General features: G+C 59.2%; 61 protein-coding genes (2 of these 61 cut by a window edge). 23 read left to right on the top strand and 38 right to left on the bottom strand.

Translation table 11 applies throughout. The annotated features are described in order from the left end of the window. Nucleotides 1–1,589 carry the 5' portion of a ligase-associated DNA damage response DEXH box helicase gene (locus BOA8489_RS04025; RefSeq protein ID WP_093972698.1) on the bottom strand. 859 nt of this gene lie to the left of the window's left edge, so 1,589 of the gene's 2,448 nt are visible here — the first part of the coding sequence; its start codon is at nt 1,587–1,589; the stop codon falls past the left edge of the window. A 126-nt stretch (nt 1,590–1,715) separates the two neighbouring features. Then, nucleotides 1,716–3,026: a DUF8689 domain-containing protein gene (locus BOA8489_RS04020; protein ID WP_093973036.1), complete on the bottom strand. Its 1,311-nt coding sequence runs from the start codon at nt 3,024–3,026 to the stop codon at nt 1,716–1,718. Between the two features lie 134 nt (nt 3,027–3,160). Between BOA8489_RS04020 and BOA8489_RS04015 the strand changes: the two genes are divergently transcribed. Next, nucleotides 3,161–4,786, top strand: a complete 1,626-nt coding sequence (locus tag BOA8489_RS04015; protein ID WP_093972697.1) for a hypothetical protein — start codon at nt 3,161–3,163, stop codon at nt 4,784–4,786. Here the strand turns inward: BOA8489_RS04015 and BOA8489_RS04010 are convergent. The 13 genes from BOA8489_RS04010 to BOA8489_RS03950 form a co-directional block, all read right to left on the bottom strand. Next, a complete protein-coding gene (locus tag BOA8489_RS04010; RefSeq protein WP_093972696.1) occupies nt 4,777–5,265 on the bottom strand; it encodes an A24 family peptidase in 489 nt (162 codons plus the stop codon). The two genes, BOA8489_RS04015 and BOA8489_RS04010, sit on opposite strands and share 10 nt — an antisense overlap. 15 nt (nt 5,266–5,280) lie before the next feature. Continuing rightward, the gene (locus BOA8489_RS04005; protein ID WP_093972695.1) at nt 5,281–6,141 is read right to left on the bottom strand and encodes a tetratricopeptide repeat protein; all 861 of its coding nucleotides are present in this window, start codon (nt 6,139–6,141) and stop codon (nt 5,281–5,283) included. A 45-nt stretch (nt 6,142–6,186) separates the two neighbouring features. Continuing rightward, nucleotides 6,187–6,771, bottom strand: a complete 585-nt coding sequence (locus BOA8489_RS04000; RefSeq protein WP_093972694.1) for a tetratricopeptide repeat protein — start codon at nt 6,769–6,771, stop codon at nt 6,187–6,189. A gap of 8 nt (nt 6,772–6,779) precedes the next feature. Beyond that, on the bottom strand, nt 6,780–7,784 hold the full coding sequence (locus BOA8489_RS03995; protein ID WP_093972693.1) for a type II secretion system F family protein: 1,005 nt from the start codon (nt 7,782–7,784) through the stop codon (nt 6,780–6,782). A 5-nt stretch (nt 7,785–7,789) separates the two neighbouring features. Next, nucleotides 7,790–8,758: a type II secretion system F family protein gene (locus BOA8489_RS03990; RefSeq protein ID WP_176440204.1), complete on the bottom strand. Its 969-nt coding sequence runs from the start codon at nt 8,756–8,758 to the stop codon at nt 7,790–7,792. 6 nt (nt 8,759–8,764) lie between these two features. Continuing rightward, nucleotides 8,765–10,237 (bottom strand): TadA family conjugal transfer-associated ATPase, encoded by a 1,473-nt coding sequence (locus BOA8489_RS03985; RefSeq protein ID WP_245813656.1) that lies wholly within the window; start codon nt 10,235–10,237, stop codon nt 8,765–8,767. A gap of 19 nt (nt 10,238–10,256) precedes the next feature. Then, nucleotides 10,257–11,507 (bottom strand): CpaE/TadZ family protein, encoded by a 1,251-nt coding sequence (locus BOA8489_RS03980; protein WP_093972692.1) that lies wholly within the window; start codon nt 11,505–11,507, stop codon nt 10,257–10,259. 226 nt (nt 11,508–11,733) lie between these two features. Further along, a complete protein-coding gene (locus BOA8489_RS03975; RefSeq protein ID WP_093972691.1) occupies nt 11,734–12,390 on the bottom strand; it encodes an OmpA family protein in 657 nt (218 codons plus the stop codon). 5 nt (nt 12,391–12,395) lie between these two features. Further along, nucleotides 12,396–13,820: a type II and III secretion system protein family protein gene (locus BOA8489_RS03970; protein ID WP_093972690.1), complete on the bottom strand. Its 1,425-nt coding sequence runs from the start codon at nt 13,818–13,820 to the stop codon at nt 12,396–12,398. A gap of 222 nt (nt 13,821–14,042) precedes the next feature. Beyond that, entirely contained in the window at nt 14,043–14,879 is an 837-nt protein-coding gene (gene cpaB, locus BOA8489_RS03965) for a Flp pilus assembly protein CpaB (protein ID WP_093972689.1), read from the bottom strand. Nucleotides 14,880–15,047: 168 nt separating this feature from the next. Beyond that, nucleotides 15,048–15,245: a Flp family type IVb pilin gene (locus BOA8489_RS03960; RefSeq protein WP_093972688.1), complete on the bottom strand. Its 198-nt coding sequence runs from the start codon at nt 15,243–15,245 to the stop codon at nt 15,048–15,050. A gap of 198 nt (nt 15,246–15,443) precedes the next feature. Continuing rightward, nucleotides 15,444–15,635, bottom strand: a complete 192-nt coding sequence (locus BOA8489_RS03955) for a Flp family type IVb pilin (RefSeq protein ID WP_093972687.1) — start codon at nt 15,633–15,635, stop codon at nt 15,444–15,446. Nucleotides 15,636–15,677: 42 nt separating this feature from the next. Beyond that, nucleotides 15,678–15,869: a Flp family type IVb pilin gene (locus BOA8489_RS03950; protein WP_093973033.1), complete on the bottom strand. Its 192-nt coding sequence runs from the start codon at nt 15,867–15,869 to the stop codon at nt 15,678–15,680. 396 nt (nt 15,870–16,265) lie between these two features. Here BOA8489_RS03950 and BOA8489_RS03945 point away from each other — a divergent pair, with 396 nt between their 5' ends. Next, complete coding sequence (locus BOA8489_RS03945; RefSeq protein WP_245813655.1) at nt 16,266–17,093, top strand: lytic transglycosylase domain-containing protein; 828 nt, start codon at nt 16,266–16,268, stop codon at nt 17,091–17,093. Nucleotides 17,094–17,117: 24 nt separating this feature from the next. Here BOA8489_RS03945 and BOA8489_RS03940 read toward each other — a convergent pair whose 3' ends face one another. The 8 genes from BOA8489_RS03940 to dprA all read right to left on the bottom strand — a co-directional run bounded on the left by BOA8489_RS03940 (nt 17,118) and on the right by dprA (nt 25,777). After that, nucleotides 17,118–17,855 (bottom strand): SDR family NAD(P)-dependent oxidoreductase, encoded by a 738-nt coding sequence (locus tag BOA8489_RS03940; protein ID WP_093972685.1) that lies wholly within the window; start codon nt 17,853–17,855, stop codon nt 17,118–17,120. Next, nucleotides 17,855–19,165, bottom strand: coding sequence for an FAD-binding protein (locus tag BOA8489_RS03935; protein ID WP_093972684.1), 1,311 nt, complete (start codon nt 19,163–19,165; stop codon nt 17,855–17,857). The genes BOA8489_RS03940 and BOA8489_RS03935 overlap by 1 nt, the downstream gene beginning before the upstream one ends. Next, nucleotides 19,162–20,163, bottom strand: a complete 1,002-nt coding sequence (locus BOA8489_RS03930) for a lysylphosphatidylglycerol synthase transmembrane domain-containing protein (RefSeq protein WP_093973032.1) — start codon at nt 20,161–20,163, stop codon at nt 19,162–19,164. The genes BOA8489_RS03935 and BOA8489_RS03930 overlap by 4 nt, the downstream gene beginning before the upstream one ends. A gap of 107 nt (nt 20,164–20,270) precedes the next feature. Then, nucleotides 20,271–20,561, bottom strand: coding sequence for a GNAT family N-acetyltransferase (locus tag BOA8489_RS03925; protein WP_245813654.1), 291 nt, complete (start codon nt 20,559–20,561; stop codon nt 20,271–20,273). Next, entirely contained in the window at nt 20,558–21,181 is a 624-nt protein-coding gene (locus BOA8489_RS03920) for a 3-oxoacid CoA-transferase subunit B (protein ID WP_093972682.1), read from the bottom strand. Before BOA8489_RS03920 ends, BOA8489_RS03925 begins: the two co-directional genes overlap by 4 nt. Beyond that, nucleotides 21,181–21,885, bottom strand: a complete 705-nt coding sequence (locus BOA8489_RS03915; protein ID WP_093972681.1) for a CoA transferase subunit A — start codon at nt 21,883–21,885, stop codon at nt 21,181–21,183. Before BOA8489_RS03915 ends, BOA8489_RS03920 begins: the two co-directional genes overlap by 1 nt. 78 nt (nt 21,886–21,963) lie before the next feature. Further along, on the bottom strand, nt 21,964–24,528 hold the full coding sequence (gene topA / locus BOA8489_RS03910) for a type I DNA topoisomerase (protein WP_093972680.1): 2,565 nt from the start codon (nt 24,526–24,528) through the stop codon (nt 21,964–21,966). 121 nt (nt 24,529–24,649) lie between these two features. Next, nucleotides 24,650–25,777, bottom strand: a complete 1,128-nt coding sequence (gene dprA / locus BOA8489_RS03905) for a DNA-processing protein DprA (RefSeq protein ID WP_093972679.1) — start codon at nt 25,775–25,777, stop codon at nt 24,650–24,652. A gap of 464 nt (nt 25,778–26,241) precedes the next feature. Here dprA and BOA8489_RS03900 point away from each other — a divergent pair, with 464 nt between their 5' ends. Beyond that, nucleotides 26,242–26,661, top strand: a complete 420-nt coding sequence (locus BOA8489_RS03900) for a BLUF domain-containing protein (protein ID WP_093972678.1) — start codon at nt 26,242–26,244, stop codon at nt 26,659–26,661. A gap of 43 nt (nt 26,662–26,704) precedes the next feature. On the opposite strand, the gene BOA8489_RS03895 is transcribed toward BOA8489_RS03900, so the two are convergent. After that, nucleotides 26,705–27,232 (bottom strand): helix-turn-helix transcriptional regulator, encoded by a 528-nt coding sequence (locus BOA8489_RS03895; protein ID WP_093972677.1) that lies wholly within the window; start codon nt 27,230–27,232, stop codon nt 26,705–26,707. Nucleotides 27,233–27,261: 29 nt separating this feature from the next. On the opposite strand from BOA8489_RS03895, the gene BOA8489_RS20370 reads away from it, so the two are divergent. Beyond that, the gene (locus BOA8489_RS20370) at nt 27,262–27,660 is read left to right on the top strand and encodes a hypothetical protein (RefSeq protein ID WP_176440203.1); all 399 of its coding nucleotides are present in this window, start codon (nt 27,262–27,264) and stop codon (nt 27,658–27,660) included. Nucleotides 27,661–27,740: 80 nt separating this feature from the next. On the opposite strand, the gene BOA8489_RS20365 is transcribed toward BOA8489_RS20370, so the two are convergent. Together BOA8489_RS20365 and tldD are read right to left on the bottom strand one after the other, a co-directional pair. Continuing rightward, nucleotides 27,741–28,169, bottom strand: coding sequence for a hypothetical protein (locus BOA8489_RS20365; protein ID WP_093972675.1), 429 nt, complete (start codon nt 28,167–28,169; stop codon nt 27,741–27,743). Nucleotides 28,170–28,374: 205 nt separating this feature from the next. Next, nucleotides 28,375–29,799 (bottom strand): metalloprotease TldD, encoded by a 1,425-nt coding sequence (gene tldD / locus BOA8489_RS03875; protein WP_093972674.1) that lies wholly within the window; start codon nt 29,797–29,799, stop codon nt 28,375–28,377. A 161-nt stretch (nt 29,800–29,960) separates the two neighbouring features. Here tldD and coxB point away from each other — a divergent pair, with 161 nt between their 5' ends. From coxB to BOA8489_RS03830, 9 genes are all read left to right on the top strand, one after another. Further along, complete coding sequence (coxB, locus tag BOA8489_RS03870; protein WP_093972673.1) at nt 29,961–30,842, top strand: cytochrome c oxidase subunit II; 882 nt, start codon at nt 29,961–29,963, stop codon at nt 30,840–30,842. 11 nt (nt 30,843–30,853) lie between these two features. Next, complete coding sequence (cyoE, locus tag BOA8489_RS03865) at nt 30,854–31,783, top strand: heme o synthase (RefSeq protein WP_093972672.1); 930 nt, start codon at nt 30,854–30,856, stop codon at nt 31,781–31,783. Continuing rightward, nucleotides 31,783–31,971, top strand: coding sequence for a cytochrome c oxidase system small membrane protein (locus BOA8489_RS03860; protein ID WP_093972671.1), 189 nt, complete (start codon nt 31,783–31,785; stop codon nt 31,969–31,971). The genes cyoE and BOA8489_RS03860 overlap by 1 nt, the downstream gene beginning before the upstream one ends. Next, nucleotides 31,971–32,579, top strand: coding sequence for a cytochrome c oxidase assembly protein (locus BOA8489_RS03855; RefSeq protein WP_245813653.1), 609 nt, complete (start codon nt 31,971–31,973; stop codon nt 32,577–32,579). Before BOA8489_RS03860 ends, BOA8489_RS03855 begins: the two co-directional genes overlap by 1 nt. A gap of 21 nt (nt 32,580–32,600) precedes the next feature. Then, nucleotides 32,601–33,407 (top strand): cytochrome c oxidase subunit 3, encoded by an 807-nt coding sequence (locus BOA8489_RS03850; protein WP_093972669.1) that lies wholly within the window; start codon nt 32,601–32,603, stop codon nt 33,405–33,407. A gap of 97 nt (nt 33,408–33,504) precedes the next feature. Beyond that, nucleotides 33,505–34,179 carry an SURF1 family protein gene (locus BOA8489_RS03845; RefSeq protein ID WP_093972668.1) on the top strand — a complete coding sequence of 225 codons (675 nt, stop codon included), beginning with the start codon at nt 33,505–33,507 and terminating at the stop codon, nt 34,177–34,179. Continuing rightward, nucleotides 34,176–35,567: a threonine synthase gene (gene thrC / locus BOA8489_RS03840; RefSeq protein ID WP_093972667.1), complete on the top strand. Its 1,392-nt coding sequence runs from the start codon at nt 34,176–34,178 to the stop codon at nt 35,565–35,567. The genes BOA8489_RS03845 and thrC overlap by 4 nt, the downstream gene beginning before the upstream one ends. Continuing rightward, a complete protein-coding gene (locus BOA8489_RS03835; RefSeq protein WP_093972666.1) occupies nt 35,564–36,826 on the top strand; it encodes a M16 family metallopeptidase in 1,263 nt (420 codons plus the stop codon). Before thrC ends, BOA8489_RS03835 begins: the two co-directional genes overlap by 4 nt. After that, on the top strand, nt 36,826–37,407 hold the full coding sequence (locus BOA8489_RS03830; protein ID WP_093972665.1) for a GNAT family N-acetyltransferase: 582 nt from the start codon (nt 36,826–36,828) through the stop codon (nt 37,405–37,407). The genes BOA8489_RS03835 and BOA8489_RS03830 overlap by 1 nt, the downstream gene beginning before the upstream one ends. Nucleotides 37,408–37,475: 68 nt before the next feature. Here the strand turns inward: BOA8489_RS03830 and BOA8489_RS03825 are convergent, their stop codons facing one another. Together BOA8489_RS03825 and BOA8489_RS03820 are read right to left on the bottom strand one after the other, a co-directional pair. Then, complete coding sequence (locus BOA8489_RS03825) at nt 37,476–38,183, bottom strand: helix-turn-helix transcriptional regulator (RefSeq protein WP_093972664.1); 708 nt, start codon at nt 38,181–38,183, stop codon at nt 37,476–37,478. Nucleotides 38,184–38,236: 53 nt separating this feature from the next. After that, the gene (locus tag BOA8489_RS03820; protein WP_093973031.1) at nt 38,237–38,560 is read right to left on the bottom strand and encodes a VOC family protein; all 324 of its coding nucleotides are present in this window, start codon (nt 38,558–38,560) and stop codon (nt 38,237–38,239) included. A 103-nt stretch (nt 38,561–38,663) separates the two neighbouring features. On the opposite strand from BOA8489_RS03820, the gene BOA8489_RS03815 reads away from it, so the two are divergent. Then, nucleotides 38,664–39,407, top strand: a complete 744-nt coding sequence (locus BOA8489_RS03815) for a hypothetical protein (RefSeq protein ID WP_141138231.1) — start codon at nt 38,664–38,666, stop codon at nt 39,405–39,407. Between the two features lie 8 nt (nt 39,408–39,415). On the opposite strand, the gene BOA8489_RS03810 is transcribed toward BOA8489_RS03815, so the two are convergent. Then, the gene (locus BOA8489_RS03810; protein ID WP_093972662.1) at nt 39,416–40,006 is read right to left on the bottom strand and encodes a TetR/AcrR family transcriptional regulator; all 591 of its coding nucleotides are present in this window, start codon (nt 40,004–40,006) and stop codon (nt 39,416–39,418) included. A 131-nt stretch (nt 40,007–40,137) separates the two neighbouring features. Between BOA8489_RS03810 and BOA8489_RS03805 the strand changes: the two genes are divergently transcribed. After that, the gene (locus BOA8489_RS03805; RefSeq protein ID WP_093972661.1) at nt 40,138–40,557 is read left to right on the top strand and encodes a cupin domain-containing protein; all 420 of its coding nucleotides are present in this window, start codon (nt 40,138–40,140) and stop codon (nt 40,555–40,557) included. An 82-nt stretch (nt 40,558–40,639) separates the two neighbouring features. On the opposite strand, the gene BOA8489_RS20990 is transcribed toward BOA8489_RS03805, so the two are convergent. The 3 genes from BOA8489_RS20990 to BOA8489_RS03795 are packed head-to-tail and all read right to left on the bottom strand — an operon-like array spanning nt 40,640 to nt 41,866. Continuing rightward, entirely contained in the window at nt 40,640–41,014 is a 375-nt protein-coding gene (locus BOA8489_RS20990; RefSeq protein ID WP_306345745.1) for a YdeI/OmpD-associated family protein, read from the bottom strand. Continuing rightward, complete coding sequence (locus BOA8489_RS20985; protein ID WP_306345744.1) at nt 41,011–41,259, bottom strand: DUF1801 domain-containing protein; 249 nt, start codon at nt 41,257–41,259, stop codon at nt 41,011–41,013. Before BOA8489_RS20985 ends, BOA8489_RS20990 begins: the two co-directional genes overlap by 4 nt. 7 nt (nt 41,260–41,266) lie before the next feature. Further along, a complete protein-coding gene (locus BOA8489_RS03795) occupies nt 41,267–41,866 on the bottom strand; it encodes a DUF1285 domain-containing protein (RefSeq protein ID WP_093972660.1) in 600 nt (199 codons plus the stop codon). Nucleotides 41,867–41,925: 59 nt separating this feature from the next. Here BOA8489_RS03795 and BOA8489_RS03790 point away from each other — a divergent pair, with 59 nt between their 5' ends. The 4 genes from BOA8489_RS03790 (at nt 41,926) to BOA8489_RS03775 (ending at nt 48,806) form a co-directional block, all read left to right on the top strand. Continuing rightward, nucleotides 41,926–42,933, top strand: coding sequence for an AAA family ATPase (locus BOA8489_RS03790; protein WP_093972659.1), 1,008 nt, complete (start codon nt 41,926–41,928; stop codon nt 42,931–42,933). After that, on the top strand, nt 42,930–43,808 hold the full coding sequence (locus BOA8489_RS03785) for a DUF58 domain-containing protein (protein ID WP_245813652.1): 879 nt from the start codon (nt 42,930–42,932) through the stop codon (nt 43,806–43,808). The genes BOA8489_RS03790 and BOA8489_RS03785 overlap by 4 nt, the downstream gene beginning before the upstream one ends. Next, complete coding sequence (locus tag BOA8489_RS03780; protein WP_093972658.1) at nt 43,808–46,579, top strand: DUF4159 domain-containing protein; 2,772 nt, start codon at nt 43,808–43,810, stop codon at nt 46,577–46,579. The genes BOA8489_RS03785 and BOA8489_RS03780 overlap by 1 nt, the downstream gene beginning before the upstream one ends. 163 nt (nt 46,580–46,742) lie before the next feature. Beyond that, the gene (locus BOA8489_RS03775) at nt 46,743–48,806 is read left to right on the top strand and encodes a hypothetical protein (protein ID WP_093972657.1); all 2,064 of its coding nucleotides are present in this window, start codon (nt 46,743–46,745) and stop codon (nt 48,804–48,806) included. Between the two features lie 3 nt (nt 48,807–48,809). Here the strand turns inward: BOA8489_RS03775 and BOA8489_RS03770 are convergent, their stop codons facing one another. Further along, nucleotides 48,810–49,418: a flavin reductase family protein gene (locus tag BOA8489_RS03770; RefSeq protein ID WP_093972656.1), complete on the bottom strand. Its 609-nt coding sequence runs from the start codon at nt 49,416–49,418 to the stop codon at nt 48,810–48,812. 102 nt (nt 49,419–49,520) lie between these two features. Here BOA8489_RS03770 and BOA8489_RS03765 point away from each other — a divergent pair, with 102 nt between their 5' ends. Further along, a complete protein-coding gene (locus tag BOA8489_RS03765) occupies nt 49,521–50,003 on the top strand; it encodes a GNAT family N-acetyltransferase (protein WP_093972655.1) in 483 nt (160 codons plus the stop codon). Nucleotides 50,004–50,046: 43 nt separating this feature from the next. On the opposite strand, the gene BOA8489_RS03760 is transcribed toward BOA8489_RS03765, so the two are convergent. Both BOA8489_RS03760 and BOA8489_RS03755 read right to left on the bottom strand, forming a co-directional pair. Then, nucleotides 50,047–50,454 (bottom strand): hypothetical protein, encoded by a 408-nt coding sequence (locus BOA8489_RS03760; RefSeq protein WP_093972654.1) that lies wholly within the window; start codon nt 50,452–50,454, stop codon nt 50,047–50,049. Beyond that, entirely contained in the window at nt 50,451–51,653 is a 1,203-nt protein-coding gene (locus tag BOA8489_RS03755; RefSeq protein ID WP_093972653.1) for a pyridoxal phosphate-dependent aminotransferase, read from the bottom strand. Before BOA8489_RS03755 ends, BOA8489_RS03760 begins: the two co-directional genes overlap by 4 nt. Before the next feature lie 79 nt (nt 51,654–51,732). Between BOA8489_RS03755 and BOA8489_RS03750 the strand changes: the two genes are divergently transcribed. The 3 genes from BOA8489_RS03750 (at nt 51,733) to BOA8489_RS03740 (ending at nt 52,994) form a co-directional block, all read left to right on the top strand. Further along, complete coding sequence (locus BOA8489_RS03750; RefSeq protein ID WP_093972652.1) at nt 51,733–52,128, top strand: helix-turn-helix domain-containing protein; 396 nt, start codon at nt 51,733–51,735, stop codon at nt 52,126–52,128. Continuing rightward, nucleotides 52,125–52,385, top strand: a complete 261-nt coding sequence (locus BOA8489_RS03745) for a succinate dehydrogenase assembly factor 2 (protein WP_093972651.1) — start codon at nt 52,125–52,127, stop codon at nt 52,383–52,385. Before BOA8489_RS03750 ends, BOA8489_RS03745 begins: the two co-directional genes overlap by 4 nt. Nucleotides 52,386–52,493: 108 nt before the next feature. Continuing rightward, a complete protein-coding gene (locus BOA8489_RS03740; protein WP_093972650.1) occupies nt 52,494–52,994 on the top strand; it encodes a MarR family winged helix-turn-helix transcriptional regulator in 501 nt (166 codons plus the stop codon). On the opposite strand, the gene BOA8489_RS03735 is transcribed toward BOA8489_RS03740, so the two are convergent. The 3 genes from BOA8489_RS03735 to BOA8489_RS03725 all read right to left on the bottom strand — a co-directional run. After that, nucleotides 52,991–53,782: a DUF1194 domain-containing protein gene (locus tag BOA8489_RS03735; protein WP_176440202.1), complete on the bottom strand. Its 792-nt coding sequence runs from the start codon at nt 53,780–53,782 to the stop codon at nt 52,991–52,993. The two genes, BOA8489_RS03740 and BOA8489_RS03735, sit on opposite strands and share 4 nt — an antisense overlap. 55 nt (nt 53,783–53,837) lie before the next feature. Next, nucleotides 53,838–54,266: a VOC family protein gene (locus BOA8489_RS03730; RefSeq protein ID WP_093972648.1), complete on the bottom strand. Its 429-nt coding sequence runs from the start codon at nt 54,264–54,266 to the stop codon at nt 53,838–53,840. A gap of 115 nt (nt 54,267–54,381) precedes the next feature. Beyond that, nucleotides 54,382–54,506 carry the 3' end of a surface lipoprotein assembly modifier gene (locus BOA8489_RS03725; protein WP_176440201.1) on the bottom strand. Its footprint extends 1,267 nt past the window's final position, so the window shows 125 of its 1,392 coding nt (coding positions 1,268–1,392); the start codon falls outside the window, past its right edge; its stop codon occupies nt 54,382–54,384.

Below are 54,506 nucleotides of genomic sequence, written 5' to 3'. Positions count from 1 at the left end.
CTGGTGACTTCGACAGTTAATTCTCGCAGGCCCTCGTATCGCACGACGCGTCCGCCGATCAAAAAGGTGTCACCGGGTGTCAGTGTTGCTGCAAACCCTTCTTCGATTTCTCCGAGTGGCCTTCCCGAACCTCTGCCTTTTAGACGGACTTTCAGCGTATCGGTGTCCTGTATGGTCCCGAGATTCATGCGGATCTGTTGGGCAGCACGCGGGTCGCGCAATTGCCAACGTCCGTCGGGCAATTGTTTCAGACGTTGCCATCGGTCATAGGCGCGCAAAGCATAGCCACCGGTTGCGACCATATCGAGACAGCGGTCAAAGGCCTGTCGCGTCAGGCAGGCGAATGTGCCGCTCGTCAAGAAAGTCGAATAGAGCGCGTCCGCGTCAAATGGACCGCGGCAGGCGCGTATCAGGATGTGTTGGCACAGTACGTCACGCGGAGCCCGCCCGCGCGGTTCGCCGTCCAGATCGGCTTCGCGGACGGCTGCCAGAGCGGCGCTGCATTCAACAACTTCGAACCGGTTGGCCGGGACGATCATGGCTTTGGACGGCGCGTTGTAAGTGTGATTTGCCCGCCCGATCCTTTGGACCAGCCGTTTGACGTTCTTTGGTGCGCCGATCTGAATGACTAGGTCGACATCGCCCCAATCGATCCCAAGGTCCAGCGAACCTGTCGCGACAATGGCGCGCAGATCACCGCGAACCATGGCCGCCTCGACCCTTTCGCGCTGCTCACGCGATAGGCTGCCGTGGTGGATGCCGATAGGCAGGCTCTCATCGTTGGCCAGCCAAAGCTCGTGGAAAAAAATCTCGGCCTGTGCGCGGGTGTTGTGGAAGATAAGCGTCGTTTTGTGCTTTTTGATCTCGTCCAGAACGCGCGGAATTGCGTATTTGCCGCCGCCGCCTGACCAAGGGGGGAGCTCCTCGGTTTCAAGCATCGAAATGTCGGGCGGAGGTCCCGGGTCTGCATAAAGGACCGGGCACGGATCTGGGTGACGCGCCAGGAATTGAGCGATCGCGGCGGGGTTCTCGACGGTTGCGGATAGGCCGACGCGCCGCACGGCTGGTGCGAGGTTCTGCAGTTCAGCAAGGCAGAGCATCAGTTGATCGCCACGTTTGCTTTCGCTAAGGGCATGAATTTCATCGATGATCACGCGTGAAAGACCGGAAAACATCCGCGGTGCATCTTCATAGGTCAAAAGCAGCGCGAGGCTTTCAGGTGTAGTTAACAGAATGTGCGGCGGGTCGGCGCGCTGGCGTTTTTTGCGCGATGCGGGCGTGTCTCCGGTCCGATCTTCCACGCGTATCGGCAGGTTCATCTCTTCGATGGGTGTCCCGAGGTTCCTTCGAATGTCTGCTGCCAGCGCTTTCAGAGGCGAGACATAAATTGTGTGGAGGCCATTTCGGTCACCATGCGCCAATTCGGCGAGGGTTGGCAAAAACCCGGCAAGCGTCTTTCCGCCTCCTGTCGGGGCAATCAGCAAAAGGGACGCGGCGTCGCTGCGCTCGGCCATTTCTGTCTGGTGCGGGTGGATCGACCAACCGCGAGAGGCGAACCAATTGTGAAAGGAAGGCGGGATGGCGGACATATCAAAGGATGTAGTCCGCAAAAAAGCCCGAGGAAACCCGGGCCTTTCTTTTTGGCGATAAATATCCCAAGGGGAGTCGCGCGTCAGCGCGGCGGGGGACCTGGTCCCCCACCGTCCAAGGTTTACTTAGTGAACGATCTTCTCTTCCTTGACGAACATGTTCGCCCAGGCACGGTCGATCAATTCCGGTGACATCTGGTATGGGATGCCCTCGAATTCGCAGATCGCGATCATCTGGTCCACAAGGAAGATCGGCTGGTAGTTCGCGTAGATGTTGTCGATCGTCGGGTACTTGTGCTTGATCAGGTAAACCAACGTATCTTCATCCAGCGGCATCTTGCGTTTCCGTGCGACCATGGCGAAGATTTTGAGATAGTCCTCCTGATCCGGACCGTCGATCTTGATCTTGAAGAAGATCCGGCGCAACGCCGCTTTGTCGAAGATCTCGTTCGGGTGGAAGTTGGTGGAGAAGATCACAAGCGTGTCGAAGGGCACCTCGAACTTCTCACCTGATTGCAGCGCGAGGATATCCTTGTTTTCTTCCAAGGGAACAATCCAGCGGTTCACCAGCGCCTGCGGCGGTTCTTCCTGACGGCCAAGGTCGTCCACGATGAAGACGCCACCGGTAGATTTAAGCTGCAAAGGTGCTTGATAGGTGCGCGCGGTCGGATTGTAGACAAGGTCCAGCATCGAAAGCGAAAGCTCACCACCGGTAATCACAGTCGGACGGTCGCAGAGCACATAGCGCGTGTCATAGCGGCCCGACGTGCGACGCAGTGAATTCGGATCGTCCACTTGTTCTTCTGCGGCGGTGTGTACGATCGGGTCATAGACAGTAATCACCTGACCCGAATATTCGATTGCGCGGGGAACATAGATCTTGTCGCCAAGCGCGTCGCGGATACCGTTCGAGATCGAAGATTTACCGTTGCCGGGAGGTCCATACATCAAGACCGAACGTCCCGCACTGACGGCGGGTCCCAAATGGTCAAGCAGTTCCTCGGGGAGTATGAGATGGCCCATCGCACCGTTCAATTGATCGCGCGAGACCTGAATATTTCGGATCGACTGGCGCTTGACCTGCTCGGAGTAGACAGCCAGCGGGACCGGCATTGCGCCGTAGTATTCGGACTGGCTGAGAGCGTCGAGCGCGCGGGCTTTCCCGGCGTCCGTCAATTGAAAGCCCATTTCACCGCCGGAGTTTGCGTGAAGTGTACCAGTGGCTTCGAGCAGACGCTGATCGCGCGCCAAATCAATCAATTCCTGCGTCACCGGGATAGGAAGGCAGATTGCCTTTGCGATCTCTGTCACCATATCCAGGTTCATCCGGAACATTGTTTTCAATACAATATCCCGCATCATGACCGTCGGCAGCTTCATACCTTCCAGCGACCGAGGAGCCGGTGGGGCCATGACGTTCGAAGTTTCCATATTCATCTGAGTTACCCGTGCCTCATCCAAAAAATTCTTTAGCCAGCTGTTGCCCAATTTTGAACAATAACCCATGCCAAGCCTTTGCTGACCGGAACATGACCGGCTATTGTGGCTAAAAAATGGAAAAAGGATGGGGAATGAGCAGACCAAATCCCCTTATTGTACTTTCAATTCTTATTGTCACTCTGTTGGGGTGTTCCTGGTTCGGAATGCGCCATGGTGTGCTGCTGATCTCGGCGCATGAAGGCGACACGTTTCACTTGCTGGATATCTTGTTCCGAATGGAACAGGGCTTGGTACCGCATATAGATTTCATGACTCCGCTGGGGGTTTTGTCGTTTCTGCCGATCGAGTTTTTTCTGACGCGTGGATACGGCATTGGGCAGGCGATACTTTGGTCGCAAGTCCTTGTTGCTGTTGTGCTTTTGCCTGCGATTTTTTACACGACTTGGTCGCGGCTTACGCCCAAGACCGGTTACTTTTTCGCTTGGTTTACCCTCGCCTTGGTGCTGGCTTTGAGCTTTGGCGGAAGCGAGCCGGGCCTGTCTATTTCCATGCACTACAATCGCTGGGCCTGGGCCGTGGGTTCGATCGTCATACTCCTGGCTTTTGCTCCTGCGCGCGGTCGTGACATGCCATTGATTGATGGCATCTTGGTTGGCCTTGGGCTTTCATTCTTTGTCTTCCTGAAGGTCACGTTCTTTGTCGCCCTGCTGCCGGGAATTGCCGTTGTCCTTTTGTTGAAAAAACGGTGGGCCGTTGTCGGTGCTGCCGTGGTGACCGGGGCTTTTGCCGCGATTGGCGCGCTTGTTCTGTTGGGGTTCGATTTCTGGCTGCGCTACGTTGGCGATCTGCTGACCGTCTCGGGGTCCGAGGTCAGACCGCACGCAGGTACGCCCTTCGTTGAGTTGCTTTCGCAAGCAAGCACGATCGCGACGACGGCTGTTGGGCTTATGATCTATCTGCTGATCAGTCGTGCAGGCCATCGCGCAGAAGCTCTTGGGCTTTCGCTGCTCATACCGGGTTGCTTCTTTATTACGTATCAGAATTTCGGGAATGATCCGAAGTGGCTTGCTCCGATGATTGCGTTGATGGTGGTTCTGCGTCCGGCACCGGGCGAGCGCGTGGTACACGGGATGGACATCCATACCGGACTGTCGACGCTGAGCGCGGCCACAGTCTTGATATTCCTGCCATCGGCCATGACGCTGGCGATGTCGCCGCTCCGCCATTCCGCACAGGACATTTCCAGGTATGAGCCGATGCTGCCCGCGCTATCCGAGCATTCCGATATCATGATCCGGTCAGATCGAGGAAACACGGTGACTGCGCTGGTCGAACTCGATATTCGCGGAACTGCCTGGTACAAGTATCGTGATGCAGCGGCGCGACAGGAACCGACGGTTCTTGCGGGCGTTGAGTTGCCCGAATGCGAGATGCAGGCAGGAATGGCCGCCTGGCTCAAAGAAATCAGTGCAGACCTCGCGCGCGCGGATCTCCCTTCGGAGAGTCAGCTTTTTGTGACCGATCTCGTGTCCGCGTTCTGGTTGTTTGGTGACTTCGCGCCGCTGGAGCATGGCGCGCCGTGGTACTATGGGAATCTGTCCGGCATGGAGACCGCAGACTACGTGCTTGCGCCGAAATGTGCTTTTGTGACTGCAGCGCGCGCCTTAATGGTCAATGAGCTTGAGGTCAGCGACTACACGCTGACCCCGATCAGGGACAATGAGCTTTACGTGTTGTATTCAATCACTCAGCCCTGAGCCAAGGCGATAGCCAGGTAAAAAACCAGGGCCGGGGCCAGCGCCATACCCATCGGGAATTCGCGCCTTGTCCAGCTTTCCCAGTCGGGGACCATCTGGCGGATCCTAGTGGCCTTTGCGACGCGATGGACGATGAACGCGGCGATCAGGGTCGCTCCGAGCAGGAACATGAACGGATACCAATCGGGCAGGGCGATGAAGGGTGCCATTGCGGCGGCAAATTTGGCGTCCCCGGCACCCAGCAGGCGCAACGCGTTCAGCACAAAGGTGATGACCAGAACGACGGCGAAATGAGCCCAACGCCAGAGGTAATCCACGAATGGCAGGGCAATCAGGCCGATGACCGCAAACACAATCATCAAGGCCAGAACGGCCTTGTTGGGAATTTTCATCGAGGCCATATCGCTCCAGGTGACCCAGATCGCGATCGGAATGACGAACGGCAAGAACCATACTGCCTCGGTCCAAGTGGTTACCATCGCTAAGACGTCCTGCTAGTTTGTTGGTGTGTTTTCAAGGGCTTCCAGGCTTCTGACTGCCGCTTCGAAGAACTGTGGATGCGTGTCGATCGCATCCTGCAAGAGGCTCTTTCCGGTGGCGATGTCACCCTGTTTAATCGCGGACAGCGCGGCTGTGTGGATCAGCTGAGCGCGCTCAATCTGGGTCATCGGAACCACCGGCATTTCGTAGCGGCGTTGCGCGGCGCGGGCGAGGACAAGGTTGTTCTTCGCCGTGAAGCTTGTGGTGTCATAGGTCAGGGCTTCGCCGAACAAACGTTCCGCCTCGGCGTAATTCCCGCGCGTCAGTTGGCTGTAGCCCCAGTTGTTCAGGGTTCCGGAAGGCGTGGTCGTAAGACCGACAGCAATCTCGTAAAAGCTGTCCGCTTTCGTCCATTCCTTATTGCTGTCCGCGATCATCGCTTCAAGGCGGTATCGTTTGAATGTTTCATGGGTCGGCGGGATCTTGTCGAGCTCTGCTTCGGCGCGGTCCCACTGGTTCGAGCGGATAAGCGCGTCCGCGTACTCGACGCGGTCCTCGTTTGTCGCCCCGGGCATTGCAAGAACTTTTGACCACGCGGAAGCTGCCGCCGTCGCCTTGCCGGCGCGAACCAGCGAAATCGCCAGGCCGCGTGCCAGGTCAATACGGTTTGGATTTATTGCCAGCGCGCGTTGAAAATACGAGACCGCCTCGTCAGGGTCCGCGACCGTCAGCATGACGTCGTTCAGGTTGCTTTCGTCAATGACATTGACGTCTTTCAAGGCCTGAGCCAGTTCTTCGTCAGATTGACCCTGCGGACCACAGGCCGTCAGGGCTAGTGCGCCAATGGCGACAAGTGAAATGTAGTACCGGCACATGATGCTCAGTCCCTTTTGCTGCTCGGCTCCGCTTGTCTGCCCTCTTTACGGGGTCTCGGGTGTTTCGAGGATCCGGAAAAATCCGGGACCACGCCGCACCAGGCGGAAATCGCTCTCGGGCTCAGAATAAGTCGGATCACCAAGTTTTGCGAGAGCTAAGCGCAGATTGTCGCGAATTTCCGCGCTTTGACCGCTATCCAGTGCGAATGCGATACGAAAAACACGACTTGCTTCGCCGAATTCGCCTTTTTCCATCAGCACAACGCCCAGGTTGTTCCACGCGGGCGGAAAAGTCTCGTCCAGTTCAACGGCGCGCCGCAGGATTTGTTCAGCCTGGTTCAGGCGGCCGAGTTGCAGATTGGCCGAGCCTATCGCGGAGAGCACATCGACGTTGACGCCTTCTTCGGCGGCCGCGCGATAGTAAGCCCTGAGGGCGAGTTCATATTCGCCGGAAGCCATCAGCCGGTGACCGACCGTCAAACCATCCACGAAATCGGCCTCTGCCACTTCGCCCGCCCCTGCGCCAGGCGCAAACGGACTGTCGGCGGCCTGTTGAAGGCCGCCGGTTTCCTCACAGGCCGTCAGGAGAGCCAGAGCGGCACTCCCGACGAATAGAACCCTGAGATGCATTTTGCCCCTTAGAAGTTTGCCTTCGCCAGCGTTTGTGCAATGCCATAGATCGACGGACCAATGAGAATGATCAGAAGCGGCGGCACTGTTAGCATCATTGTGGCAAGGGTCATCTTGGTAGGCAACTTGTTTGCCTTCTCTTCGGCCCGCATGACCCGTTTATCGCGCATTTCGGACGCATAAACCCGCAAGGCTTCCGCGATCGAGGTACCAAAGCTGGCCGATTGGATCAAAACGGTCACGAAACTGGCCACGTCGGCGACGCCAGCACGTTCGGACATATCCCGCAGGACTTGTTGTTTGTCCTTACCGGCTTTCATCTCGTGCGCAACGATCTCGAATTCATCAGCCAAAGCGGGGTAACCTGCGCGAATTTCCTTGCTCACCCGGATGATGGACTGGTCCAGAGACTGACCGGCTTCCACGCAGACAAGCATCATGTCCAAGGCATCGGGAAATCCGTTGGTGATTTCCTCTTCGCGTTCGGCCTGACGCCGTGTGACCCAGTATTTCGGCATCATATAGCCAGCGCCGCCTGGAATGATCACCGAGAGAATGAGCGCTTGTGTCGTGGGTTCACCCGTTGCGCTGGTGTAGATCGCATAGATAATGCCAATGCATAGAAACGCGATTCCCAGCGCAAACTGAAGGAAGTGATAGGTTCGCACCGCGTCCTTGCTGCGATATCCCGCCTGCAAAAGCTTTAGCGCAACAGCGGAGTACTCTTTTTCATCCTGCGGTTCGAGGAAGCCCGAATACTTTGCCAGCTTGGCGCCTTTGCCCTTACCGGCCCGAAGACGTTTTTTGCCGTCGCCTGCGTCGACCTCTGCGCTTGCCTGAGCCGCCGCGCGCAGTTTGTCGAGCGGGTCGTGCTGCTTTTTCAACAGCGTCGGCAATGTCAGGAGGATCAGGAATAGCCCGAGGACACCGATCACCAGAAGCGGCCCGAGTTCGCCAAACTGCTCGGTCAGCAGGGCATTAGCCGTGTCATAGAGTTCAAAGATCTTTTCCATCGGGCCTATACCTTAATATTCACAAGCGATTTCATGACGAATACGTTCACCACCAAAAAGGCTGCAACGACCAGACAGGCCGGAATGAAGACGGCGGTCTGTTTGACCTCGTCATAGTAATTGGGCTGAATGACGTTGATCATCACAAGGGCACCAATCGGGAATACAGACAGGAACATGCCCGACCACTTGGCTTCTGCGGTGATCGCTTTAACGCGACGGAACAGCTTGAAGCGAGCGCGAATAACCTTTGCCAGCCCGTGAAGGATTTCGGCGAGGTTACCACCCGAGGTCTGCTGGATAGTGACGGCAACCGCCAGGAAGCGCAAATCCTGCATATCAAGGCGTTCGGCCATGTGTTTCAGGGCTTCGCCGACGTCGCGCCCGTAGGCGCTTTCGTCCGAGATCACGCCCATTTCCGAGCCGAGCGGGTCGGGGACTTCCTTGGCGACGATTTGCAATGCTGATGTGAACGGGTGGCCAACGCGCAAGCTGCGCACCATTAGTTCAACAGCGTCCGGGAGTTGTTCTTCGATCATGCCAAGGCGTTTCTTGGCTGTATTGTTTACCCAGACGAAAACCGCGCCGACACCCATAATCACCGACAAAACGGCACGGATGACAAAGGAGGCAGTCGTGCCGAAGGTCAACAGCACGAATGACACAACCGCCAGAATACCCATCACCATGATCAGTTGGCTTGGGGTAAAGGCGATGTTCGCTTTTTGCGCTTTTTCAGCCAAAATTGAATAAAGCGGGATGCTTTTCGACTTCATGTGCTGGGACATTTCCTTGCGGAGTTGTTCCAACACCTGCTCGCGACCAGCGCCACGTTCGAGCATTTCGAGACGGCGATTAACGCGACTGTTCAGACTGATCGATTTGCCGAAAACCGTCAGATAGATGCCCTGTACCAGAGCCAGAACAGCCAGGAAAATAAGTCCATAGATAATCGGTTCTGCACTAATAACCATGTGCTATTACTCCGCCGCGAAGGGTTCAAAGATGTTCGGGGGAAGATCGTAGCCCCACATGCGGAACCGTTCCGAGAAGTGGCTGCGCACGCCGGTCGCCGTGAAGTGACCGATGATCTTATTGTCGGGTGTCAGGCCCACACGCTGGTAGCGGAAAATCTCTTGCATAGAGATCACTTCGCCTTCCATGCCGGTCACTTCCGTGATCGAAACCATCCGGCGCGAACCGTCCTGAAGGCGCGAGGCCTGTACGATGAGGTTCACAGCCGAGGAAATCTGAGCCCGCGAGGCTTTCAGCGGCATCTCAATGCCGGCCATCGAGATCATGTTTTCCAGACGAGACACACCATCGCGCGCCGAGTTGGCGTGGATCGTGGTCATGGAGCCGTCGTGACCTGTGTTCATCGCCTGAAGCATGTCGATGACCTCCTCGCCTCGCGTCTCACCGACGATGATGCGGTCGGGACGCATACGAAGCGCGTTGCGGAGACAATCGCGCTGGGTCACAGCACCTTTACCTTCCACGTTCGGTGGACGGCTCTCCATGCGGCCTACATGTGTCTGTTGAAGCTGAAGTTCCGCCGTATCCTCGATTGTGAGGATGCGTTCGTCGTTATCGATGAAAGACGACAGCGCGTTGAGCGTCGTGGTCTTACCAGAACCCGTACCGCCGGACACGATGACGTTTAGCCGGCAGGCGACCGCGGCCTGAAGATAGGCGGCCATTTCTTCGGTGAAGGCACCGAAGTTGACCAGATCGTCGATCGCCAGCTTTTCTTTCTTGAACTTACGAATCGAGACGAGTGATCCATCTACCGCAATCGGTGGGACCATTGCGTTGAAGCGTGAACCATCAGCGAGACGCGCGTCAACGTATGGGTTCGATTCGTCCACGCGGCGGCCAACGGCCGACACGATCTTGTCGATGATCCGAAGGAGGTGGCGCTCGTCCTTGAAGGTCGTGTCGGTCAGTTCGAGTTTACCCGAACGTTCCACAAAGACCTGTTGCGGGCCGTTCACCAGAATATCGTTGACCGTATCGTCTTTCAGAAGCGGCTCTAGAGGGCCAAGGCCCGTCACTTCGTCATAGAGATCCTGATTGAGGGTCTGACGCTCTTCGCGGTTCAGAACGACGCCCATCTCATCCAGGGCCTCGCCCGAAATTGCGACGATTTCCGCACGCAGATCGTTCTCGCTGGCGGTTTCCAGTGCGCCGAGGTTCAGGTTGTCGAGCAGCCGTTTGTGCAGCTCAAGCTTGATATCTCCGAGACGCTCTTTGCGTTTCTTCTCTTTGTCGACTGGCGCAACCTGAGCCGGGATGCGGCTCATCTGACGCCGTTTGGTCGGGTTCTCAGCCGGGGTGATGGGAGCAGTTTCCTTGGCAACGGGCAAATCGGCCTGTCCACCTGGGATGCTCTTCAGTGCTGGCGTGCCGGGTTCCCCACCCTGGCCACCGGTTTTCTTATATTTTGAAAACAACGGCTTGCTCCTTGTTCACTCAAACGCCTGCGACGGCTTCGAGGTTTGTTTCGTGGACGGATTCTGCGAGTTTCTGGATCTCTTTGCGCAGCGGGTTTTTTGCCGCCACTTCGCTCAGAGGGACACCATGGTCGTTTGACTGTACGACCTGACGGCCACCATCCGGCATCAGGACTTCGATCTTGATGTCGAGGCTTTCCGCCATCCGTTTGACGCGGCTTTTGCCGGTGAGATCAGTGAATTTCGGGGCGCGGTTCAGGACATAGCGCAGCTTGTTCACGGGCAGTTCTTCGCCCTTGAGTGCGCGGATCATGCGCAGCGTATTTTGTGCCGATCGCATGTCCAGTTCGGTCATCGCGAAGTAGACATGTGCCGCATTCAAGACTGTTTCGGTCCACATGACGACATTGTGGGGCATATCGATGACCACATAGTCGAAGTTCGTACGGGCCACTTCGACAAGCTTTTCGACGTCCTGCTGTCCGATCATATCCAAGGGGATCAATTCGCTTGGCGAGGTCAGAACGTGCAGTTTCTCGTTGAAGGTGAGCAACGCCTGCATAAAGCTTTCACTGTCCATCGAGCCCGTGTCTTGCAGCAGCTCGAATACGGCCTCGCGGCGGGGAAGATCGAGGTAGGTCGAAACCGAACCGAATTGCAGATCGAGGTCCAGAAGACAGACGCGAGGGTGTTCGCCGTCAACTTCAAGATTGGCAAGTTCCCAGGCCAGGTTTACGGCGAAGGTCGTGGTCCCTGTGCCGCCTGCAAGTCCTTGAACGGGAAGAACAACACCGTCACGATCGCCGGTGGCCTTGATCTTGGTGCGCAGCGCATCCGGCACCTCTTGCGACGCCATTTCAGCCGTGCGGCGCATCCGTTCGAGCGCGTCATGAAGCGCGCCGTCCGGAAGAGGGTAGGGCACGAATTCCGCAGCCCCCAGTTTCAGGAGTTGGTGAAGTGCAATCGGGCTGACTTCTTCAGCGATGACGATGACGCGAACGCCCTGCGATACGGCGAATTTCACCAGTTCACTGACAGCGTCGATGTTGGTTTCGTCTTCCTGGTCAATTGCTATGGCAACGAATTCGAGTGAATCCGCCTCGGTTTGTTTCATGAAGAGTTCTGCATCCTCAAAAGACAGATCACCCCAGCTTTCACCGCACTCAGCTTCCATATCTTCGATGAGAAGATCGAAATTCTGAACATCTCGGCTAATTGTGCAGGCACGGATCGGTGCTGCCTCTTCCTGTAATGCCGCGTTGCTCGTCATACCCTACGTCCTTCGTTTCCGGCTCGGGCCCGAACCACACGGAACCCACCAATCCGGTTGAGAAACGGCACCCAAAATGGGCGCGCAGGTTTCCCTTGAAGACGACATTGACCATCAATACGGGCGACATTGTGGCCAAATAATCGTAATTATTCGGTATTCTGCTACGGTTGAATCAAAAAGGGCGGCCATTGGCCGCCCTTTGAAACAATGTTTTTGGTGCTTTTTATTCGCTGATCGCCGCCAGTCCGCCGCCAAGCGCGGATGGAGCGCGTGCACTACCCACGTATTCGCGGAAGATGATCTGGGCGTACTTGCCATTCAGAACCATTGGCGCGTTTTCAACAACACCCGACACCTCTGTGACAGTCCGACGGTTGCGCCGCTCGCGATTGTCTGTGGACACGGCCAGACGCGTTTCACCGAAGGACACGAGGGCCTTCAGACGCGCGCGGTTCACGCCTTGGCTGACCAGGTAGTTCACGACCGCATTGGCGCGACGCTGACCCAGGGCCTGGTTATAGGCGTTTGAGCCAACCGCATCAGTGTGTCCGAAGACGCTGAAGCGGATTTCCGGGAACTGACGGATCCAGTCGGCTTGCTCGCGCAAGATCGCCTGTGCATCCGCATCAAGTGTCGATTCGTCGAACTCGAAAGTCACCATTGTGGGAACTTCCGAAGTGAAACGCTGATTGAGGTTCGCAAGGAACGTCAGGTCACCGTTGTGGATTTGCGTATTGTTCATCGTTGGGTTGCCGAAGCCACCTTCGTCGATGAACGCACCGGCTTCAGAGTTGAAGCTGTCGAAGGCAGGGCCTTCGCCGCAGGCTGTCAGAGCGAGCACGCTTGCTCCGACCATCAAGGTTTTGATCTTAAGGGTCATATCTCTCACTCCATCACGTAGCCGTAGGAACCGCCAAAGTCCTGCTTGGCAACTTCAGCTGCCGCGCCTGAGCGGGGTGCACCCGCCGGACGTGCAGTCTGTCCAAAGAGGAACAGCTCGGATTCCGTTGGGATACGAATACGGTCTGTTGGAAGGGCAAGGGCTTCACCACGCGTTGGTGTGACCAGATGCGGTGTGATGATAACCACCAGCTCTGACTGATCACGCTGGTAGTTCGCGCTGCGGAACAAGGCTCCGAGGACCGGAATATCGCCCAGCCAAGGCACCTGCGCTGCAGAGTCCGTGAAGTCGTCCTGCAACAAGCCCGCAATTGCAAAGCTTTGTCCGTCCAGCATCTCAACAGTTGTTCGTGTTTCGCGAACGTTGAAGCCGTTGACCTGGAAGCCCGAGTTCGTCACCGACGTTCCCAGATCGATCGAGGAGACTGCCGCATTAAGTTCAAGGTTGATGCGATGTCCGTCAACGACCCGTGGAATGAACGAAAGCTGCACGCCGTAAGGTCTGTAGTCGATTGTGACCGCGCCATCCGCACCGGAAACCGGGATCGGATACTCGCCGCCTGCAAGGAAGCTTGCTTCCTGACCGGAGAGAGCTGTCAGGTTAGGTTCTGCCAGTGTGCGCACGAGGTTCTTGGTTTCAAGCGCTTCGAGAAGCACACCAAATCCAACGCTGCCCACATCGAAACCAATACCAAACTGGCCGACGGATGTGTTGTCGAGGTTAAGAATAGTCGATGCCGGATCACCAAGGTCTGAGCCGGCAACAAGTGAGCCTGAGCCCGCTGCTGCCGAGACGACCGCGTCGCTACCTGCCTGGATAATGTTAAGGCCGGCGGACAAGTCCTTGATGATACGACGCTGAACTTCGGCGAACCGAACTTTGAGCATCACTTGCTGTGTGCCGCCGACAACCATGAGGTTGGATACGCGGTCTGGCGCATAGCGGTTTGCAAGATCAAGGGCCCGGTCGAGGCGTTCGATTGAAGACACAACGCCCGACAGTACAATACCGTCATTTGCTGTGCGCACTTCGATGGCTTCACCCGGAAGAATTTGACGCAGGCGTTCCTTGAACTCTGCGACGTCCGGAGTGACCTGAACTTCGACGTTAGTAATAAGCCGCCCGTCTGGACCAAGAAGCGTCAGGGTCGTGCGGCCAGGCGCCTTACCCAAAACATAAATTGTCCGGTCCGACAGCGTGGAAATATCCGCGATGCCTGGGTTGGCGATTGAAAGTTCGGCGAATGGGTTTTCAGCCTCGACAACCACTGCCCGGTTCATTGGAACCTGAAGTGCGGACGAAACTTCCCCCTGCATCACCGTCAAAGACTGAGCCCCACCCTGGGACACCGCCGCTGTTGTTACGGCGAAACTCAACATCGCCGCTTTTAAAAACCTAGTGCATGTCATGTGACCTGCCTTTCCGATCACGCCTCTATTTCCGGGTCTCAACGCCCGCATATGGGGCACGATGCGGCAAGCGTTAATTTATTGCAACAATCAGGACGTTAAATGCGAAAGCTTATGTGGATAACCCGCAACACACTTCCCAATCATTGCGCCAAACGTAAAACGCGCCACTTCATATGGTGGCGCGTTTTTTAGATTCTGACAAGCTTTCTGGTCCGTTTGTTAGTTAGTGCAGGGGATTGGCACCACAACAATCTCTTCTCCACTGCGTCGACGCACCGTGCAGACCTTCTCTTTCGGAGCTTCGACAACCTTTTCTTCAACGATGCCGAGGAGGTCGCGCTGGTCAATTTCCACTACCTCGGACACCACCTGATCGTCTGCGCCGACAAGCGAGAGCGACAAGCGACCCGTTGTTTGCGCCTGCGCCAACGATGCCACTTGGCGTGGATTGACTTCAACCGTCACGGTGCGGGCGACGACAGGACCATTGCGGTCTTCGTCGGCGGACTGGTTGATCGCAATGATATCTACGCTGGAGTCGATGAGTTTGGTTATGCTTTTGCCGCCCTGATTGCCCGTCCAGTAGATGTCAACGCGGTCGCCCGGGGACAGAAAGCCCGACACGCCGGATGTGACATCGGTGCGGATCGTGAAAGCACGCATGCCTGGGCTCAGGCGGGACGAGACGCCCGCGTCCTGGCCGGGGTTGGTCACCTTGACCGCGAGGATTGCTTCAGTCGGCTCGACGGCGCGAAGCACCGATCTTGGCACCGAAACACCCATCGGGAACAAATCTTCTTCAGAGGTGAAAGCGCCTTGCGGGATAGCGGCACGCGGCCAGCGGACTTTTTTGACGTCGTCGATCGTCAGTGTTTGACCGTAGCGAAGTGCCTTGTTCGCGACATATACTTCCTCGGTCGGAACGATCGCTTGCTTGGCGCGCTCTGCCTCTGCGAGCTGGGCTTGTTGTTGGCCGATATAATCGCGTGCCAGATAGACCGCACCGCCAGCCAGACCAAGTCCGATCAAAAGGACAAATCCGAACAGTACACGCATCTCATTTCCTCTCAGTTTACGGTCAGGTCGCGCAGATCACGGCCTTTCCACCCAAATTTCTTCTGCTTTAATGGCGCCAGATTGTGTCGAAACAGTGGATAGAACGAGGAGATCTCGTGCAATGTTGACTCGTCCGGACCCTGTTTCGTCCGCGCTTTCATAAGCGGATCAGTTCTCGCGGTAGTCTCGCGTAACTTCTTTGCTGGCAAGCACTGCACCGAGGCCGGTAGACGTATCGATGGCGCCTCTGCCAACTGTTGTGATGACAGCAAATCCAAGGCCAACTATGGCCGCTGTGAGCACAACCCAATCAACGGTCACTGCCCCACTATCGTCGCGAAAAAAGCTTTTCAGTAATTCTGTCATTGGCAAACCTCCGTATCCTTCAAAAGAACTCAGAACCCTAGTCACACGCCAATGTGGCCGAACTGCGGCAGGAATCAGTTATGTACGCTAAATCAATGCAATAGATAGTTTCCAATATATTGAAGGCCACGCCTCAGGGCGTGGCCTTCAAAGTTCGTTCGGTTGACAGAACGCATATGCGCTACTGCTTCACTCTTGTTAGAACGATGTTTCCGTCGAAACGGCGGTTCCGGCCAGCGAAGACGAGACGTTGTCGGCAAGCGTGGTCGTACCACCACCAACGGACGTCAGAACAGCGATGCCGAGGCCAACGATGGCTGCTGTAAGCACAACCCAGTCAACCGTTACAGCGCCAGATTCGTCATTGAGGAATGTGTTAAAAAGTTTCATGTGATTTCTCCTAGATTTCAGATCGGCCGATTGCCGGATTAGTTAAAAGCTTGACGCCGTCGAAACGGAGGTTCCAGCCAGCGAAGACGAGACGTTATCGGCAAGCGTGGTCGTACCACCACCAACGGACGTCAGAACAGCGATGCCGAGACCAACGATAGCCGCGGTGAGTACAACCCAGTCGACCGTTACGGCACCGGATTCGTCTTTAAGAAAAGCGTTGAACAGTTTCATGTGTCCCTCCATTCGAGTACGCTCAGTTACAATCAAACCCTGACGACTGAGCGGATCGGCCTCTCACGTTCGATCCAATGCCGTCTTGGCATGGGCTTATATGGACCCTGAATTGGGGCGAGAGTTTGACCCGTGTCGTACAATTTTCGTTCGGGATGGTGGGAACTGCAGATTTATGCTAACCAGCTGAAATATATAGATTCATAGGTTGGCAGCGTTTCGGAATGGGCTTCAAAGCATGCTGACATTGCATCACTTTCCAAGAGTTGAGAACAATCCGCCCAAAAGGACTGGTGCCGGAGACTGCGTTTTGCGACATCTTTGTGTAAGCAGTGAATGAAAGAGATGAATCTTTTGTATATTTCACAGATATTTATTTGTGCCGCAGTGGCCGTTATGGGTTTTACATCGCCTGCTCTGGCCCAAACCGGGCAGGCAGGCGGTGATTTTACCTTTAAGCGTGTAGGAGTGCCGCAGAACAATGGCGGCTCCAGAATCACGGTTCAGATCGATCCTAACCAGGAAGTCTTTCGGATTACGCCCGGAGAGGTCCCGCGCCGCCCGGGCGATCCGCGTCCTGCTGCGGCCACTCAAATACCTGCAGGGCTGATACCTGCTGATGTCGTAGACTTTTCCTGGTACTGGCAGGCGGTTAGTCCGGCCGTCAACGCGAACCCGGCGGATCGCTTTCAGGATGCTCTTATTGCCGTTCAGCGCGGTGCGACAAAGATAGGGACACCGCGTCTGCAGACTTTGAAATCCATTTCGGAGCGTCACGGTATCGATATCTTGACGTCGACGATTGGCACCGAGGTGTCACCTGCGCTTGTTCTGGCGGTTATCGCCATAGAAAGCGCGGGGCGCATCGACGCCGAAAGCCATGCGGGCGCGCAAGGTCTGATGCAGCTGATGCCCGCGACGGCTGCGCGCTTTGGCGTAGATGATAGTTTTGAACCGCGCGCCAATATTCGTGGGGGCGTTGCTTACCTCGATTGGCTTTTGAAACGATTTGACCGCGATCCGGTCATGACGCTGGCGGCCTATAACTCGGGTGAGGGGGCGGTGGACAAGCACGAAGGCGTTCCGCCCTTTGCTGAAACGCGGGCCTATGTGCCCAAAGTCCTTGCCGCATGGAATGTCGCACGAGGCCTATGCCTTACGCCGCCCGAGCTTGTGACGGATGGCTGTGTGTTCGTCGGGCCAAGCGTTGTTTCAAGCAACTGAAGGCACGTCTACTGCGCGCCTCGGCTAGACCTGAAGCTTCTTGAAAATGCGTTCGGGGATAAGCCGGATCACCGTCATCACGGGCCACCAGATCAGCGGCGTGTATAGTATGTTCTTCTGACCGTTTGCACCGCGAAGGATATCAGCCGCGATTTTCTCTGGCTGGGCGAGGAATGGCAGTTTTTCCATGCCCCATGTCATCGCAGTGTCGACGGTGCCCGGTTTCACGGTCATGACGTGCACGCCCTTGCGGCCCATGCGATTGCGCAAACCCGACAGGTAAGTGTGAAACCCGGCCTTGGCGGCACCGTAGATATAGTTGCCGATTCTGCCCCGGTCCCCTGCAACAGAGCCGACACCGACAACGGTGCCATTTCCACGTGCCTCGAGGATGGGGGCGATCATTGTTAGAAAAATTGCCGGTCCGGTGAAATTGTCCGTGACTGTGCCGGCAATTAGCGAAGGGTCCGCGTCCATAGCATCCTGTGTCGGCATCGAGCCGACAAATACGGCGACGCTGAGCGTGCCATCAATATCGGATGCGCGCTTGAGAATCGCGCTGAAGCTTGCCGCATCGCGGGCATCAAAAGCGATGACTTCGGCCAGGGGCGCCCCGCGCGCAGCGCAATCGGATGCGGTGGCCTGCATGTCAGCGATGTCGCGCCCAGCGAGAAGAACGCCGTCACCGCTGTCAGAGGCAAGACGCGCAAAGCTGCGGGCTATGGTCGACGTGGCACCGAGGATGATCCAGGTTTGTGACATCAGGCGGTCCTCAATTTCAGGCGGCGGACAAGGTCGGTCATATAGTGTCCGTCCGGATCTGCCTTTTGAACGGTTTTCGACCATGCGGCAAACTCTGGGTACATCCCACGCACCGTGTCCGGTCCGGCCAGCGCATCTTTGGCAAGGTAGATCCGGCCACCAGCCACGACGGTCGCCGCCTCAAGTTCGCCGATCAGGCGCCGAGCCGCAGCGCGGTTGGGAAAATCAACAGCGAGCGTATAGCCTTCCATCGGGAAGGACATATATCCAGCGCGTCCGGGGCCCATGCGTTTCAATACCGCCAGGGGCGAGGCGAGGCCTGACCCTGCGATCCGTTCCAGCATGGCGCGCAAGTCATCGGCGGCCTCGATCGGTACAACGCATTGGAACTGGTGAAACCCGGATTTGCCGTAAAGTCGGTTCCAGTCGTGGATCTTGTCCAGCGGGAAGAAGAAGTTGTCGATGTGTTTGACCACGGTGCGCCCCTTGTCCGGCACGCGTCGCCAGTAGGCGGCATTGAACGTGCGCACAACAGTTGGCGACAAAGCCATGTCCGGTGCATCGAAGGGAATGCGCTTGCCGCGTTTGGCAGGCGGGATCAGGCCAGCGCCGGTTTCGGCCTCTTCGAGAATCCCGCGACCGAGTTGGTCACCGCGCGCGGTCGCATCGATCCAGCCGACGGTATAGGTGGCCTCGGAGGCGTCAAGCAGAGCGAGGAATTCGTTCCAGGCTTCGACGCGACGCTCGGTCACGATCATCACGTCGCCTTTTGCGCGCAGCATTTGCAGACGCGCTGACATAATGGGACCGGTTTGGCCCAGTCCACCGACGGTGGCCTTGAATAGAGCGCTGTTTTTCGCGGGCGTTACGACCTTTGGACCCTTGGGCATCATCAGCGTGATTTCTGTAACATGCATCCCGAACGAGCCTGCGCCGTGGTGATTCTTGCCGTGGACATCCATCGCAATCGCGCCGCCGACGGTGGCAAAGCCGGTGCCTGGCATGACTGGGGGGAGCCAGCCTTTTGGTGCGAAGATCTTCAATATCTGGCCAATTTGGGCACCCGCCTCGATGTGAAGTGCACCTGTGGCCGGATCGAACTCAAGCACGCGATCCATGCGCGTCATGTCGATCATGCGACCTGCGTCGTTTAGACAGGCGTCGCCGTAGCTGCGGCGCATCCCGACAGCTGGCGCGGGGGTTTTTTCTGCGATTGTGGCCAGCGCCGAGGCGCGCTCGGGGCGGGCCAGCGGACCGTGTGCCGAGTGAACGCGGCCCCAGCCGCAATAATCAGTGGTTTTCCAAGTCATGGCGTACTCATTTTCGAGTGTCGTTCAGCAAGGGGAAAGACAAGAAGTCCGATTGCGATGGCGAACCATAGCGTCGTGAGGCGGATAATAAGCGTCGCGGGCAAGGCGATTTCCAAGGGCGTGCCGGAACCGACCAGAAGCGCGACCATTGCGGCTTCGGCGCCTCCGAGCCCCCCCGGTGCACCTGTGAGCCCGCCTGCGAGGGTTGCGAACACAAATATTCCGACGGCTGTCCAAAAACCGATTTCGGCCCCCATCCAGACCAGTAACAGATGAAAGGCCCAGCCTTCGGCAAGCCATCCGATGACACCTAACGCGCCCGCGGCAAGGAGAACGGTTGGACCTTGAAATGCGGTCAGTGATTTCGCGGCGCGGCGCACGCGAGCGAACAGACGCGGGAAGCGGCGCGCACTGGCGACGTGGGATGCGTCACCGGCGGCGCGCATCAAGCGCGGGCGGGTCGCGATAAAGGCGGCGATGAGGGCGAGGATTGCTACCGGAGCACCACCGGCGACGCCCGTGGTCGAAAAGGCCAGAGCGAGAGCAAGCAGGATCGCCATCGCCGCGAGATCTGAGGCGCGGTCCACCAGCACAAGCGGCGCCGTTTTGTCGAACGGCCAACCTGTTTCGCGTTGCAGCCACCGCATCCGCACAAGCTCACCGATGCGCCCGGGCGTGACCGACATCGCAAAGCCTCCGAGGAAGTGTCGCAAATCCTGTGTCAGTCCAGTCGGCAAGCCCAGCCTGTTGGCAAAGAGATGCCAGCGCACCCCGCGCAGCCCGTAGTTCACCAAACTAAGGGCTAAAAGTGCAATGATTTCAATAATCGACAGGTTTCGGACTGCTGCGATCGTTTCTTGCCATCCGGTCGCAACGGCAAGACCTATCAGCCCCGCCAGCACCAAAGCGACGAGGCTGCCGATCAACAACAGGTCGCGGAGCCGCCGGGACGGCTGTGCGGTGCCTGCTACGTGGGGAGGGGGTGAAACGTTACTCATGGCCATTGGTTGTCGATTAGCAACAGATTTAGGCGATATTGTGATGCTGTTTCGAATTCATGAACAGTAAATACACGATTTTTTGCAAAACGTGCGATACGCCGCGTCTAGACGCTGAAACTGTCCGCCCATTCGGGGTTTTTGGCCCGTTGCCGGTTCACGAACGGACACAGTGGGACGATCTTGAAGCCCTGGGCGCGGGCATCGGCGACGAAGTGTTCAACAAGCCGCGCGCCCGTGCCTGTGCCGCGAAGCGTGTCGGGGACCGCAGTATGGTCTGCGATCACCAAAGTTGGAGAGGCGATCGAAAAGGTCAGCTCGGCCTCTGCCCCGTCTCGGGTTAAAACATACCGTCCCTTCGATCCATTGACCTCCTTACGGATGCCGTCGGTCGTCAAACGATAGTCGCCTCGGTGGCTGCGCGGATGTCGTCGTGGCTGACGCCGTCGGCGCATTCGAGGATGTGCAGACCTTTGTGGCCGACTTCGAGAACGCCAAGATTTGTGATGATGAGGTCAACGACGGCCTTGCCGGTCAGGGGCAAGGTGCATTCCTTCAACACTTTGGACTCACCGTGTTTGTTGGTGTGGTCCATCACGACGATCACACGGCCGACGCCAGCAACGAGGTCCATCGCGCCGCCCATGCCCTTGACCAGTTTCCCTGGGATCATCCAGTTCGCCAGATCGCCCTTTTCGCTGACTTCCATTGCGCCAAGGATGGCCGCGGCGATCTTGCCGCCACGGATCATTCCAAAGGACTGGGCACTGTCGAAATAGGACGTGCGGCGCAGTTCGGTGATGGTTTGCTTGCCGGCGTTTATGAGATCGGGGTCTTCTTCGCCTTCAAAGGGGAAAGGGCCCATACCCAACATGCCGTTCTCGGATTGCAGGGTGATGTCCTTGTCACCAACGTAATTTGCAACCAGCGTCGGGATGCCGATGCCGAGGTTCACATACATGCCGTCTTCAAGTTCCTCAGCCGCGCGGGCGGCCATTTGATTACGATCCCAAGGCATTATGCTTCCTCCCGCTTGCGTACGGTGCGCTGTTCAATGCGTTTTTCGTGATCGCCCTGAATGAGGCGGTGCACGTAGATACCCGGCAGGTGGATTTTGTCCGGGTCGAGACTGCCGACGGGGACGATTTCTTCGACTTCGGCGACGCAGACCTTGCCGCACATCGCGGCCGGAGGATTGAAATTGCGCGCGGTCTTGCGGAAAACGAGGTTGCCGGTTTCGTCGGCTTTCCACGCCTTCACGATCGACAGGTCGGCGAAGATGCCGTGTTCGAGGATATAAGTTTCGCCGTTGAATTCCTTGTGTTCCTTGCCCTCGGCGATGACGGTGCCGACGCCCGTCTTGGTGTAGAAACCAGGGATGCCACAACCCGCCGAACGCATCCGCTCGGCCAGGGTGCCCTGGGGGTTGAATTCAAGCTCTAGCTCGCCCGACAGATACTGGCGCATGAATTCGGCGTTCTCGCCGACGTAGGAGCTGATCATTTTGCGGACCTGCTTCGTCTGAAGAAGGATGCCGATCCCGAAATCGTCGACGCCTGCGTTGTTGGAGGCGAACGTCAAGTCTTTGACGCCGCTTTCCTTTATCGCCTGCAAAAGCAGTTCGGGGATGCCGCACAATCCAAAGCCGCCCGCAGCTATGAGCATGTCGTCGCGCAACAGGCCATCAAGGGCCTCTGCTGCGGAACCGTAGACTTTTTTCATGAGAACGCTCCCCTGCCGTTGTTGCGCAATCTTGTGACGCGCAGGCAGGCGAGAGTCAATCGCTGCGGTGCAGCGCGATCAGCTTGCCTTCTTTTTCTTCGCGGGCGCTTTCTTTTTTGCCGGCGCCTTTTTCTTGCCCTTGGTCGCGGCCTTTGCGTCAATGAGGTCAACCGCTTGTGCGATTGTCAGATCGTCCGGGCTGGTTTCCTTTGGCAGGGTCGCATTGACCTTTTCCCATTTCACGTACGGCCCGTATTTGCCGTCCATGATCGAGATATTGCCCCCGCTTTCGGGGTGTTCGCCCAGGTCTTTCAGCGTCTTCGCCGCCCCGCGACGACCGCGCGAGGCGACTTTCTCGGCGATGAGTTCAACCGCACGGTTCATGCCGACGGTCCAGACTTCATCAATGCTTTCGAGGTTGGCGTTCACACCGCCGCGGTCTGAAGTGCTTTCAGCGTATTTCAGGTACGGGCCGTAGCGACCGATGTTTGCCCAGATCGGTACGCCGTCGTCAGGGTGCGGGCCGATTTTGCGGGGCAAGGACAAGAGCTTGACGGCTTGTTCAAGATCGACGTCTTCTGGCGGCCACTCTTTCGGGATCGACTGACGTGGTGGCTTCTTGTTCTCTTCGGTCAATTCGCCGCGCTGCACGTAGGGGCCAAAGCGGCCCTTGTGAACCCAGATGTTGTCGCCTTCATCCGTTCCAAGCATCTTGCCTTCCGGTGGGATCGAGCTTTCGGGCTCGGTTCCGGGAGGGCCGAAGGCGCGAGTGTAGCGGCATTCGGGGTAGTTCGAGCAACCGATGAACGCGCCGCCGGAACGGGCGGTGCGCATGGACAAACGGCCCGCACCACAGTTCGGGCAGAGACGCGGATCGCCGCCGTCCTCGGTTGGTGGAAAGAGGTGAGGTTCGAGAACTTCGTTAATCTTCTCAAGAACTTCGGTGATCCGAAGGTCGGCGGTTTCTTCAATGGCCGCTTTGAAATCGCGCCAGAAACGGGCCAGAACATCCTGCCATTCACGGCTTCCGGCGGTGATGTCGTCAAGCTCTTCTTCGAGGTTCGCGGTGAATTCATAGCCGACATAGCGGCGGAAATAGTTTTCGAGGAAGGCGATGACGAGACGGCCTTTGTCCTCGGGAAAGAGGCGGTTCTTGTCTTTGTGGACGTAACCGCGGTCCTGAATTGTGGTGACGATCGACGCGTAGGTCGAGGGGCGGCCGATGCCGAGTTCTTCCATGCGTTTGACCAGCGTCGCTTCGGTGTAGCGGGGCGGGGGCTGGGTGAAATGCTGTTCTGGTGAAACGGATTTCTTGTCGGTCTTTTCGCCTTCCATGATCTGCGGCAGACGCTTGTCGTCGTCATCGACAACGTCGTCGCGACCTTCTTCGTAGACACGGATAAATCCATCGAAAAGAACGACTTGACCGGTCGCGCGCAGTTCGACCTGACCGTCGCGGCTGGCGATGTCGACGGTGGTGCGCTCCATCTGCGCGCTAGCCATCTGGCTGGCCAGCGTACGTTTCCAGATCAGGTCGTAGAGCTTTCTCTGGTCCGAATCGCGCAAACTCAGGCTTTCGGCGTCGGCCGTCATCTCGGTTGGGCGGATGCACTCGTGGGCTTCCTGAGCGTTTTTCGCCTTGTTTTTATAAATTCGCGGGCTGTCGGGGACGTATTTCGCGTTGTAGCGGGCCTTGATTGCATCGCGGGCTGCGGTCACGGCTTCGGGGGCCATGTCGATGCCATCAGTCCGCATGTAGGTAATGTGGCCGGCCTCATAGAGACGCTGGGCGACCTGCATGGTCTGGCGGGCGCCAAAGCCGAATTTGCGGCTGGCTTCCTGTTGCAACGTCGACGTCATGAAGGGCGGCGAGGGATTGCGGTTGGCGGGCTTTGCCTCGACCGATTTAACGGTGAGGTCGCGGCTGTTGATGGCCTGAACGGCCAGTTCGGCGGCGGTTGCGTTCGGGATGTCGAATTTATCGAGCTTTTTGCCGCCAAGGACGGTCAGTCGTGCGTCGAATTCCTGACCACGGGGCGTGGAAAGCAGGGCTTTCACGGTCCAGTATTCCTGCGCGGGGAACTTTTCGATCTCCATCTCGCGCTCAACGATCAGGCGCAGGCAGACCGATTGCACGCGTCCGGCGGATTTCGCGCCGGGCAATTTGCGCCACAGTACCGGAGAAAGGTTAAAGCCGACTAAATAGTCCAGCGCACGGCGGGCGAGGTAGGCTTCGACCAGATCGATATCGACCTGACGGGGGTTTTTCATCGCCTCGGTGACGGCGGCTTTGGTGACTGCGTTGAAAACGACTCGGCTGACTGGGGTGTCTTTTTTGAGGACTTTGCGCGCGCGCAACGCCTCCTCAAGGTGCCAGCTTATTGCCTCGCCTTCGCGGTCGGGGTCTGTTGCGAGGATCAGTTCGGGGTCGTCTTTCAGAGCGTCAACAATGGCCTTGATGTGCTTCTTGGAATCAGACGCGACCTCCCATTTCATCGAAAATTCGTTGTCCGGATCGACGGATCCGTCTTTCGGGGGAAGGTCACGTACATGCCCATAGCTTGCCAAAACGGTATAATCGGAGCCGAGATATTTGTTTATTGTCTTGGCTTTAGCCGGAGATTCGACAACGACGACTGGCATGAAAAACCTTTCAAGGGAACCGGGGGTCTGCGCGCCGGAACATGTGGGGGCGTTTTGGGTGTTGTCAACGGCGCATCTTCCTCGGGGTGGCAATTGGTGCCCGGGTGCGCTTGCTTTGCGGCTATTCGAGGCGGCGCAACAGGCCGCCCGCGTCGCGCTGGATCGCGCCCAAGATTTCGAGCGCGGCGATCTCGGGAAGGAGCGTGTCGGGGCTGATGTTGAGGTCACGGATGACCTCGTCTTCGGGGGTGGGTGAGGGGCCTATTCGTTCGAGGATTTGCTGATGGAGCGCGCGGGTGTCAGCAGCGGGACGGGGGATTTCGGCGGGGATAGGCGCGGTTTCACGGGACGGTGTCGGGCGCGCGAGTGTGTCAATGACGTCTTGGGCCGAGCGCACGAGGGTGGCGCCATCGCGGATCAGCATGTTGCAGCCCGAAGCGCGGGCGTCGAAGGGGTGGCCGGGGACGGCAAGCACGTCGCGGCCCTGATCGAGAGCTGTGCGGGCTGTTATGAGGCTGCCGGATTTCGCCGCGGCCTCCACGACGACGACGGCTTGTGCAAGGCCGGAGACAAGGCGGTTGCGGCGCGGGAAGTGGTGCGCGGTGGGTGTTTCGTGGATAGGTATCTCGCTGATGCGGCAGCCTTTTTCTGCGATTTCCTGAGCAAGAACGGTGTTTTCCTTTGGATAGATCACGTCGACACCGCCGGCCATGACGGCGATGGTGCCGGTGTCGAGCGCGGCGATATGGGCGGCGGTGTCGACGCCGCGGGCAAGGCCCGAGACAATCGCAAAGCCTGCCGCGCCGAGGTCGGCGGCGAGGCGACGGGCGGTGCGGGTTCCGAGCGATGAGGCGTTGCGGGCACCGACAATGGCGATGGTGGGCCGGGCGAGGTAGTCGGGGTTGCCGATGGTCCACAGGATCGGCGGGGCGTCTGTTATGTCGGCGAGGCGGTCCGGATAGGCGGGCGAGCCGATGGCAATGGGCTGGGCGCCGGTGCGTCGGGCGCTGTCCCATTCACGTCTTATGTCGTCGGGATGTGCGGCGCGGTATTCGGTGAGGCCTGCGTCGCGGGCGATGCCGGGCAAGGCGTCGAGGGCTGCTGCGGCGTCGCCGAACTCACTGAGAAGTCTGTAAAATGTGGAGATACCGACGCGGCGTGATCGCAAGAGACGGAGCCAGGTGAGCCACTCTTCCTCTGTGAGGGGTGGGGTGAGAGGGTAGGTGGAAGGGATTAAATCCTTGGCCATCCTGTCTCAGTCTGCTTGCTGAATCTGGTTATCGGGGGAGTCGGTTAATGGGCCATTAATGTTGAATTTTATCGTCCTCGCTATTTATGGGGAGGTCACAGATCAGGGGAATGTCCGGCGGAGATTCACCCCGTGACACTGCCAGCGGATAAATTCCGGACGAAGGCGCAGCGTTGCAGGCGCGCGCGGTGCTGCGCGCGCGGGGTGCGGTATGGCGACGCGATTGCATTACCGGGTGAGTCGCTGTTCATACATTGGGGATTTCGACGATTTGGCCACGTCGGTATCGCGTCGGTGTAACGTCGGTATCGCGTCAGTGCGACCGTTCGCTGCCGGTCATGGTTAAGACAACGCGCGCAGAAAAGGTAAAGGTCTGGTAAACGCTCAAGACATCCTGACGCGGAGGGCCTAAGCTTGGGCGAGGGTCGCCGGTCGGTGCTCCGGAGTTTCAGGAGTGCGGGTGCGTGTCGGACCTTTTTCAGATCATTTATCGCTCGCGGCCCTTCGGGTTCGACGAGACTTCGTTGGCCGGGATTTTGCTGGACGCACGGCGGTGCAATACGCGCGACGCGATTACCGGCGCTTTGGTCTGTCGTCATGATATTTTCGTGCAGTTGCTGGAAGGGCCCGAGGCAAATGTGCGGGCCGCGTTTCAGCGGATCGAGCGGGACGACCGGCACGTGAATGTCGTGCAATTGGTCGGGGAGGCTGTTTCTGAGCGGCTGTTCGGGGACTGGGCGATGCTGCACGATCCGGCCGAGAGTGAGATCTGGAGCGAGGCCGAGATGGCTGACGGGGCTGCGGAGCGGGCCACGCCGGAGGAAGTGCGGGCAATGTTCGCGGCGTTGCGGGTGGCGCAGGGCGAGGGGCGGATGGACGCTTGAGGCGTGGTTGAGGGCTTTGCCCTCGCGGGCCCTTCTGGCTCGCTCACCCGGGATTTTCGGGACCCAAAGAAGGGTGGGGCGATTGCGGTGTCGTATCGTCGACCAGTCCGTCGATGAACAGGCTGAGGAGTTGGGGGCGGCCAGTGACGCCGGCTTTGCGGTAGATTGCGGCGGTCTGGGCTTTGATCGTGCCTTCGCTGACACCGCGCAGGGACGCCATTTCGAGAGTTGAGAAGCCTTTGATGGCGAAGATCGCAACATCGCGTTCGGCAGGGGTGAGCTGCCAGTCGGTGAAGAGGTCTTCGAGCACATCGCGGAAGGCGCTTTGCGCGCGTTTCAGAGCGGCTTCGGCTTTGGCTGTTTCGGCGCGCGCCTGTTTCAGGGCCAGAATGCCGACGCCGACGCCGGTGACAAGGCCGATGGCGGCCCCGATTTCGATCAGTTCGATGAAGGTCCAGGACAGCGGTGGCAGGGGCAGGGCAAAAACCGAGGCGAGGATTTGAACGACGAAAAAGGCCGCGCAGATGACCTGAATAATCAGCACCGCCGCAAGGAACATTGGGTTCTTCATGGGCGGTGCTTTCGTGTGGCGGGGCGGCGGTGGATCAACACGGGTCAATCGTCATCGCTGTCTTTGCCACGATCGTCGTCCTTGTCGTCGCGATCATCATCAACGTCATCGTCATCGTCATCGTCATCGTCATCGTCATCGTCGTGATCATCATCATCGTCGTCATCATCATCACGATCATCGTCTTCGTCCGCGCGCCGAAGGGCTCGGATGTAGTCACGCAGAACGATGCCGGTACTTGGGTTTACGACGAGTTCGCGGCGAAACTCGGGGCTGAGGGCGACAAAGCGCATGCGCCCGAGCAGGGTCCGGCTGACGCGGATTTCCTCGTAGCCGTCTTCCTGAAGTGCGTTGATATAGTGATCGCGCACCGCGTTTTGGTCCGCGATTGCCGGGGCGGCAGCGAAGGCGAGCAAACCTATCAATAAAAGGCGTTTTAGCATCCTTGAACCCCTAACAGGCTCCGGGGGCAACCGGAGCCTGCGGTTTGAAAAGTCAGACGCGGCGATCAGTCGTCGTCGCTGTCATCATCGTCCTCGTCATCATCATGATCATCGTCGTCATCATAATCGTCGTCGTCGTCGTCGTCGTCGTCGTCGTCATCATCGTCGTCGCGACCATCATCATCATCATCGTCGTCATCAAGAAAGTCGCGATTTCTTGTGCTGATGTCTACGCCTCTCTGACCGATATCGTCATCGTCGGCGCGTTCCATTTCACGTTCCAGAATATGCCCGGTGGCGCGGTCGTAGATGACTTCGAGTTTTTGGTTGCCGCGAATGGCTTCGACTTTGACCTGCGTGAGACCGTTCTTGATCTCGATATAGTCATAGCCAAGCTCTTTCAGGTTGATGACAATCTGGTCGGTGAAGTCATCGGCGTGGGCCGCACCCATCCAGACGGCGAAGGCGGTTGCGAGGGGGAGTGTGTATTTCATCTCAAGTGTCTTTCCTGAAACTGCGCAGGCCGTCGTGGCTGCGCTTCGCCCGGTTTTTTCAGCATCCGTTGCGTCACAAGGATATTGGCCACAGGTTTAGGGCCGCGGCCATTGGCCTGAGGTTTAGGCGCATAAACCTTGGATTATGCGGAGGCTTTCATCAACTTTTGGCTGATATGGACGGTGAAGGGTGACGGCCGGTGGATCAGGTCGCCGAGCCGCCGACCGTCAGGCCGCCGATCATCAGGGTGGGCTGGCCTACGCCGACCGGAACCCATTGGCCGTTCTTACCGCAGGTGCCCATGCCGGGGTCCAGCGCCATGTCGTTGCCGATGGCGCGGATGTGTTTCAGGGCCGTGGCGCCATCTCCGATGAGGGTGGCGCCTTTGACGGGTGCGCCAACCTGGCCGTTTTTGACCTGATAGGCTTCGGTGCATGAGAAGACGAATTTGCCCGAGGTGATATCGACCTGACCTCCGCCGAAGCCAACGGCGTAGATGCCGTCTTTCAGGTCAGCGACGATATCCTCGCGGGTGGCGTCGCCGCCGAGCATATAGGTATTCGTCATGCGGGGCATGGGGGCGTGGGCATAGCTTTCGCGCCGTCCGTTGCCAGTGGCGGGCACGCCCATGAGGCGGGCGTTCTGGCGGTCTTGCATATACCCGACGAGGATGCCGTCTTCGATGAGGGTGTTTTTTGCGCTGGGCGTGCCTTCGTCGTCGATGGTGATCGAGCCGCGCCGGTCGGGGATGGTGCCGTCGTCGAGGACGGTGACGCCTTTGGAGGCGATCTGTTTGCCCATGAGGTCGGAAAAGGCGGAGGAGCCTTTACGGTTGAAATCACCTTCGAGACCGTGGCCGATGGCTTCGTGCAGGAGAATGCCGGGCCAGCCGGGACCGAGGACCACGTCCATCACACCGGCGCGGGCGGGGACGGCCTCCAAGTTGACGAGGGCGATGCGCAGGGCTTCGCGGGCGGCGGATTTCCAGTGCTCGGGGTCAATGAGGCCGGTAAGGGTTGTGCGCCCGCCGCCGCCGGAGCCACCACTTTCGCGACGGCCGTTTTCTTCGACGATGACCGAGACATTGAGTCGGGTCATTGGGCGGGTGTCGGTGACCGAGTGGCCTTCGGGGCGGAGAATCACCACCTCTTGTATGGAGGCGGCGAGATTCGCGGAGACTTGAATCACGCGTTTGTCGAGGGAGCGGGCGTAGGCGTCGATCTCGGCAAGTGTTTCGATTTTGACGGGAAATTCGGCGTCGGCCATCGGATCATGGTCGCCGTAGAGCTTTTGATTGGTGGCGCGGGGGGCCTCGGCGAGGGTGCCGCCACCGTCGCCGACCGCGAGGCGCGCGGTGTCTACGGCGCGTTTCAGAGCGTGTTCGGTGATGTCGGTGGAATGGGCGTAACCGGCGGTTTCACCTTTGACGGCACGAAGCCCAAAGCCTTGTGCGGCGTCGTAACTGGCGTTCTTGAGGCGTCCGTCGTCGAACGAGAGCATTTCCGAGCGGCGGCGTTCGAGGAACAATTCGCCATCATCGGCCCCGGCCACGGCTTCGCGCAGCATCGACAGCGCGCGGGTTTCGTCGAGTAGCGTTTCGAACGGGCGGAAGGCGGTTGTGTCGGTCATGCGTTTTCCTTTGATGCGGGGTCGACGGGCGGCTGTTTGCCGCAACGCCGTGTCTTGTTCCCATGGACGTAATATGGTTTCTAGGGCGCCAAGAACAACAGTGCCGTGGGAAGCGATTTTTGCGGTCAGGGAACACCAACAAACACAGGACCATCTTCGACATGCGTCTTTCGACCTTTCTTACCGGACTGGCCGCATCTTTTGCCGCCACCGGAACTGCTTTCGCTCAGGACCTTCCAATCATCGGCCAACCCGTAGACGGCAAGCTGGGTTTCCAGCCTCAGGCGACCGGTATCATGCAGGATGTGGTTTGGCTGGATAACTTCCTTTTGGTCATCATCACGATCATCACCCTGTTTGTGCTGGGTCTGCTGCTTTTCGTGATCCTGCGCTTCAACCAGAAGAACAATCCCGAGCCACAGACGTTCACTCACAATACACCGATTGAGGTCGCATGGACGGTCGTGCCGATCGTCATTCTGGTCTTTATCGGGGCGTTCTCGCTGCCGGTTCTGTTCAAGGAGCAGATCATTCCGGAAGGCGATGTGGTCATCAAGGCGACTGGCTATCAGTGGTACTGGGGCTATGAATATGTAGACGAGGGCGTCGAGTTCGAAAGCTACATGATCGGAGCCGCAGAAGGGAATATGCTGACACCGGATGTGTCTCAGCAGTTGGCCGATGCCGGTTACACGGACGAGCAGTTCCTGTTGGCGACGGACACGTCGATCGTGATTCCGACCGGCAAGGTAGTCGTGGTTCAGGTTACGGGCGCGGATGTGATCCACTCGTGGACGATCCCGGCGTTTGGCGTGAAGCAGGACGCCGTTCCCGGTCGTCTGGCCGAGCTTTGGTTCGAGGTCGATGAGGGCATGGAGGGCATTTACTTTGGTCAGTGTTCCGAGCTTTGCGGTCTGAGCCATGCTTATATGCCGATCACGGTTAAAGCTGTAACTCAGGCGGATTACGATGCCTGGCTGTCCGAAACCAAGGTTGCGCAAGGCATCGTGGACGACAGTGTTCAGGTAGCTTCGGCCGACTAAGGGACGAGTGAATGTCTGATATTTCAGCAAGCGTTTCGCGCGATTATGAACCGACTTTCGGGGATTACTTCGCGCTGTTGAAGCCGCGGGTGATGTCGCTGGTGGTGTTCACGGCGCTTGTCGGTCTGTTGGTGGCGCCTGTGTCGCTGCATCCGGTCGAGGCATTCGCGGCGATCCTTTTCATTGCGATCGGGGCGGGGGCCTCGGGCGCGCTGAACATGTGGTATGACGCGGATATCGACGCGGTGATGCGGCGGACGGCGAAGCGTCCGGTGCCATCGGGGCGCGTTGAGCCGGGCGAGGCTTTGGCCATCGGCGTCGGCCTTTCGGGCATTTCGGTCGTGATGCTGGCTTTGGCGACAAACCTTTTAGCGGCGTTCCTGCTGGCGTTCACGATTGTTTTCTATGCGGTCATTTACACGATGTGGCTGAAGCGTTCTACGCCGCAGAACATTGTGATCGGTGGAGCTGCGGGTGCTTTCCCGCCGCTGATCGGTTGGGTTGCCGCGACGGGGTCGATCTCGGTTGAAGCGGTTCTGATGTTCGCGGTGATCTTCATGTGGACGCCGCCGCATTTCTGGGCGTTGGCCTTGTTCATGCGCTCGGATTATGACGATGCAGGTGTGCCGATGTTGACGGTGACCCATGGGCGTCGCGCCACGCGGAACCACATTCTGGCCTATACCGTTTTGCTGGCGCCGGTGCCGGTCTGGTTGGCTTTGACCAGCGTGGGTGGTCCGGTGACGTTGCTTGTTGCTGTTGCTTTGAACGCGTGGTTCCTTGTCGGGGCTTACAAGATTTGGCGGCGTGACGAAGTTATGGCCGAGGAAGACAACTTCAAGGTCGAGAAGGCGTTCTTCCGCTTTTCGCTGTATTATCTGTTTGCGCATTTCGGCGCGCTTTTGGTGGATTATGCGCTGAAGGCCGGGGGTGTGGTCTGATGGATTTGAAAGCAACACATGATCTGCACAGTCGCCGTTTGTCGCGCAACGTCGGCGTGGCGTTGACGCTGGTGTTCTTTGTCGCGGTGGTCTTTGGACTGACGGTTGTGAAGGTCACCAATGGCGAGTCGGTTCAGGGATTTGACCACACGGTACGCCCTGAATTGGTGCCGGCGGAGGGGAACTGATGTCTGACGTGAAGACACCAATGGACCCGAAGCAGAAGACTGTTTTGCAGCTTGTCGGCGTGATCGTGTTCATGGGCTCGCTCGCGTGGGCATCGGTGCCTTTGTATGACTGGTTCTGCCGGGTGACGGGCTGGGGCGGTGCGACCGATGTGGCCGAGGCCGCCATGGACGAGCCTTTGCAGGAAACGATCAAGATCCGGTTTGATGCCTCGAAAGAGCGCGGCATGCCGTGGGAGTTCAAGCCGGTCGAGCGGGAAATGGAAATCCGCATCGGTCAGGAAGGTTTGGCTTTTTACGAGGCTTATAACCCGACCGACCGCCCGATTGCCGGGACGGCGGCTTATAACGTGGCGCCTTTCGCGGGTGGTGCGTTCTTCTCGAAAATCGCGTGTTTCTGCTTTGAGCTTCAGGTTCTGGAGCCGGGTGAGCGCGTTTTGATGCCGGTGAGCTTCTTTGTGGAGCCGGAAATTCTCGATGACCCCGACGCGAGCCATGTCACGGTCATCACGCTGAGCTATACGTTCTATGAAACAGACCTGCCGGAGGATTATGCCCCGAAGCAGGCGGCGCTGGTCACGGATGGTGATACAGTGCAAGATATCAACTAAACGCCCGAGGGAACCTCTAATATGGCGCATGCTAAAAACCACGACTATCACATTCTAGCCCCTTCGATCTGGCCGCTTCTTGGCGCTGTCGGTGGCTTTGTCATGCTGTTCGGGGCGGTGCTCTGGATGCACCAGGTCACGCCGTTCATGTTCTTCATCGGACTGGCGGTGGTTCTCTACGTGATGTTCGCGTGGTGGTCCGAGGTCGTATCGGAAAGCCGGATTGGCGATCACACGCCGGTTGTTCGGCTTGGGCTGCGCTATGGGTTCATCCTGTTCATCATGTCCGAGATCATGTTCTTCGCAGCGTGGTTCTGGAGCTTTTTCAAGCACGCGATCTATCCGATGGATCCGGCTGGGATGTCGCCAGCGGTGGATGGTGTCTGGCCGCCTGTGGGGATTGAGACGTTCGACCCCTGGCATTTGCCGCTGATCAACACGTTGATCCTCTTGTGTTCGGGTGCGGCGGCGACATGGGCACACCATGCTCTGGCGCATGAGAACAACCGCAAGGACGTGGCCTCGGGCCTTATTCTGGCGGTGCTTCTGGGCATTTTGTTCACCGCGTTCCAGGCCTACGAGTACAGCCATGCGGCCTTCGGGTTCTCGGGCAATATTTATGGCGCGAACTTCTTCATGGCGACGGGTTTCCACGGCTTCCACGTTGTGGTCGGAACAATCTTCCTGTTCGTTTGTTACCTGCGCTTGCGGGCCGGGGATTTCACACCGGAGCGTCATGTCGGGTTCGAGGCGGCCGCCTGGTACTGGCACTTTGTGGACGTGGTGTGGCTGTTCCTTTTCGCTGCGATCTACGTCTGGGGTGGCTGAATAGGATTTCTTTGCCTCCGGCGGGGATATTTTGAAACAGAAGAAGGCGCGGGGGATTTTCCGCGCCTTTTGCTTGGGAGAGACGACTTTGCGCGTGATGGTGCCTTCGATATTCGGGATTGTCGGTTGTGCCGTTCTGGTGACGCTTGGGGCGTGGCAGTTGGAGCGGCTTGCGTGGAAAACGGCGCTTTTGAACGAGATCGAAGCGCGGATCGGGGCGGAGCCGGTGGCTTTGCCGGAGGTGTTTGATGTGGAGGCGGACCGTTTTTTGCCGGTGGCGGTTTCGGGACGGACGGTTGGGGAAGAGTTGGTTGCTTTGACTTCGGTGCAGGGGGGCGGGCCGGGGTATCGGGTGATTTCGGCGTTTGAGACGGACGCGGGGCGGCGGATCATGGTGGACGAGGGGTTTGTGCCGTCGGATGCGCGGGATGTGGTGCGGCCCGGCGTTGCGATGACGGTTGTGGGCAATCTGCAATGGCCGCGCGAGGTGGATAGTTTTACGCCGGAGCCGGACTTGGGAGCGGGGTTGGTTTTTGCGCGGGATGTCGATGTGATGGCCGAGGCGTTGGGGGCGGAGCCTGTACTGGTCGTGGCGCGGGAGGTGTCGGGAACGGACCTGCGGGCGACGCCATTGCCGGTGACCAGTGCTGGCATCCCGAACAACCATCTCGGCTATGCGGTTCAGTGGTTTGGACTGGCAATTGTCTGGGCGGGGATGACGGCGTTTTTTCTTTGGCGTATGAGGCGGGGACGCCGTGAGGACATGACATGAAATACGTATCGACCCGGGGGCAGGCTCCGGTTTTGAATTTTGAAGAGACGATGCTGACGGGCTTGGCGCGGGATGGCGGGCTGTATGTGCCTGAGAGCATTCCGGTCATGTCGGCCGGGGATATCGCCGCGTTGGCCGGGCTGACCTATGAGGAACAGGCGTTTCGGGTGATGCGTCCGTTTATTGGGGACGCGTTTACGGACGCGGAGTTCGAGGCGATCATTGCGCGGGCCTATGCCTCGTTCGGGCATGATGCGCGGGCGCCCTTGGTGCAGTTGGGACCAAATCATTTCCTGTTGGAGTTATTCCACGGGCCGACCTTGGCGTTTAAAGATTTTGCGATGCAGCTGATCGGGCAGATGTTCGAGTCAGCTTTGACGCGACGAGGCGAGAAGGTCACGATCGTGGGTGCGACCTCGGGCGATACCGGGTCGGCGGCAATCGAGGCGTTTCGGGGTCTGGATGCGGTGGATGTGTTCATTATGTATCCGCATGGGCGCGTGTCGGAAGTGCAGCGGCGGCAGATGACGACGCCGGTTGAGGCGAATGTGCATGCTTTGGCGCTGGACGGGGATTTTGACGATTGTCAGGCGGCGGTGAAGGATATGTTCGCCGACTTTGCGTTTCGCGACGAGGTGCGGCTGGCGGCGGTGAATTCAATCAACTGGGGTCGGGTGCTAGCGCAGGTGGTGTATTTCTTCTCATCCGCTGTGTCTTTGGGTGCGCCGAAGCGGTCGGTGAGTTTCACCGTGCCGACGGGGAATTTTGGAGACATCTTTGCGGGCTATATCGCCAAGCGGATGGGCTTGCCGATTGAGCGGTTGGTGGTTGCGACGAACCAGAACGACATTCTGCACCGGACGTTGGAGAGTGGCGCGTACACCAAGGAAGGTGTGACGCCGTCGATTTCGCCGTCGATGGATATTCAGGTCTCGTCGAACTTTGAGCGCGCTTTGTTCGAGGCTTATGGCCGGGACGGGGGCGCGGTGGCGCAGTTGATGGACGAGTTGAAAGCGTCGGGCGGATTTCCTGTGAGCCAGGGCGCGATTGAGGTTTTGCGGGATATCTATGCGTCGGGTCGGGCGTCGGAAGCGGAGACGAGCGCGACGATTGCGACCATGTTGGAGCGTACGGGGGAGATCCTTTGCCCGCATACGGCGGTGGGTGTGAAGGTGGCTGAGGAGCAGGGTTTGTCGGCGGTGCCGATGATCACGCTGGCCACCGCGCACGCGGCTAAGTTCCCGGATGCGGTGGAGGCTGCGACCGGCATCAGGCCGCCTCTTCCAAACCGGATGGGGGATCTTTATCAAAGGCCGGAGCGCGTCACGCGCGTGAAAAATGACCTGGGGGAGATTGAGGCTTTGATCCGAAAGATGCGCAAAACGTGACGGTTGAAATTCATCGTATGAGCAACGGCGTGCGTGTCGTGACGGAGCATATGCCGGGGCTGGCTTCGGCGTCGCTCGGGGTTTGGGTTGCAGCCGGTGGACGGCATGAGCGTCTGGATCAGAACGGCATCGCGCATTTTCTGGAGCATATGGCGTTCAAGGGGACAGCGAAGCGGTCTGCTTTGGATATTGCCGAGGCGATTGAAGATGTAGGCGGGTATATCAATGCCTACACCAGCCGCGAGATGACGGCGTATTATGCGCGTGTCTTGGAGAATGACGTGCCGCTGGCGTTTGATGTGATCAGCGATATCGTTCTCAATCCGGCGTTTGACCCGCGCGAGGTCGAGGTCGAGCGGCATGTGATCCTGCAGGAGATCGGGCAGGCGCATGATACGCCGGACGATGTGATTTTCGACTGGTTGCAGGAGACGGCGTTTCCGGATCAGCCTTTGGGGCGCACGATTTTGGGGCCGTCCCAGAAGGTGTCGTCTTTTGGTGTCAAAGATCTCTCGGGGTTTGTGGCCGAGCGGTATGCGCCGGGCAATATCATCGTCTCGGCGGCGGGGGCTGTGGATCACGAGGCAATTGTGAAGGCGGCGGAGGAGGCGTTCGGGCATCTGGCGGCGCATGATGGCGGTGGCACCGATCCGGCGGTTTTCCGGGGCGGCGAGCACCGGGTTGAGAAGGACCTTGAGCAGGCGCATTTCGCTTTGGCGTTCGAAACGCCCGGCTATCGCGATCCGGCTGTATATACGGCGCAGATTTTCTCGACCGTTTTGGGCGGCGGCATGTCATCGCGGCTGTTTCAAGAGGCGCGTGAGAAGCGCGGTTTGTGTTACACGATATTTGCGCAGACCGGGGCTTATGCAGATAGCGGCTTGCTGACAATTTATGCCGGGACCGGCGCGGAGGACATCGAAGGGTTGGTAAACCTGACGGTGGATGAATTGAAGCGGTCGGCGGACGATATGACGCCTGCCGAGATCGCGCGGGCGCGGGCGCAAATGAAGGCGGGGATGCTGATGGGGCTGGAGAGCCCGTCGAACCGCGCCGAGCGTCTGGCGCGTTTGATGTCGATCTGGGACCGGGTGCCGCCGCTGGAAGAAACGGTTGAGTTGATTGATGCTGTGACGACGGGCGATGCGAAGGCCTTTGCGGCGGACTTGGTTGAGAAGGCCGACACGGCTCTGGCATTGTATGGGCCGATTTCGCGCGCACCGGAGCGCGAGGCTCTGGCGGGCAGGTTGGTCGCGTAATGCTGAAGTTCGGGCGCAAGGTCCGGATCGATACCGGGCGGATGATTTTGCGCCCGCCCGTGCATTCAGATTTTCGCCACTGGGCGGCGCTTCGCGAGCAATCGGCGGAGTTTCTGACGCCTTGGGAGCCGCGCTGGGCGCGGGACCATCTGTCTCGGAAGTCCTTTGTGAACCGGGTCTATTGGGCCAGCCGGTCAATTGCGCAAGGGACGGCTTTGCCGTTGTTTCTGGAGCGGCGCGAGGACGGGCGTTTGATCGGGGCGATCACCTTGGACAATATCCGGCGCGGGCCGGCGCAGGCCGGTACGATCGGGTATTGGATCGGTGCGCCCCATGCGCGTGAAGGCTATATGCGCGAGGCGCTGACAGCGATGGTGCATCACGCGTTCGAGGTGTTGGACCTCAGCCGGTTGGAGAGCGCGTGTTTGCCCGAGAACAAGGCGTCTCGGGGATTGCTGGAGAAATGCGGGTACAAATACGAGGGCGTGGCGCAGTCGTATTTGCAGATCGACGGGCGGTGGCGGAACCATGTTCTATACGCGAATTTGCGTGGGGATCGGCGCGGTAAGGTCGACGGGTAGCGCCTTTGGGTAGCTGTCGGATTTGGTATTTATGAAAGGGTGAAGAGGAAGGGGCGGTGCCTTTGTCTTTATCCGCTGAGGGTCAGGTTCGAAGGGCGGTTCGGGTCTTTGGAGGCGTAGAAGTCGCTGAGACGTTTGCCGCGTTCTTCGCGGAAGTGCCCGGCGCCGGTGGTTGATGTGATGCGGTCGGCGCGGAACATGCGGAAGTCTTGGCGCAGTTCACACCAAGCGACGAGGGTCCAGACCTTGCCCCAGAACCACAGGCCCAAGGGGCGGATGCTGCGCATGGACGCGGTGCCGTCTTCGGTTGTGTAGGTGATGTCGAGCTTTGTGTGCGTTTCGACGGCGGCTTTCAGGAGGTCGAGGCGCTTGCGGGTTTCCGCGTCAAGTTCGGGCATCTGGAAGGCGTGGACCTGCACTTTGGCCGCACTGGAGCGGGCATCGTCTGGCAGGACGGCGCGGATTTTTACCAATGCCTCTTCGGCGGCTTCTGCCATGGCGGTGCCGCCCCAGGCGCGGATCAGGCGCGCACCGGCGGTGAGGGCGACGATTTCGGAGCGTGTGAACATCAGGGGCGGGACGTCATAGCCTTCGCGCATGATGTAGCCGACACCTGCTTCGCCGTCGATCGGCACGCCGGTGCCTATGAGATCAGCGATATCGCGGTAGATGGTGCGTTCGCTGACTTCGAGTTTTTCGGCCAGTATGGCGGCGGTGGTGAGCCGACCGTCGCGCAGATATTGCACGATCTGAAAGAGACGGTCGGCCCGGCGCATCAGGCGGCCTTGGCTTCAAAGAGGCCGATGGAGTTGCCGTCGGGGTCGAGCGCCTATTGGAAGCGCCCGACGGGCAGCGGGATCGGATCGCCTTGCACGGTACCCCCTGCTTTCCAACAGCGGTCGGCGGCGGCTTCGAGCGTGTCGGGAACGATCAGGTGGATTGTAGGACCCTGGTTCGGGGCGGCAGGCTCGCCGGGGTAGAGGTGGCCAGACACGCCGGTCATGTCATCGGTGAAGTTTGCCATCGGATTTGGCCCGCTTTCGTCACGGTTGAGGGTGAAGTTGAACACGGCCTTATAAAACGCGATGCCGCGGTCGATGTCACGCACGGGGATTTCAGTCCAGACGACGGAATTGGCAGGAGTGGTGGTCATGATTCGCTTTCCTTTGTTGAGTTGATGACCCCTTTTGACACACGCCTCCTGACAGGGTTGTGTCAGGAGGATTTGGTGGCGCGCGAATTTGCGGACGGCTAATGTGGTTGAAACCCGAAGCTTTCCCGGCTTTGACAGTGGCATGTTTGGACGGGTTTTCAGTTTCTTGTCGAATGCGTGCTTTGCGGCTCTGCTCGTTGGAGTGGCGCTGCCGGGCAGCCATCGGTTTGTCTGGCCCGAGGCCTATGGCCTGGTCGAGGTTGCGCCGCATGTCTGGACGGATCGGCCCGAGCGGGCGGGGGATTATCTGGGGTTGGTTGATGCGGCGCGCGTGCGGGTCGAGGAGTTTTTCGGGGACGCGGCACCGCGTCCAGTGATGGTGCTTTGTGCGAGCCGTGCCTGTGCGCGGGATTTCGGGATTGGCGGCAATGGGCTTTCGGTGGCGGATCTGGCGGTGATGGTGGCGCCGGGTGGATTGACGCTTGGCACGTTGAGCCACGAGATGATGCATGCCCGGCTGCACCGGTCGATGGGATTGCGCAATTTGGTGCGCCAGCCTTACCCCACATGGTTTGATGAGGGGCTTGCGACCTATGTGGCGGATCATCCGCGTGGAGGCGGGGCGGTGACGGAGGCGTCTCGGGCGCGGGTGCGTGAGGTGACGCGGTTCTGGCAGTTGCGCGCGGTGTTCGATGAGTTGGGCGTGGGGCGGACCTATGGATCGGCAGCGGCGGAGGTGGCCGAGATCGATCGTCGCGCGGGGCGTGCGGGGTTATTGGAGTTGATCGCGCGGGCGGAGGCGGGCGAGCCGTTTCTGCGGGTTCTGGAGGAAGTGGTTGGGCGTTAGGCCGTGTCTTAAGTTGGACGTTTGAAGATCGACAGGGCGAGGGCGATCACGTCTTTTGGATCTTCGCCGCGGGCGCGCATGTCGAGGGCGAGGCCGATCTGAGCGTGGAGATATTGCGCGGCTTGCGGCACCGGGATGTTGCCTGACCAGTCGCCGTTTTCGAGGCCATCGTGCAGGGCTTTTTCGAAAGCGGCGAGGGCCATTGCGTCCATTTGGTCAATGAGCGCGCGGGTGGTTTCACCGAATGCCGACTGGTTGGCGCGCATTTTGACGAAGAGGCAGCCGTGCTTGTGCAGCGGATCTTCGGCGGAGAGGCGGGCGACGGCGTTGATACGGTCGCGAAAGCTGGCGTCGCTGGAGAGGATCTCGATAACTTTGGTGAGCACGCATTCGGCGTAATGGGCGAGTGCCGCTTTGGTCAGGCCGTCTTCGTTGCCAAACTCGCGGTAGATCGACGGTTTGGCGACGCCGGCGCGCTGTACCACCGAATTGAGCGAGACGTTTTCGGGGCCGTCCTGCCAATAGGCGTGCATCGCGATATCGACCACGTCGGATTTATTGAGCGTTTTGGGGCGGCCGCGTTTGGCTTTTTCAGACATTTTATACCATGTGGTAATTAATTATTGACGAGGGGCTTTTTAATAGGTTACCGATTGGTCCGTAATTAAGCAACGCCGGGTTAGACTTGGTTGAGGCACCCGGTCAACTTTGTCTGAAAGGATATCAGGACATGAAGAAGCTTCTCACTGCCGTCTGCGCGGCGGCCCTTTTGTCGAGCCCGGTTTTGGCGGATGCGCATAAGGACGATCATATTGTTTTTCTTGGTGAAGTGGCCTGGCAGGACGTTATTCCGGGCGTTCAGCTTGCGCTCGGTTGGGGCGGTCCGGCAGCGGGGGATGACATCTGGCTTCTTCGGATGGCACCCGGTGTTGGCATCCCGTCTCATGCGCATACCAATGATTACTGGGGTCTGACCATTCAGGGGACTTGGGTCCACGTGCATGAGGACGGTTCGGAAACCGCGACGACGGCGGGGGATTACGCGTTTGTCGAAGGCGGTGTGTTCCACGCGGATCGCTGTGACGGTGAGGTGGTTTGCATTGGCTTGCTGGACTTTGACGGCGAACGGGATGCAATTTTCCCGGAGTGACGGCAAATTGGTGTCGTTATCTTGGCGTGGCTGATGTGCTGATCTGAGCCCAAGGTGAGAGGGTGGGCCAATAAGGCCTTCCCTATCTCTCTGTCGCGCCTTTGCCGGAAAGGATTCTATCGCGGAATTTCTCGATGCGATTGATGCGTGTTGCGGATTGCCTGGCCCGGTTAAGATTTAGGATGTAGCTTTTGCGGCGGCCCGGTGTGAGGCGGTGGAAGGCATCGGCAAGTTCGGGGTCGGCATCAAGTGCGTCCGTCAATTCGTCCGGCATTTCCGGCAGGGTAACGTCCTTTGGGGGCTTCAGGCCCTGTTCGGCGTAGCCCATCGCTTCTTTCAGGTAGGCCTGGATCGTGGCCTTTTGACTGTCGGGAGCGGCGTTGTCGGTGAAGCGGATCGAGTCGGGGTGTTTGGCGTTGGGCCCTTGGCGTACAAGGACTCCATAGGGGTCCTTCATGAGGGCGGCGTTGAAGAAGCTGAGGCGGAAGTCCCCCGAAAGGCACCGAAGACCACGATGTTGCGTCCGGCGTGCATGTAACAGGGGTGCGCCCATTTGAGCGTTTCGGTGAGGCCCGCCATCTGGCAGATGTTGCGCAAGGCCAGAAGGCCCTTGTGCCACTGTCTGGTTGAGCAATCGGGTGTATCAAAGCGTGGGCAGCGACCACAGCCTTTGGTAAAGTAGTCTTCGATGTCCTCAATCATCGAGGCGCTAGCCCAGTTCGGCGCTTGGGATGACCGGGAAAAACTGGCCCTCGGACCAGAGGCCGAACCAGCTTTTGCCGTCGACGTCGTGATGCGCGCCGATATCGACGAGGCGATAGAAACTTTTGCGGTCGATGAGCGCTTCGAGATTGGCGCGGATCAGGATGTAGGGCGAGGGTTCGCCCGTCTCGGGATCGCGTTCGACGCGGATGGGGTGGTCGGTGCTGGCGGTGGCGGTGTCGCCCAAGTTGGTCTCAAAGGTCAGGCTTTGGTCAGTACCTACGCCGGTTGCGGTGAAGTCGACGGCGACGAAGGGCGCATCATCAACCTGGATACCGACCTTTTCAACAGGCGTGACGAGGACATAGCGGTCGCCGTCTTTTCGCAGAATCGTCGAGAAAAGGCGCACCAGCTCGGGGCGTCCGATGGGTGTGCCAAGGTAAAACCACGTCCCGTCACGGGCGATGCGCATGTCCAGATCGCCGCAATCTGGGGGATTCCAAAGGTGCACCGGCGGTAAACCGCGCGTTTTTACGGCGCGTGCGCTGGCTGCGATGCCCTCGGCGGAGGGTTTCACGATGTTTTGTGCCATTTCCTCTTTTGCCATTTGTCCCGTTCGCCATACTTCGTTCTATTGAGATCATAGATCATTAGGAGCGCGTTGCCATGAGTGAAACCCCGGACCTTGTCGCCGAGATCGAAACGCTTGGTGGAAAGCTGGCCGAAGCGAAGGCGAGCATAACCCATCGGTTCATTGGACAGGAACGGGTGGTCGATCTTGTGTTGAGCGCGATCTTGTGTGGCGGGCATGGGTTGCTGGTCGGTTTGCCGGGGCTCGGAAAGACGCGGCTGGTGGATACGCTGTCGACGGTTCTGGGACTGGATGGCAAGCGGGTGCAGTTCACGCCGGATTTGATGCCGGCCGATATTCTGGGGTCGGAAGTGCTGGAGACGGGGGCGGATGGGTCACGCGCGTTCAAGTTCATCAAGGGGCCGATTTTCTGTCAGTTGTTGATGGCGGACGAGGTGAACCGGGCGTCTCCGAGGACGCAGTCGGCCTTGTTGCAGGCGATGCAGGAGAAATCGGTGACGGTGGCCGGTGTGCCGCATGATTTGCCGGCTCCGTTTCATGTGTTGGCGACGCAGAACCCGATTGAGCAGGAGGGGACCTATCCCTTGCCGGAAGCGCAGTTGGACCGGTTTTTGGTACAGATTGATGTGCCTTATCCGGATCGCGACACCGAGCGGGATATCCTGATGGCGACGACGGGGGCCGGTGAAGCGCAGTCGACGCGAGTATTCTCGCCCGAGGAGTTGATGGCCGCGCAAAGCCTGGTGCGGCGGATGCCGGTGGGTGAAGCCGTGGTCGAGATGATCCTTGATCTGGTGCGGGCGTGTCGCCCTGACGAGCCGGGCGCGAGCGATATCGTGCGCGAGAATGTCGGTTGGGGGCCGGGGCCACGCGCGGCGCAGGCGTTGATGCTGACGGTGCGGGCGCGTGCGTTGCTGGAAGGGCGATTGGTGCCTTCCATTGAGGATGTGGCCGCGATGGCGACGCCGGTTCTGACGCACCGTATGGCGCTGACCTTTGCGGCGCGGGCGCGGGGCATGGAGTTGAACACCGTGATTTCTCAGGTGACCGAGGTTGTGACCCGGACTGAGGCTGCCGCGTGAGACAAGCGCCCCGCTTAAGGCAGGACGCCGAGACCCTTGCAGGTCCGTTGCCTCCGCTTTTGGCGGCGGCGGAGCATTTGGCGTCTTCGGTGATGGCTGGCGAGCATGGGCGGCGGCGCGTGGGACAGGGCGATCAGTTCTGGCAGTATCGGCCCAGCCATGCGGGTGATGAAGCGCGGTCGATTGACTGGCGGCGTTCGGCCCGGTCGGATGACGGCTTGTTTGTGCGCGAGAAGGAATGGCAGGCGGCGCAGTCGGTGATGATCTGGCTGGATACCGGGCAGTCGATGGAATTTTCCAGCGATAAGGCACTGCCGACGAAAGCGGATCGCGCCCGGGTGTTGTCGCTGGCGATGGCGGTTTTGCTGATCCGGGGCGGCGAGCGGGTTGGGTTGACCAACGCGGGGTTGCCACCGCGTTCGGGACAGGTGCAGTTGATGCGGTTGACGGCGTCTTTGGCGGAGAGCGCCGAGGCGGCGGAGTATATTGCGCCGGAGTTGCGGGGGGTGCCTGCGCGGTCGCGGGCGGTGTTCGTATCGGATTTCCTGGGCGATATCGGTCCTGTGAAGGCGGCCTTGACGCGGGCCGCGGATCGGGGCGTTGATGGTGCATTGGTGCAGGTTCTGGATCCTCAGGAAGAGGCGTTTCCGTTTGATGGGCGCACGATCTTTGAGAGTGTTGGCGGGACTTTGGCACATGAGACGTTGAAGGCGGGCGATTTGCGGGATCGCTATTTGCAGCGGTTGGCGGCGCGCAAGGATGAGTTGCAGTCGTTGTGCCGTGCGACAGGGTGGCAATTTCATTGCCATCACACGGATGCGTCGGCCTCGGCGGCCTTGTTGTGGCTTTATGGGGCGTTGGAGCGGGTGCACTGATGTGGAGCATTGGGCCCATAGGATTTAGCGCGCCATGGTTGCTGCTGGGGTTGATCGCCTTGCCGATCCTCTGGATTTTGCTGCGCGCGGTGCCGCCAGCGCCGATCCGGCGGCGGTTTCCAGGTGTGGCGTTGCTGCTAGGGCTGACGGACGACGAAACGCAAACGGATCGCACGCCGTGGTGGTTGTTGTTGCTACGGACTTTGGCCGTGGCGGCAGCAATTATCGGTTTTGCGGGGCCGGTGTTGAATCCTCAGGATCGCACCGGGGGCGATGGGCCGCTATTGGTGTTGATGGATGGCACCTGGGCCGGGGCGTCGGACTGGACGCGGCGGATTGAGCGGGTGGACATGGTTCTTGGCGAGGCTTTGCAGGCCGGGCGCGAGACGGCTGTCATTGTGTTGACGGATATTCCGGCAGGCGACGTGCCATTCCGGTCGGCGGATGCATGGGTTTCCGAGTTGCCCGGTTTGGAGCCTGCAGCCTGGGCGCCGGATGCGGATGTGGTTCTTGGCTGGGCCGATGATTTGGGAGCCGGGTTTGATACGTTTTGGGTGTCGGATGGGTTGGATTACTCGTGGCGCGACGGGCTTTTGACCGCTTTGCAGAGCGCAGGCGCGGTTTCGGTGTTTGAGGCGCAGCGGCCTGTGTTTGGGCTGCGGCCAGCGCGGTTTGCAGACGGCGCGATTGCTTTGGAGGCGGTGCGCAGTCGGACGACGGGGGCTTCGGAAGTCACTGTGATTGGGCATGGGCTTGATCCGGCGGGCACGCCTCGGCAGTTGACGAGCGGGACGTTTGAGTTTGGCGATGGCGAGCCTGTAGCGTCTTTGGCTTTGTCCTTGCCGCCGGAGTTGCGCAACCGGATCACTCGGTTCGAATTGTCGGGGCAGCGCTCGGCGGGAGCGGTGAGCCTGACGGATGATGCGTTGCGGCGGCGCGAGGTGGCCTTGCTGGCGGCGCGCGATGAACGCGAGGGTTTGCAGCTTTTGACGCCGACGCATTACTTGGAGCAGGCTTTGTTGCCGAATGCGGACCTCATCGAGGGTGATCTGTCGGATATCGTTTTGGCGAACCCGGATGTGATCGTTCTGGCCGATATCGCGACTTTGGCAGAGAGCGAGGCGTCGGACCTTGAAGGATGGGTGCGGGGTGGGGGGATTCTGGTGCGCTTTGCCGGGCCGCGTGTTGCGGCGTCGGATATTGGGCGGGACGTGGAAGACATCCTGATGCCGGTGCGCTTGCGCGCGGGAGGGCGCAATGTGGGTGGCGCGATGTCATGGGGCGAGCCGAAGGCGCTTCGGGCATTTTTGCCGGAGAGCCCGTTTTTTGGATTGGCGGTGCCGGATGACGTGGTGGTGTCTGCGCAGGTGATGGCGCAGCCGGACCCGTCTCTGGCCTCGCGCACGATTGCTGCTTTGAGCGATGGCACGCCTTTGGTGACGAGGAAGCGTTTGGACGCCGGGCAGGTCGTTTTGTTCCATGTGACGGCGAATGCGGAGTGGTCGACGTTGCCCTTGTCAGGGTTGTTCGTGCAGATGTTGGAGCGTTTGGCCGTGTCGTCGACGCCGGCGGCTGTGACGGCGGAGGATTTGGCCGGTACGGTCTGGACGCCGGATCAGGTTTTGACGGCGACGGGCCAGATTGAAGACGCAGGCGCTTTGGCGGGCGTTCGGGGCGAGGACTTGGCGCAAGGGGCTTTGAGTGCGGATTTGCCGCCGGGGCTTTATGCGGGCGAGGACAGGCGGATTGCGCGGAATGTGATCGGGGCTGATGACATGTTGGAGCGCGTGGTCTGGCCTGCGGACGTGCCGGTTGAAGGGTTGGCGGTGACGCGGGAGACGCCTCTTAAGGGGCTGGTTCTGACCTTGGGGATGCTTGCACTGATGGTTGATATTCTGGCCTCGCTTTGGTTATCGGGGAAGTTGACGGGGCCACGGGCGCAGGCGGCTGTAGTGTTGGTTGCGGCGCTGTTGATGGGGGCGCCCGAGGCGCAAGCGCAAGAGACGGTTGAGGATATTGAGAAGTCCTTGTTTGCGGCGTCGGAGTTGTCTTTGGGGTATGTAGTGACAGGCAACGGACGGGTGGATGCGACCTCGAGTGCGGGGTTGAGAGGCTTGTCGAATGTGTTGTTTCGTCGAACCTCGATCGAGCCGACGGACCCGACGGCTGTGAATTTGGAGACGGATGAATTGTCGGTTTATCCGTTCTTGTATTGGGCGATCACGCCAGATCAGCCGCGTCCTTCGTCGGAGGCTTATGCCAAGCTCAATCGCTATTTGCGCACGGGCGGGATGATCCTGTTTGATACGCGGGATGCGGATACGGCGCAATTTGGGGGATCGAGCCCGAATGAGCGGAAGCTGCGCGAGTTGGCTTTGCCGCTGGATGTGCCGCCATTGGAGCAGATCCCCGGCGACCATGTTCTGACGCGGACGTTTTATTTGTTGCAGGATTTTCCGGGGCGTTATGCCAGCCGGGATGTCTGGGTTGAAGCCTCACCGGCGGATGCGGAGCGGGCGGACGGAATGCCGTTTCGCAATCTCAATGACAATGTGACTCCGGTGATTATTGGCGGCAACGACTGGGCGGCGGCCTGGGCGATGGATGCGGTGGGCGCGCCGATATATCCGGTGGGGCGCGGGTTTGCCGGAGAGCGGCAGCGCGAGATTGCCTATCGATTTGGCGTGAATCTGATCATGCATGTGCTGACCGGGAATTATAAGTCGGATCAGGTGCATGTGCCTGCTTTGCTGGATCGGTTGGGGCAGTGAGTGTGCATGAGACATATTGCGCTTGCTTTGCAAACGCGGTGGGCGAGGGGGCTTTGCCTCTCACACATCGCACAGCAATGTGTTGCCGGCAGGCGGTTGCCTGCAATCGCCGAAAGGCCCCTCGCACTCCACCAATATTTTTTAGCCAAGAAGAAGGTCTGTGATGGAGACGGGGACGATCATTTTTGACCCGCTGCTGCCATGGCCTTCGGTTTTGGCGGGAGCGATTCTGGCGGTGTTGTTTGTGGGCGTCGCGGTGTGGCGCGGACTTTCGGGCTGGTGGCTGCGCGGGCTGGCGTTTGCGGTGTTGGTCTTGGCACTCGCCAATCCGTCGTTGCAGGTCGAGGACCGCGAGGCGCTGAGCGATGTTGTGCTGTTGGTGGTGGATGAAAGCTCCAGTCAGGGGATTTCGGATCGCCCCGCGCAGGTGGCGGAGGCGATTGCCGGGATCGAGGCGGAGATTGCGCGGCTGGACAATGTGGAGTTGCGGGTTGTCACTTTGGGGGACAGCGAGGGCAATCAGGGCACTTTGCTGATGGAGGCCTTGGCGAATGCCATGGCGGAAGAACCGCGGTCTCGGCTGGCGGGGGCGATCTTGTTGAGCGACGGGCAGTTGCATGATGTGGAGCGCGCGCCCGATTTGCCCGCGCCATTGCATGCCTTGTTGACGGGGCGCGAGACGGATTGGGATCGTCGGTTGATGGTGCAGAATGCGCCGGCGTTTGCGATTCTGGACGAGCCGGTGACGCTGACGTTGCGGATCGAGGATCAAGGGGTGGTGCCAGTTGGATTGCCGGAGCGGGCGGAACTGGAGATCTCGGTGGATGGCGGCGAGCCTCAGCTTTTCAATGTGCCGATTGGTGAGGATCTGGAGTTGCCGGTCACTTTGGAGCATGGGGGGATGAATGTCATTCAGTTCAACCTGCCCGAGCAGCCAGGTGAGCTGACCGCGCGCAATAACGCGGCCGTGGTGCAGATCAACGGGGTGCGGGATCGTCTTCGGGTGTTGTTGGTGTCGGGCGAGCCTCATGCGGGCGAACGAACATGGCGGAACCTGCTGAAGTCGGATGCTTCAGTCGATCTGGTGCATTTCACGATTTTGCGCCCGCCTGAAAAGCAGGACGGGGTGCCAGTCAATGAGTTGTCACTCATTGCTTTTCCGACGCGGGAGTTGTTTCTCGATAAAGTCGATGAGTTCGATCTGATAATTTTCGACCGCTATAAGCGGCGGGGCATTTTGCCGTCGATCTATCTCGATAACATTCGCCGCTATGTAGAGGACGGGGGCGCTTTGCTGATTGCTGCGGGGCCGGATTTTGCGGGGGCGGATTCGATTTATCGCTCGCCGCTGGCGGAGATCATTCCAGCGTCTCCTTCGGGTCGGGTGCTGGAGGAGGCCTATTTGCCGACCGTGACGGAGATCGGGCAGCGCCATCCGGTGACGGAAGGGTTTCAACCAGAAGTGGCGGGCGACGGGCCGCCCTGGGGGCGGTGGTTGCGGATTGTGGATGTCATTCCGGAACGGGGTGCGTCGGTGATGTCGGGCGTGGATGAGCGGCCTTTGCTGGTGTTGGACCGCGTGGGCGAGGGGCGCGTGGCGCTGTTGGCGTCGGATCATGCCTGGCTTTGGTCGCGGGGGTATGATGGGGGCGGGCCGCAGTTGGAATTGCTGCGGCGTCTGGCGCATTGGATGATGAAAGAGCCAGACCTTGAGGAAGAGGCGCTGAGCGTGGCGGCTGAAGGGCAGACCATGGTCGTGACGCGCCGGACTTTGGGGGAAGACGTGGCGCCGGTGGAGATCACCGGGCCGGATGGGGCGGTGGTCTTGGTGCCATTGGAGGAGGTCTCTCCGGGGCGGTTCGAGGCGACGTTTGAAGGGCCGGAAATTGGGCTTTATCGCCTGGTCGAGGGCGATCAGGAGGCGGTGATTGCGTTGGGACCGTCAGCGCCGCGGGAGTTTGAAGAGACGATTGCGAGTGGGGCGGTTCTGGAGCCGGTTGTGGCGGCCACGCGAGGGGGCGTTCGGTTCTTGCGCGATGGTGTCCCGGATATTCGTGAGGTGCGGGAAGGCCGGGTCGCTGCGGGGCGTGGCTGGATCGGGATTACACCACGCGAAGCTTATGTGACGGCGGATGTCCGCGTGTCACCGCTATTGCCGGCCTGGGCTTTGCTATTGCTGGCGTCGCTTCTGGCGGTGGCCGGGTGGCTTCGCGAGGGGCGGCGGTAGAGTTTATTTCTCGTCGGGGCGTTTCAATTCGAAAAGCGACGTGATGCGGGAATAGTCCCGGTAGCCGAGGCGCGTTAGCGGCTGGTACTTCAGAACGTCGAATTTGCCGTCCACGATGCAATTGTCGCGCAGGTGGACGCCGATGACCTCGCCGAAGGTGACGAAGTTCGCCTCGCCCGGCAGTTGCACGATCTGGGTGACTTTGCATTCCAGTGACGCAGGTGCGTCGGCGACGCGGGATACGGGGATGGTCTCGCAGTCGAAGCGGGCGATCCCGGCTTTGTCGAATTCATCCACATCGCGGTCCCAACTGCCAGATGAGACATTCATCACGTCGCGCATTTCGTATTCTACGATATTGACGCAGAACACGCCTGTTTCGCGGATATTGGCGAGGCTGTCTTTGGTGCCGTCGCGGTCGGGTTTCGTCCCCGTGGAGGCGAACATGACCTGTGGTGGCACATAGGCGACCGCGTTGAAAAAGGAGTAGGGTGCGAGGTTCTCCGAGCCATCCGCGCCGCGTGTCGAAATCCAGCCGATCGGGCGGGGCGTAACGACTGCGTTGAACGGGTTGTGCTTGAGGCCGTGACCGTCTTCTGGGCGGTAGAACATGGAGAGCGCGCGCCTTTTGCTGACATGAGGTTTGTTTCGGAACTAGCCTCGTGCTAGGCGGTTTTCCAGCGAAAAGCGCTGAAAGGGGCGGGACAGGGCAGTATGTACGAGCTTCGGCGGGAAAGGTATGCGGATATCTGGGAGGTCGAAGCACTTTTCGATCTTTGCTTTGCGCCCGGGCGTGAGGCGCTGTCGTCGTATCGTTTGCGCGATGGGGTCGCTCCGGTTGCAGATTTGAGCCTTGTGGCACGCGACCCGCATGGGATTCTGGCGGGGGCCGTGCGCTATTGGCCGGTTCGGGTCGGGGACGCGCCTGCATTGCTTTTGGGGCCGATTGCGGTGCACCCGACCCGACAGGGCGAAGGTCTGGGCGGATTGCTGATTGAAGAAAGTCTGGGGCGGGCGGCTGACTGGGATCGTGTGATGCTGGTCGGGGATGCGCCCTATTACAGCCGGTTCGGATTCAGGCGGCTTGATGGGGTCGAGATGCCGCCGCCGACGAACCCGGATCGGGTGTTGGGGCGCGAAATCGTATCCGGGAGCTGGAAAGACGTGACCGGTCTTGTGCGGCGCTGGAGCGCGTGAGACGACCGGCGCGTTTTTTGGTATTTAGGAAAGGGTGAAGGGGTCAGGTTTCGTCGTTTTTGGTGAGGCGGGCCGCCTGTTTTTTCACGAGCATCTGGCGCAGGTCGTGCATCGCCATCAGGAGCGGGTCGGTGATGGTATCGAGGTCGGTGTCGCTGGCCTTTTGCTGGACCCAGTTTGCGGTCAGGTTCAGATGATCGACGGTGCGCAGGATATCGTCGATCTGGCGGTTGGCGTCGATTTCGGCGCGCTCGGCCTGCCATTTGGCGACGGCGGCGAGATCGGCGGCGGTCAGGGTATGGTCGCCGTGGGGTTTGACATCGCCCTGTTTGGTGATGACCGCGATCTGGGTCATTTCAATGCGGCGGTTGCGGTTTTCGGGGTCGATGTGAAAGACCGCAGCGCCGTTGTCGCGCAGGCGCACATAGTATTCGGGGGGCGTGCCGGTCACGCGAGGCCCTTGCAGAAACGCTGAATGCGTTTGCTGGCTTCCGTCAGGTCGTCGTCGGAGGTTGCATAGCTGATACGGAAGGCGGGGGAGAGGCCGAAGGCGGCTCCGAAGACGACGGCGACGCCTTCTTCTTCGAGGAGGGCTTTGCAGAAGGTTTCGTCGGTGTCGATTTCTGTACCGCCCGCGCTGGTCTTGCCAATGCACCCGGTGATCGACGGGTAGACGTAGAACGCGCCGTCGGGGGTTGGGCAATGGATGCCGGGGGCGGCGTTCAGTCCTGCGACGATGAGGTCGCGGCGGCGCAGGAAGGTTGCGACGTTTTCTGCGATGAAGTGCTGCGGACCATTCAGGGCTTCGACGGCGGCCCATTGGCTGATCGTGCAGGGGTTCGATGTGGATTGCGACTGGATTTTGCGCATCGCCGCGATGAGGTGTTTCGGCCCGCCTGCGTAGCCAATACGCCAGCCGGTCATGGCGTAGGCTTTGGAAACCCCATTCAGAGTCAGGGTGCGGTCTTTCAGGGCCGGGGCGATCTGTGCTGGTGTCTTGAAGTCGAAGCCGGGGAAAGCGATGTGTTCGTACATGTCGTCCGTCAAGACCCAGACATGGGGGTGGCGTTCAAGGACATCGGTGAGGGCTTTGAGTTGGCTCGGCGAATAGCCCGCACCCGTGGGGTTCGAGGGTGAGTTGAAGATCAGCCATTTGGTTTTCGGGGTGATGGCGGCTTCGAGTTGGTCGGGCGTAATGCGAAAGCCGCTGTCGGGGCCTGCGGGCAGGTTCACAGGTTCGCCGCCGGCCAGAAGCACCATGTCGGGGTAGCTGACCCAGTAAGGGGCAGGGATCAGGACTTGGTCGCCGGGGTTCAGGGTGGCCATGAGGGCGTTGTAGAGAACCTGTTTGCCACCGGTTCCGACGCTGATTTCGGAGGCGTCGTAGGTCAGTTCGTTTTCGCGGGCGAACTTGGCGATGATCGCGGCTTTGAGTTCGGGGATGCCATCGACAGCGGTGTAGCGGGTTTTGCCTTCGTCGATCGCGCGCTTTCCGGCCTCGCGAATGTTTTCGGGCGTTGGGAAGTCGGGTTCGCCCGCGCCAAGGCCGATGATGTCGCGGCCTTGTGCCTTCAATTCGCCCACAAGTGCCGTCAAAGCAACCGTCGGCGAAGGTTTCACGCGGTCCAGTGTCGCAGAAAGGAAGGCCATGGTCGTCCTCGGAAAGCAAAGCGGTTAGGGAGTGTTCTAGAAAGCGGTTATACTGCCCGCAAGAGATAAGGATGATATAATGTCCGAGACCACGACTTCCGACTGGTATTCCGATGAGACAGCAACCTTTGGTGATCGCGTTGCAGCGGCGCGCGAAGGCCAGGGTTTGAATCAGAAGGAGTTGGCCAAGAAGCTTGGTATTGGTTTGAAGACCCTGGAGCATTGGGAAAACGATGTCGCCGAACCGCGCGCCAACAAGCTTCAGATGCTCTCTGGCGTCTTGAATGTATCCATCCCCTGGCTCTTGACCGGCGAAGGACAGGCGCCTGACGACGTGCTGGAGGAAGACCCGTACGATCTGAGCGACGTGATGACGGAGATGCGGGTTTTGCGGATGCAGATGAGCCAGGCCGCCGAACGGATCGGGGTTCTGGAGAAGCGGCTGAAGACAGCGATCTCGGAGCAGGCCGCGTGAGTGAAACACGTGAAGTCCGCCTGAAACGGCTTAGAATCCGGTCTTGGCGGCGCGGGATGCGCGAGATGGACATGCTGCTTGGGCCATTTTCGGATGGCCCTTTGAGCGAATTGTCGGACGCCGAGCTGGATATCTACGAGCAGCTTCTTGCGGAAAACGATCAGGAAATCTATCGCTGGATCAGTGCTCAGGAGGAAACTCCTGAGCAATATCAGGGGCTTATTCGGGCGGTCTTGTTGGGTGCTCCGAGCGTCTGAATAGAAGTTCCGGAAGTTTTCGTGCAAAATTTCCACGCTTTAACGTAATTTTCGGATTTTCAGGTTCTTTCTGCCCTTAGCGAGCAGATGGGCGGAGAGACCTGAAGTATGAGCATTTATCAGCACGTGGGCGATGGCGCTGGCCAGGCGTCGTTCAAGGGCGACTATCTTGAAAGTCTGGCCTTGATCGAACGGCTTCAACGGCTTTTGCTGGACGTGATAAAGGACGAATTCGAGCGGCTTGGCGTATTGGAGATCAATGCCGTGCAGGCGTTATTGCTGTTCAATATCGGGGATCATGAAGTGACAGCGGGCGAGTTGAAGTCGCGAGGGTATTATCAGGGCTCTAACGTGTCGTATAACCTCAAGAAACTGGTCGAGATGGGCTTCATGCATCATCAGCGCTGCGAGATCGACCGCCGCTCGGTGCGGGTGCGCCTGACCGAAAAGGGTCGCAAGGTGCGCGGGATCGTCGATGATCTTTTCTCGCGACATGCGGAGGGAATTGAGGGGTCATCGACGATGGGCGCCGAAACGATCGACACGATCAACGGCGCGCTGGCGCGGGTCGAGCGTTTCTGGAGTGATCAGATCAGGTATATCTACTAGCGGTTCGGGGTGAAGTTTGCAGGGATCGTGCGGGCCCGTGTCGCGCTTGGCTTTTGGGGAGCCGGGGTCCAACCTGGAACCATGCCGACGGGGCGTGTGGCCAGTTCTCGCAGAAGTTTGCGTTTCATGGCATCTGCATAGGCCGCATAGCCTTGGGCGACTTCGACGAACGCGTCCGGGCCGTGAATGATGCGAGCCTTGAAATAGGCCGTCAGTTCGGCAACTCCATTAGGGGTGCGATCCACGGTGCCGGCAAAGTCGGTTGCGATCACCAGCGCGTTCACGTTCATGTCGCCCAATTGTCCGTTTTCGCGTAACCGGTAGGGCAGTGGCCAGTCGTTGTTCTTGCCGTCCGCAGAGATGTCGAGTGTTTGATCCCAACAAGCCGGGGCGCGCGCGACCATGGTGTTGGCAAACTGCAAAGCGGCACCGAGGCCGGTGGCTTCGGGGGCGGGGGCGCGTTGCCAGTTCACGAGCCTCTCGGCGATGACGGCCACATCCGACGGGCCGTTCAGTGTCGTCCAATCCACAACGATTTGCTGATAGGACGAGGCCGACCATTCAAATATCGCGATACTCACCGGGGCGTCTGGCGTCGCAAATAGCACGGCCTGAACCTCGGGGTCGGACAGGGCCTCGGCGACACCGTGCATTTGTTGCACGTATTCAGCGCTGTCCACTGACCCCGAGACGTCAAGCGCCAGAACCAGGGCAAGGCGGCAGGCGGCGTTGGCAAGACCGGGCGCAACAAGCAGCAACACCGAAAGAAATGCCAGCGCCACTCTCATGGGAAAGCAGCCACGCGCGCAGGCCGCCCCGCGCGACGGTTGACAACCGGCGCGTTTACCACTTGCCGGTGTTTTCCATGCTGGCCCAAGGCTCTTGAGGTGGCAGGTCGTCGCCGCGCTGCAAAAGCTCGATCGAGACATTGTCGGGCGAACGGACGAAGGCCATGTGACCATCGCGCGGGGGCCGGTTGATGGTGACGCCGTTGTCCATGAGGTGCTGGCAGGTCGCGTAGATGTCGTCGACGCGGTAGGCGAGGTGCCCGAAATGGCGGCTGTCCGACGGCAGGCCTTCGTCGCCATCCCAATTGTAAGTCAGCTCGACGCTTGCGTTTTCCTGTCCGGGTGGCGAGAGGAACACCAGAGTGAATCGGCCGCCTTCGTTCTCGTAGCGGCGGGTTTCTTCGAGGCCGAGCAGTTTGTAGAAAGCGATCGACGCGTCTAGGTCTTTGACGCGGACCATTGTGTGCAGATATTCGATGCCCATTGTGGCAAAACTCCTGAAACGATTGATGCTCCGGTCTGGTCGGAGGCCTCGTTACGATAGGCGGATTGCGCTCGGTTGGCGAGGGGTGCCTGCGGCGGGCGCAGGCGCCCACGCATCAAAATCGCGAGACGGCCGTGATGCCGAAGGAGTATTCGTTGCGGTCATAGATATCGACGGTTGACCAGGTGCGTCGGGCCTGTAGCGAAGCCTGGGGGACAAAGCCGAAGTAGCTGACATCCG

It is taken from the genome of Boseongicola aestuarii, assembly GCF_900184815.1.
Taxonomy (GTDB): Bacteria; Pseudomonadota; Alphaproteobacteria; order Rhodobacterales; family Rhodobacteraceae; genus Boseongicola; species Boseongicola aestuarii.
This window is presented reverse-complemented; position numbering and strand designations above follow the sequence as displayed.

Coding starts and splice junctions, on each gene's coding strand:
- BOA8489_RS03935 (WP_093972684.1), bottom strand. CDS start 19,165: ATGACTTGGAAAACCACTGATTATTGCGGCTGGGGCCGCGTTCACTCG.
- BOA8489_RS03755 (WP_093972653.1), bottom strand. CDS start 51,653: ATGGCCTTCCTTTCTGCGACACTGGACCGCGTGAAACCTTCGCCGACG.
- BOA8489_RS03845 (WP_093972668.1), top strand. CDS start 33,505: ATGGTGCCTTCGATATTCGGGATTGTCGGTTGTGCCGTTCTGGTGACG.
- BOA8489_RS03795 (WP_093972660.1), bottom strand. CDS start 41,866: ATGGCAAAAGAGGAAATGGCACAAAACATCGTGAAACCCTCCGCCGAG.
- BOA8489_RS20990 (WP_306345745.1), bottom strand. CDS start 41,014: ATGAAGGACCCCTATGGAGTCCTTGTACGCCAAGGGCCCAACGCCAAA.
- BOA8489_RS03850 (WP_093972669.1), top strand. CDS start 32,601: ATGGCGCATGCTAAAAACCACGACTATCACATTCTAGCCCCTTCGATC.
- BOA8489_RS20985 (WP_306345744.1), bottom strand. CDS start 41,259: ATGATTGAGGACATCGAAGACTACTTTACCAAAGGCTGTGGTCGCTGC.
- BOA8489_RS03940 (WP_093972685.1), bottom strand. CDS start 17,855: ATGTCACAAACCTGGATCATCCTCGGTGCCACGTCGACCATAGCCCGC.
- BOA8489_RS03990 (WP_176440204.1), bottom strand. CDS start 8,758: ATGGTTATTAGTGCAGAACCGATTATCTATGGACTTATTTTCCTGGCT.
- thrC (WP_093972667.1), top strand. CDS start 34,176: ATGAAATACGTATCGACCCGGGGGCAGGCTCCGGTTTTGAATTTTGAA.
- BOA8489_RS04015 (WP_093972697.1), top strand. CDS start 3,161: ATGAGCAGACCAAATCCCCTTATTGTACTTTCAATTCTTATTGTCACT.
- BOA8489_RS03915 (WP_093972681.1), bottom strand. CDS start 21,885: ATGAAAAAAGTCTACGGTTCCGCAGCAGAGGCCCTTGATGGCCTGTTG.
- BOA8489_RS03950 (WP_093973033.1), bottom strand. CDS start 15,869: ATGAAACTGTTCAACGCTTTTCTTAAAGACGAATCCGGTGCCGTAACG.
- BOA8489_RS03740 (WP_093972650.1), top strand. CDS start 52,494: ATGAGCATTTATCAGCACGTGGGCGATGGCGCTGGCCAGGCGTCGTTC.
- BOA8489_RS03995 (WP_093972693.1), bottom strand. CDS start 7,784: ATGGAAAAGATCTTTGAACTCTATGACACGGCTAATGCCCTGCTGACC.
- BOA8489_RS03790 (WP_093972659.1), top strand. CDS start 41,926: ATGAGTGAAACCCCGGACCTTGTCGCCGAGATCGAAACGCTTGGTGGA.
- cpaB (WP_093972689.1), bottom strand. CDS start 14,879: ATGCGTGTACTGTTCGGATTTGTCCTTTTGATCGGACTTGGTCTGGCT.
- BOA8489_RS03730 (WP_093972648.1), bottom strand. CDS start 54,266: ATGGGCATCGAATATCTGCACACAATGGTCCGCGTCAAAGACCTAGAC.
- BOA8489_RS04005 (WP_093972695.1), bottom strand. CDS start 6,141: ATGTGCCGGTACTACATTTCACTTGTCGCCATTGGCGCACTAGCCCTG.
- BOA8489_RS03980 (WP_093972692.1), bottom strand. CDS start 11,507: ATGACGAGCAACGCGGCATTACAGGAAGAGGCAGCACCGATCCGTGCC.
- BOA8489_RS03955 (WP_093972687.1), bottom strand. CDS start 15,635: ATGAAACTTTTTAACACATTCCTCAATGACGAATCTGGCGCTGTAACG.
- BOA8489_RS04000 (WP_093972694.1), bottom strand. CDS start 6,771: ATGCATCTCAGGGTTCTATTCGTCGGGAGTGCCGCTCTGGCTCTCCTG.
- BOA8489_RS03830 (WP_093972665.1), top strand. CDS start 36,826: ATGCTGAAGTTCGGGCGCAAGGTCCGGATCGATACCGGGCGGATGATT.
- BOA8489_RS03780 (WP_093972658.1), top strand. CDS start 43,808: ATGTGGAGCATTGGGCCCATAGGATTTAGCGCGCCATGGTTGCTGCTG.
- BOA8489_RS04020 (WP_093973036.1), bottom strand. CDS start 3,026: ATGAATATGGAAACTTCGAACGTCATGGCCCCACCGGCTCCTCGGTCG.
- BOA8489_RS03945 (WP_245813655.1), top strand. CDS start 16,266: ATGGGTTTTACATCGCCTGCTCTGGCCCAAACCGGGCAGGCAGGCGGT.
- BOA8489_RS03805 (WP_093972661.1), top strand. CDS start 40,138: ATGAAGAAGCTTCTCACTGCCGTCTGCGCGGCGGCCCTTTTGTCGAGC.
- BOA8489_RS03860 (WP_093972671.1), top strand. CDS start 31,783: ATGGATTTGAAAGCAACACATGATCTGCACAGTCGCCGTTTGTCGCGC.
- BOA8489_RS03975 (WP_093972691.1), bottom strand. CDS start 12,390: ATGACCCTTAAGATCAAAACCTTGATGGTCGGAGCAAGCGTGCTCGCT.
- BOA8489_RS03960 (WP_093972688.1), bottom strand. CDS start 15,245: ATGACAGAATTACTGAAAAGCTTTTTTCGCGACGATAGTGGGGCAGTG.
- coxB (WP_093972673.1), top strand. CDS start 29,961: ATGCGTCTTTCGACCTTTCTTACCGGACTGGCCGCATCTTTTGCCGCC.
- BOA8489_RS03825 (WP_093972664.1), bottom strand. CDS start 38,183: ATGCGCCGGGCCGACCGTCTCTTTCAGATCGTGCAATATCTGCGCGAC.
- BOA8489_RS03920 (WP_093972682.1), bottom strand. CDS start 21,181: ATGCCTTGGGATCGTAATCAAATGGCCGCCCGCGCGGCTGAGGAACTT.
- tldD (WP_093972674.1), bottom strand. CDS start 29,799: ATGACCGACACAACCGCCTTCCGCCCGTTCGAAACGCTACTCGACGAA.
- cyoE (WP_093972672.1), top strand. CDS start 30,854: ATGTCTGATATTTCAGCAAGCGTTTCGCGCGATTATGAACCGACTTTC.
- BOA8489_RS03775 (WP_093972657.1), top strand. CDS start 46,743: ATGGAGACGGGGACGATCATTTTTGACCCGCTGCTGCCATGGCCTTCG.
- BOA8489_RS03970 (WP_093972690.1), bottom strand. CDS start 13,820: ATGACATGCACTAGGTTTTTAAAAGCGGCGATGTTGAGTTTCGCCGTA.
- BOA8489_RS03765 (WP_093972655.1), top strand. CDS start 49,521: ATGTACGAGCTTCGGCGGGAAAGGTATGCGGATATCTGGGAGGTCGAA.
- BOA8489_RS03770 (WP_093972656.1), bottom strand. CDS start 49,418: ATGTTCTACCGCCCAGAAGACGGTCACGGCCTCAAGCACAACCCGTTC.
- BOA8489_RS03810 (WP_093972662.1), bottom strand. CDS start 40,006: ATGTCTGAAAAAGCCAAACGCGGCCGCCCCAAAACGCTCAATAAATCC.
- BOA8489_RS03750 (WP_093972652.1), top strand. CDS start 51,733: ATGTCCGAGACCACGACTTCCGACTGGTATTCCGATGAGACAGCAACC.
- topA (WP_093972680.1), bottom strand. CDS start 24,528: ATGCCAGTCGTCGTTGTCGAATCTCCGGCTAAAGCCAAGACAATAAAC.
- dprA (WP_093972679.1), bottom strand. CDS start 25,777: ATGGCCAAGGATTTAATCCCTTCCACCTACCCTCTCACCCCACCCCTC.
- BOA8489_RS03855 (WP_245813653.1), top strand. CDS start 31,971: ATGTCTGACGTGAAGACACCAATGGACCCGAAGCAGAAGACTGTTTTG.
- BOA8489_RS03820 (WP_093973031.1), bottom strand. CDS start 38,560: ATGACCACCACTCCTGCCAATTCCGTCGTCTGGACTGAAATCCCCGTG.
- BOA8489_RS04010 (WP_093972696.1), bottom strand. CDS start 5,265: ATGGTAACCACTTGGACCGAGGCAGTATGGTTCTTGCCGTTCGTCATT.
- BOA8489_RS20365 (WP_093972675.1), bottom strand. CDS start 28,169: ATGAAATACACACTCCCCCTCGCAACCGCCTTCGCCGTCTGGATGGGT.
- BOA8489_RS03735 (WP_176440202.1), bottom strand. CDS start 53,782: ATGAGAGTGGCGCTGGCATTTCTTTCGGTGTTGCTGCTTGTTGCGCCC.
- BOA8489_RS03930 (WP_093973032.1), bottom strand. CDS start 20,163: ATGAGTAACGTTTCACCCCCTCCCCACGTAGCAGGCACCGCACAGCCG.
- BOA8489_RS03895 (WP_093972677.1), bottom strand. CDS start 27,232: ATGAAGAACCCAATGTTCCTTGCGGCGGTGCTGATTATTCAGGTCATC.